Below are 54,762 nucleotides of genomic sequence, written 5' to 3' on the forward strand. Positions count from 1 at the left end.
CGACCAGGAAGCGCGCGCCGTCGCCGTCGTCGGGCGGCGCATAGATTCGCTTGACCGCGATTGTCTGTCCTGTCGGCATCTGCAAGAGTATCCGCCAAATCCGCGCGGCAGGCAAGCAGAGGAGACGAAGCGATGAGCGACGGCTGGGCGATCGACATCGATCGCAGCGACATCACGCGGGCGAAGCTGGTCCCCGATCCCGCGGCGCCGCTGTCCCCGGGGCAGGTCCGCGTCCGCATCGACAGCTATGCGATGACCGCGAACAACATCACCTATGCGGTGTTCGGCCATCCATCGGGGCTGTTCGGCAACGACCAGGGCTATTGGGATTTCTTCGCCGAACGCGACCGGCCCGGCCGCTTGCCGGTGTGGGGGTTCGCGACCGTGGTCGAGAGCACTGCCGACGGCATCGCGGCCGGCGACCGCTTCTATGGCTATTACCCGATGGCGAGCCATGCCGTGCTGGCCGCCGGCGCCGTCGGCCCCGGGGGGTTCACCGACGTGACGCCGCGCCGCACCACCCTGCCCCCGGTCTACAATAATTATCAGCGGATCGAGGCGCTGGGCGATCACCGCGCCGAGCACCATGATTATTGGCCGGTGTTCCGGCCGCTGTTCCTGACCGGATGGCTGATCGCCGACCAGTTCGAGGATGAAGGCGATTATAGCGCCGCGCAGATATTGATCGCCAGCGCGTCGAGCAAGACCGCGCTCGGCCTCGGCTTCTCGCTGGCGCAGCGGCGGGGGCCGCGCCCCGAAACGGTCGGGCTCACCAGCAAGGCGAATGTCGCCGATCTGGCCGCACAGGGCATCTACGACCGCGTGATCGCCTATGACGACATATTGACGCTGAACCCCGCGACGCCGTCGGCGCTGGTCGACATGGCGGGCAATGGCGCGGTGACGCGCGCGGTCCACAGTCATTTCGGCGACCGGCTGAAGGCTTCGATCATCGTCGGCAAGTCGCATTGGGACGCCGAAGCGGGGCAATCCGCGCTGCCCGGCCCCGAACGGCAGGGCTTCTTCGCGCCCGGCCGCGTGCAGAAGCGCGTCGCCGACTGGGGCGGCGGCGCCTTTGCCGATCGGATGGCCGGGGCGTGGCTGGGGTTCATGGCCATCGCGCCGCGCCTCGCCCGCATCGATCGCCGCACCGGCGGCGAGGCGGCGCTCGACGCCTATCGCGAGATGCTGTCGGGCAAGGCCGATCCGAAGGCGGGGATTCTCGTCACCCCCTGAAGCGGCGCGGCAATTATCGCGTTCCAGCAAGGGCGTGTTCCCCGGCGAAAGCCGGGGTCCAGAAGGCTTGGCGCTGCCCCGCGTGGACCCCGGCTTTCGCCGGGGAACACGCCCCGCTTGCCTGAACGGGATTATGCCAGGCGCTGCCGTTGCCGTAGCGGCAGGTTGCGCACGCGCCGGAAAGGCGGCCAAATTCGCTTGCCTTCGGCCGCCGCCGCGCGGCATGGCGGCGCCATGTCCCGATACACGCATGTCATCTTCGACTTCGGCGGCGTCATCACCGCCTCTCCCTTCGAAGCGTTCAACCGGCTGGAGGACGAACGCGGGCTGCCGCGCGATTTCGTGCGCCGCGTCAACGCAGCCGATCCCGACGGCAACGCCTGGGCAAAGTTCGAGCGCGCCGAGATCGACGCCGCGACCTTCGACCGCCTTTTTGCAGAGGAGGCGAGCCGCTTCGGCCACGCGCTGGAGGGCGAAGCGGTGTTGGCCGTGCTCGCGGGCGCGGTGCGCCCCGCGATGGTCGCGGCGCTCGACACGCTGAAGGCAAGCGGCATCACCATCGGCTGCATCACCAACAATGTGCCCAGCGGCCGGGGCGCGGGCATGGCGCGCAGCGAGGAAATGGCGCGCGAGGTGGCCGCGATCATGGCGCGTTTCGACCATGTGATCGAATCGAGCAAGGTCGGGGTGCGCAAACCCGACCCCCGCATCTATCAGATGATGTGCGAGGCGCTGGACGTCGCGCCGGCCGCGTGCGTCTACCTCGACGACCTCGGGATCAACTGCAAGCCCGCCGCCGGGCTCGGCATGCACGCGATCAAGGTGACGAGCGGCGAACAGGCGCTCGCCGACCTGTCGGCCGCATTGGAGATGGAACTGGCGTAGCGGCGGCCGCCAGCCCCCAATGAAAGCCGTTGTGTCCCCGCGGAGGCGGGGACCCAGTGCGTCAGGACGCCAGCGCGGTTTCCTGTCGCTCCGGGCTCCCGCCTTCGCGGGAGCACAGGACCGTTCATTCGAGAGCGGGTCCCCTAATGCGCGAGCAGCAGCGGGAAGCGCCCCTTGGTGACCAGATATTGGGTCGTGCCGCCGAACAGCGTTTCGCGCAGCCGGCTCTTGCCGAAGGCGCCCATGACGATCAGCCCGGCGCCGAGCGCGACGGCCTGTTCCTCCAGCCGTTCCTCGACCGTCGCCGTGCCGCGGTCGACCAGCGTCAGTTCGGCGTGGATGTCGTGGCGCGACAGATAGCGCAGCGCGTCGGTGCCCGGGAAGGCGCCGTCATCCTGGCCGACGGCGACGAGCATCACCGGCCGGCCGTCGCGCAGCAGCGGCAGCGCGGCCCGCAACGCCGCGGCGGCCTGGGGGCTGCCGTTCCACGCCACCAGCACGGGCGCATCATGGTCGATCGCCTTCGTGCCCTGCGGCAGCGCGAGGACGGGGGCGGGCGTGCTCAGCGCCAGATCGCCCGCCAGCATCGACGGCGCGCCGCGTCCGTCGCGCGCCTCGCCGGGCAGGCTGACGATCGCGAGGTCGGCCAGCGTGGCGGCCCCGGCGAGCGCGCCGACGATGTCGCCGTCGGCCATCTCGATGTCCCACGGCACGTCCTCCTTGCCGAGCCGGTCGGCAAGCCGGTCTTCGAGCGCCAGATCGTCGGCCTGCGCCCGGGCCAGCGCCTCGGCCGCGAAATAGGTGCCGCCGAAGGGATCGAAGCTGACGAACTGCTGCAACGGCGTCGCAATCATCAGCGTGACATGCCCTTCGAACCGGCGCGCAAGGTCGAGTGCGACCTGCAAGCGCCCTTCGAACGCGGCATCATGATCGGCGTGAACCAGAATCGAACGCATCGCGGATCTCCTTCGACTGCCCTGATGGCCGATCAATGCACGGCGGCCCGCCCGGGTTCATTGACCGGTGTCAATCTGTGCGACGCGAAGCCGGCTCGCCTCGTCGAAGAGACGCAGCAGCACCGGTTCGGTATCGACGACGCGCATCGCGACATGGAATTCGATCGGCGCCAGCGCCGGCATCCCCGCGAGTTCGACCAGCGCGCCGCGCGCCATTTCCGCGCGGACCATCGGTTCGGGGAAGATGCCGACGCCGCCGTGCGCCTTGGCAATGTCGATCATCATCCGCGCGTTATTGCACAGGTTGAGCGATTTCTGCGCCACGCGCGCCGCCGCGATCGCCTCGCGCATCCGGCCGTGGATCGGCGAATGGCTGGCAAGCGACCAGATCGGCACCGACGCGCCGCCGCCGTCGCCGAAGGCCGATGCCACGCGCGGACTGGCCAGCCAGACCAGCGCGACCGGGCCGATCGGGCTGGTCCTGAGCGCGGGGTGCGCGACCGGCCCGGCGGCAAAGGCCATGTCGGTGCGCCCGGTCAGCAATTGCTGGATCAGGTTGGCGGTCAGGTCGATCTCTATCTCCAGCCCGACGTGCGGCATGTCCGCCTTCATCGCCGCGACGAAGGCCGGCAGGCAACTCGCCGCCGCGATTTCCCCCGCGCCGATCCGCACCACCCCGCTCGCCTCGGCAAAGCCGCCGCTGCCGAGCAGCGCCTGCTCCATGTCGCGCAGCAGCGGCTCGCAGTCGCGCACCAGCTTGCGCCCCGCCGGGGTCAGCGACATGCCGCGCCCGTCGCGGCGGAATAGCGACGACCCCAGCCTCTGCTCGAGCTCGCGCATGCGCGCCGACACCGCCGGCTGGGTGGTGTTGAGGCGCTCCGCCGCGGCCGAGAAGGTGCCGAGCCGGTCGATCCACAGCAGCGTTTCGAGATGGTAGATGGCAATGCGATTAATCGACATTGTTTATGAATAACCGAAAAACACTATGATTAGAATTGATGATTGAGATACGCCAGAGTCGCGCCGACTTGCAAAGGAGCCCCATCACATGGTGAACAAGCGATACCCCGACGCCGCGGCTGCGCTCGACGGGCTTCTGTTCGACGGCATGCAGATCTGCGCGGGCGGTTTCGGGCTGTGCGGCATCCCCGAACGGCTGATCGACGCGATCCGCGATTCGGGGGTCAGGAACCTCACCATCGCGAGCAACAACGCCGGCATCGACGGCGAAGGGCTCGGCAAGCTGCTCCGCACGCGGCAGATCGGAAAGATGATCTCCTCCTATGTCGGCGAGAACAAGGAGTTCGAACGGCAATATCTGGCGGGCGAACTGGAGGTCGAATTCTGTCCGCAGGGCACGCTCGCCGAACGCTGCCGCGCCGGCGGCGCGGGCATTCCGGGCTTCTATACCAGGACCGGCGTCGGCACGCAGGTCGCCGAGGGCAAGGAGGTCAAGAGCTTCGACGGCCAGGATTATATCCTCGAACGCGGCATCTTCGCCGACCTCGCGATCATCAAGGGGTGGAAGGCCGACGAGAGCGGCAACCTGATCTTCCGCAAGACCGCGCGCAACTTCAACCAGCCGATGGCGACCGCCGCGAAGGTCTGCGTCGCCGAGGTCGAGGAGATCGTGCCGGTCGGCAGCCTCGATCCCGACGCCATCCATCTGCCCGGCATCTATGTGAAGCGGCTGATCTGCGGCGCGCCCTACGACAAGAAGATCGAGTTCCGCACCGTCCGCCCGCGTCCCGAAACCGCCGGGGCAGCGTAATGCGCGCCCTGTCCCTCGCGGCGGGCCTGCTGCTCGCGGGATGTGCATCGACCACCGCAACCACCGCTCCGAAGGCGCTGAGCGACGAAGTCGTCGTCTCGCAGATCGGTGAAAAGCCGACTCCCGCCTCGCCGCCGACGGGCCAGCAATGGCTGTACGGCTCGGCGGAAGGCGCGGTCGCGTCGGCGCAGGTCTATCGCGCGCTCGCCGCCTATGTCAGGAACGCCGTGCTTTCGGCGGTTCCCCGCCGCCAGCTCGTGCTCGCCGAAGGATCGACGCCCGCCGCCCCGCGCTTCGACGCCTGCGGCGACAAGCCGCCCGCCGCGGTGTTCGACGCCGACGAAACGCTGATCTGGAACATCGGCGCGATGCGCTACATGGCCGAGCAGCACAAGGATTTCGACCCCGCCATCTGGGATCAGTGGGAAAAGACCGGCGCCGGCAAGGCGATCGCGATGCCCGGCGTCGTCGATGCGCTGGCGGCGATGCGCGCCGCGGGCGTGACGATCATCGTCAACACCAATCGCACCGCGGCCAACGCGCAGGGCACCGAAGAGGCGCTGCGCGCCGCGGGTCTCGGCGAATTCAGGCACGGCGAGACGCTGTTCCTGATGGGCGACACCCCCGATGGCGCGAGCAAGGACGGACGCCGGGCGCAGATCGCGGCGCGCTGGTGCGTGATCGCGATGGGCGGCGACCAGCTCGGCGATTTCGCGCAGGCGTTCAATGCGCCGGGCCTTTCGGTCGCCGACCGCAAGACGCTGGCGACCAGCGGCCCGATCGCCGCCTTGTGGGGCCAGGGCTGGTTCCTGCTGTCCAACCCCGTCTACGGCCCGTCGATCCGCGGCGGCTTTGCCGACATCTTCCCCTCCGACAAGCAATGGGAGCCGAAATAATGGCCGAAGCAACCAAGGGCTGGACCCGCGACGACATGGCGGCGCGCGCCGCGCGGGAATTGCGCGACGGCTTCTACGTCAACCTCGGCATCGGCATCCCGACGCTGGTCGCCAACCATGTTCCCGAAGGCGTCGAGGTGACGCTGCAGTCGGAAAACGGCATGCTCGGCATCGGCCCCTTCCCGTTCGAGGGCGACGAGGATCCCGACCTGATCAACGCGGGCAAGCAGACGATCAGCGAACTGCCGCAGACCGTCTATTTCGGGTCGGAGCAGAGCTTCGCGATGATCCGCGGCGGCCATATCGACCTTGCGGTGCTGGGCGGCATGGAAGTGTCGGAGACCGGCGACCTCGCCAACTGGATGGTGCCCGGCAAGATGATCAAGGGCATGGGCGGCGCGATGGATCTGGTCGCCGGGGTCAAGAAGATCATCGTCGTCATGGAGCATAATGCCAAGGACGGCAGCGCCAAGTTCATCCCGGCGTGCACGCTGCCGCTGACCGGCAAGAATGTCGTCGACATGATCGTCACCGACCTTGCCGTCTTCAGGCGCGACGACCATGACAGCCCGTTCCGGCTGGTTGAACTCGCGCCGGGGGTGACGGCGGAGGAAGTCGCGGCTAAGACCACCGCCGCATATGAGGTCGCCATCTAACCACAAGGCCGCGTCGCGCCTTTTCCTCGCCCTGATCGCGATCGCCGCGTTCGGCTTTGCCGGCTGGCTCGGCTTTCGCGTTTCCGGCGGCGACCACAGCCTTGCCAGTGTTGCGATCCCGATGCGGGGTCCGGAAAAGCTGCCCGACACGCCGGCGGAATGGCGCGGCCGGATCGACTATCGCACGTTCGACGAGCAGCTTTCCGCACTCTCGCAGCGGCCCGAAATGGCCGGGCTGGCGGTGGCGGTGGTCGAAGACGGCGAATTGCGCTTCGTCCGCGCCTATGGCGTCGCCGACAAATCGACGGGCGCGCCGGTCACGCCGCATACGCTGTTCCGCTGGGCCTCGGTCTCCAAGACCGCGACCGGCGCCCTGGCGGCGGCGCTGGCCCGCGACGGCACAGTCGACCTCGATCGCCCGGTCGCCGACTGGCGCACGTCGCTGCGGCTGCCGGACGCCGCCGAAGCGCGGATAACGCTCGCCGACCTGCTGTCCCAGCGCACCGGCCTCACCAAGAACGCCTATGACGAGAAGCTGGAGGAAGGACAGGACCCCGCGCTGCTCCGCGCGAGCCTGGCCGGCGCCCCGCTGCAATGCGAACCGGGCACCTGCCACAGCTATCAGAACGTCGCCTTCGACGGCGCGAACGAGATATTGGCCAAGGCCGCGAACAAGGCTTTCCCCGATACGGTCGAGCATCGTCTCTTCCTTCCGCTCGGCATGGTCAGCGCGGGTTACGGAATGAAGCGGCTGACGGACGCCAGGGACTGGGCCCGGCCGCACCGCGGCGCGCATGTCCTGCCGGTCAAGGAGGCCTATTGGCGCGTTCCCGCCGCGGCGGGCGTCGAAAGCGATATCGTCGACTTCGCCGCATGGATGCAGGCGATGATGGGAAGCCGTCCGGATGTGCTGCCGGAGGCGGTGTTGCAGATGGCCCATCGCCCGCGCGTCGGCACGGGGCGACTCTATGGTGGCGCGCTGCGCCAGGCCACCGCCGATGCGGCCTATGGCCTCGGCTGGCGGAGCTTCACCTACGACGGCCACAGGCTCGAAGGCCATTCGGGAGCGGTCGCGGGCTATCGCGCGACGATGATCTTCGAACCGGCAACGCGAACCGGCGTCGTCGCCCTGTGGAACAGCGATTGGGGATTCCCGTTCCGCATCCCCTTCGCCGCGATCGACAGCTACCACAAGCGGGAGGGGACGCGCTGGCTCGACCTGAGCGAGTTGCCGAAATAGTCCGATCAGGCGACCGCCACTATGGCCTGTGGGGATTCGGATTCCGGCACGCTGCCTCATCCGTTCGTCATGCTGAACTTGTTTCAGCATCCATGGCCGGACCTTCCCTTTTGTGCCGTCTTTCATTCGAGCGCGGACCTTGGCCTCCGGATCCGGATCGGGGTCGCCATGACGAAGTGGGCAATCCAAAATCATCAGAGTCTAGCATTCGGCGCGCTGCATCATCCGTTCGTCATGCTGAACTCGTTTCAGCATCCATGGCCGGACCTTCCCTTTTGTGCCGCCTTTCAGGCGAGCGCAGATCATGGACCCCCGGATCGGGTCCGGGGCAGGCTCTGAAACAAGTTCGCAATGATCCCCTTCCGACAGGTGAGCGTTCCCCGGCGAAAGCCGGGGTCCAGATGGCACAGCGCTGCGTCGCATGGACCCCGGCTTTCGCCGGGGAACGCCAGCATCCCTGTCTCAAGGGTGTAAACGCCAAACAAGTTCAGGGTGACGAATGGGAGAAACCGCGCAGAACGCCAAATCCCCACAGACCATAAAACCGAACGCACTCCAGGTCGCATCCGCGACCGAAAGTTGCGCCCATGATCGCCCGTCGCTTGCAAAGTTAGGCAAGCGGCTTAAGGGAACCGCATGACTCGGCCCCGCACGCTTTATGAGAAAATCTGGGATGCGCATGTCGTCGAACGGCGCCCCGACGGTACCTGCCTGATCTTCATCGACCGCCACCTCGTCCATGAAGTCACCAGCCCGCAAGCCTTCGCCGGTCTTCGGGCCGCGGGGCGCAAGGTGCGGCGGCCCGACCTGACGCTCGCGGTTCCCGACCATAATCTGCCGACGACCGCCCGCAGGGACGCGGCCGGCCATCGTCTGCCGATCGCCGACCCCGAAAGCGCGGCGCAGCTCGCGGCGCTGGAGAAGAACGCGCCCGAGTTCGGCATCCGCTATATCGACGCGGTCGCGCCCGAGCAGGGCATCGTCCATGTCGTCGGGCCCGAGCAGGGCTTCTCGCTGCCCGGCACGACGATCGTCTGCGGCGACAGCCACACCGCGTGCCACGGCGGCATCGGCGCGCTCGCCTTCGGCATCGGGACGAGCGAGGTCGAGCATGTGCTCGCGACCCAGACGCTGCTGCTCCAGCCGTCGAAGACGATGGAAGTGCGCGTCGAGGGCAAGGTCGGCCCCGGCGTCAGCGCCAAGGATATCATCCTCCACATCACCGGCACGATCGGCGCCGCGGGCGGCACCGGCCACGTCATCGAATATACCGGCAGCGCAATCCGCGCGCTGTCGATCGAGGGCCGGCTGACGATCAGCAACATGGCGATCGAGGGCGGCGCGCGCGCCGGGCTGATCGCGCCCGACGAGACGACCTTCGCCTATCTGAAGGGCCGCCCCTATGCACCGAAGGGCGCCGGCTGGGATGCGGCGATCGAATATTGGAAGAGCCTCGCGACCGATCCGGGCGCAGCCTACGACAAGGTCGTCGTGATCGACGCAGCGGACATCGCGCCGAGCGTCACCTGGGGCACCAGCCCCGAGGACGTCGTGCCGATCACCGGCATCGTTCCCGACCCGGCGAGCTTCGCCGATCCGTCGAAGCAGGCCGCCGCCGCCAAGAGCCTCGCCTACATGGGACTCGAACCCGGTACCCGCATGCAGGACGTGCCCATCGAGAATATCTTCATCGGCAGTTGCACCAACAGCCGCATCGAGGACATGCGCGCCGCCGCCGCGGTCATCAAGGGCCGCACGAAGGCCGACAATGTCAAATGGGCGATCGTCGTCCCCGGATCGGGGCTGGTGAAAGCGCAGGCCGAGGCCGAGGGGCTCGACCGCATCTTCCTCGACGCGGGGCTCGAATGGCGCGAGCCGGGCTGTTCGGCCTGCCTCGCGATGAATCCCGACAAGGTGCCCGCCGGCGAGCGCTGCGCATCGACCAGCAACCGCAATTTCGTCGGCCGTCAGGGCCCGGGCGCGCGCACGCATCTGGTCAGCCCGGCGATGGCGGCGGCGGCGGCGGTGACGGGCAAGCTCACCGATGTCCGGGAGCTGATGCGATGACCCCGCTGGACAAGGTCGAGGGCCGTGCGATTCCGCTGGGGCTCAAGAATGTCGATACCGACGTCATCATCCCGGCGCACTGGCTGAAGACCACCAGCCGCGAGGGCATGGGACGCGGCGCGTTCGAGACGCTGCGCGCCGACCCCGACAATCTGTTCGACCGTCCCGAATACAGGGGTGCGCCGATCCTGATCGCCGGCGACAATTTCGGATGCGGGTCGAGCCGCGAGCATGCCGCCTGGGCGCTCGGCGACCTGGGCATCCGCGTCGTCATCGCGCCGTCCTATTCGGACATCTTCTCGGGCAATGCGGTCAAGAACGGCATCCTTCCCGTCGTGCTGCCGCAGGCGGCGATCGACCGGCTGATGGAGGTCGCGGCGACCGACCCGGTGCACGTCGACCTCGACACGCAGACGGTGACGACGCCCTTTCAGGACCGCTTTTCCTTCGACATCGACCCGTTTCGCAAGATGTGCCTGCTGCAGGGTCTCGACGAAATCTCGTTGACCGAACAGAGCGGCGCCGCGATCGATGCCTATGAGCAGAGGCTGGCCGAGGATCGTCCGTGGCTGCGCCCCGCGACGATCGACGCCCGATAAAGATAAAGCAGAGGAGATGATGAGGATGAAGGCTCTCTTGTCGACCGCCACCGGCGGTCCCGAAACGCTCGTGCTCGGCGACCTGCCGCGCCCCACCGCCGGCAAGGGCCAGATCGTCATCGACGTGAAGGCGTGCGCGGTCAATTTCCCCGACGTGCTGATCATCGAGGACAAATATCAATTCCGCCCCGAACGCCCCTTCGCGCCCGGCGGCGAGGTGGCGGGGATCGTCGCCGAAGTCGGCGAGGGCGTGACCGGGTTCAAGGTCGGCGACCGCGTTCTGGCCGGCTGCGGCAACGGCGGCATGTCCGAAGCGGTCGCGGTCGGGGTCCACAACGTCTACCACCTGCCCGAAGGCCATGACTTCACCGAAGGCGCATCGCTGCTGATGACCTATGGCACCAGCATCCACGCGCTGGTCGATCGCGGCCACATCAAGGAGGGCGACACGCTGCTCGTTCTCGGCGCCTCGGGCGGGGTCGGCATCGCGGCGGTCGAACTGGGCAAGGCCTTCGGCGCGCGGGTCGTCGCCGGCGTATCGAGCGAGGCGAAGGCCGACATCGCGCGGCAGGCGGGCGCCGACGAGGTGGTCGTCTATGGCTATCAGCCGTTCGACAAGGATGCCTCGAAGGCGCTGGCCAACAAGTTCAAGGAAGCCGTCGGCCCGAACGGCGCCAACGTCATCTACGACGCGGTCGGGGGCGATTATGCCGAACCCGCGCTGCGCTCGATCGCATGGGAGGGCCGCTACCTCGTCGTCGGCTTCCCCGCCGGCATTCCGCGCCTGCCGCTGAATCTGACGCTGCTCAAGAGCTGCGACGTCGCCGGCGTCTTCTGGGGCGCGTTCGTCGCGCGCGAGCCCGAACGCAATCGTGCCAATATCGCGCGGCTGTTCCAGCTTTGGGAGCAGGGCAAGATCAAGCCCCGCGTCACCGAGACCTTCGCGCTGGCCGACGGCGGCAAGGCGATCGCCAAGCTCGGCGACCGCAGCGCGGTCGGCAAGCTGGTCGTGACGATCTGAAATACCGCCCCGACCCCGCACTGACCGCCGCCCTGCACGCGCTCGCCGCGCCCGCCGGGCGGCTGGAGGTGCGCGTCACCCCCGGCGCCAGCCGCGACGAGGTGAAGCTGGCGGACGGCATCGTGCAGCTTCGCGTCACCGCCCCGCCCGCCGACGGCGCTGCGAACGACGCGGTGCTGCGCCTGCTCGCCGCTGCGCTGGACCGGCCGCGCCGCGACCTGACCCTGGTGCGCGGCGCGAATGCGCGGATCAAGCTGATCGCCATTGCGGCGCCCTGAGCCGCCGGGCCGTCGCCGGGCATCCCCGTCCGTTAACCCTTTGTCAGCGCCTTTCGCCTATCCTGCCGGAGCGTGACCATTGTGCGCAGGGCAGAAAAGCATGGCAACTCGCCGTCCGACGAGGGACTCATATGCCGCGAGCATCGCGAACATTTCGCGCACCCGCCGCGCGCAGCTCGTCGCCGAGTTCGAGGGCGAACTGGGCATCGACCACAAGGAACGCGCCCGCCTCGCCTATGAAGAGAAACGGTGGCGGGTGATCAAGACGATCATCGTCTGGACCATCGCGCTGATGTTCTTCGCCATCGCCTGCCACAAGCTGTGGCTGATGGGCCAGCAGGTCGACCGCCCCTTCTCCGATCTCGACCCGATCCGGGGCCTGTTGGGCGGATAGGGCCAGAGAGCGCCATTCTGGACGGGGTTACCAAAATTTGGTAACGTGCCCGTCATGGCAGCGAAGAACACATCGGTCGCACTTGGCGAACCCTTCATCGAATTTGCCCGCCGCAAGGTCGAATCGGGCCAGTTTGCGACAACCAGCGAAGTCGTGCGCGAAGCGATGCGGCGCTACATCGCGTATGACGACCGCGTCGAGGCCCTGCGGCGCGAAATCCAGAAGGGCATCGACAGCGGCCCGCCCCGCCCGTTCGACTGGGACAGCTTCATGGAACGAAAGTTCGGCCCTGAAAGCGATGCGTAGCATCACCGTCCGCCCCGCGGCGGAGGCCGACATCGACAACGCCGCCGACTACACCATCGAGCAATGGGGTATCGAGCAGGCCCGCCACTATATCGGCGATATCCGCCGCGCCATCGAACGCCTCGCGATGGACGGGCTACGCCACCCGGAGGAAACGGACGTGCTTCCGGGCCTGAGACGGGCGCGGAGCGGGCATCACTTCATATTCTACCTGATCGACGACGAGCAGGTCGATGTGATCCGCGTACTGCACGAACGGCGCGATGCAACGAGGCAACTGAAGGGTTGAGCGCAGGGAGTGGCGCGATTGCTTGCAATCCGCCAACTGCCCTCCCCGCGTCTCCTCAATACACCCGCGCCTTCGGTTCGATGTAGGCGACGTCGTCGGACAGCGTATATTCGTGGACCGGGCGGTAATCGAGCCTGACCTGGCCGCCCTTGCCGCCCCAGCCGTCGAACCAGCTGATCGTGTGCTTCATCCAGTTCGCGTCGTCGCGGTTCGGGAAATCCTCGTGCGCGTGGGCGCCGCGGCTTTCCTTGCGGTTGAACGCCGAATGCATCGTCACCGTCGCCTGCGCGATCAGATTGTCGAGCTCGAGCGTTTCGACGAGGTCGGTGTTCCAGATCAGGCTGCGGTCGCTGACATGGATATCCTGCATCCGCGCATAGGTCTGCGCCAGCTTCTCCTTGCCTTCGGCCATCAGTTCGTCGGTGCGGAACACCGCCGCGTGCTGCGACATGGCGCGCTGCATCTCGACCCGGACCTGCGCCGTCGGCGAGCCGCCGCTGGCATTGCGGAAATGGTCGAGCCGGCCGAGCGCCAGATCGGCGCTGTCCTGCGGCAACGGCGCCTGCGCCGCACCGGGCTTCAGCAGTTCCCTGAGGCGATGGCCGGTCGCGCGGCCGAAGACGACGAGGTCGATCAGGCTGTTCGAGCCGAGGCGGTTGGCGCCGTGGACCGACACGCACGCCGCTTCGCCGACCGCGAACAGGCCGGGGACGACCGCGTCGGGATCGCCGTCGCGCAGCGTCACCACCTCGCCATGGTAGTTGGTCGGGATGCCGCCCATATTGTAATGGACGGTCGGCACCACGGGGAGCGGCTGGCGGGTCAGGTCGACGCCCGCGAAGATCTTGCCGCTTTCGGTGATGCCCGGCAGGCGTTCGTGCAGCACCTTCGGATCGATGTGATCGAGGTGCAGATAGATATGGTCGTTGTGCGGACCGACGCCGCGGCCCTCGCGGATTTCGAGCGCCATCGACCGCGATACGACGTCGCGCGACGCAAGATCCTTCGCCGAGGGAGCATAGCGCTCCATGAAGCGCTCGCCCTCGCTGTTGGTCAGATAGCCGCCCTCGCCGCGCGCGCCCTCGGTGATGAGCACGCCCGCGCCGTAGATGCCGGTCGGGTGGAACTGCACGAACTCCATGTCCTGGAGCGCGATCCCGGCACGCAGCACCATGCCGCCGCCATCGCCGGTGCAGGTGTGCGCCGAAGTGGCGGTGAAATAACAGCGGCCATAGCCGCCGGTCGCGAGCACGACCGCCTGCGACCGGAAGCGATGGATGCTGCCGTCCTCCAGGCACAGCGCGATCACGCCGCGGCACGCGCCGTCCTCCATGATCAGGTCGAGCGCAAAATATTCGACGAAGAAGTCCGCGTCATATTTCAGCGACTGCTGATAGAGCGCGTGGAGCATCGCGTGGCCGGTGCGGTCGGCCGCGGCGCAGGTGCGCTGCACCGGCGGGCCGGCGCCCATATTCTGCATGTGGCCGCCGAACGGGCGCTGATAGATGGTGCCGTCGGCGTTGCGGCTGAACGGCACGCCCGCATGTTCGAGTTCGTAGACCGCGGCCGGCGCCTCGCGCACCATATATTCGATCGCGTCCTGGTCGCCGAGCCAGTCCGACCCCTTGACGGTGTCGTACATGTGCCACTGCCAGTGGTCGGGCGTGTTGTTGCCGAGGCTGGCGGCGATGCCGCCCTGCGCCGCGACGGTGTGGCTGCGCGTCGGGAACACCTTGGTGATGCAGGCGGTCCTGAGGCCGGCCTCCGCGCTGCCCATGGTGGCGCGCAGGCCCGAGCCGCCGGCGCCGACGACGACGGTGTCGTAACTGTGGTCGATGATCTTGTAGGCGTCGGTCATGCCCCAGCACCCCCCATGGCGGCTCCGCCGGCAAAAACGATACGGGCGATGGCGAACAGGCCGTATGCGGCGCCGCCGATCGCGTAGAAATTCAGGACGACGAGCGCGAGCAGCCGCGTCGCCTCTCCGTGCACATAATCCTCGATCATCACCTGAAGGCCGAGCCGCAGGTGCCAGAAGACGCTGACCACCATCAGCGCGAGCGCCAGCGCGACGGTCGGATTGGCGGCCCAGCGCAGCACCGCGCCATGCTCGCCGAGCGGCAGGCGCAGCAGCGAGACGAAGAGAAAGCCGACGAGCAGGACGTTACCGAGCGCGGTCAGGCGCTGCTGCAGCCAGTGACCGGTGCCGTGATGCGCGGCGCCGAGCCCGCGCACGCGGCCGAGAGGCGTTCCGTTACCCATTGAGCGCCTCCTTGCAGAGATAGAGCCAGGTCGCGGCGGTCGCGAGCGGCGCGGCGACGATCACGATCGTCGACCAGAGCCGGTTCGTCCGAAGCTCGTAGCCCGCACCCGTGTCGAGCAGCAGGTGACGCAGGCCCGAGAAGAGGTGCTGGAAAAAGGCCCAGGTCAGGCCGATCAGCACGACCTTGCCGAGGATGTTGGTGATCTGGTGCACGGTGCCGCCATCGGGATCGTGCCAGACGCAGGCGATGAAGGCCGCATAGGCATCGGGTCCCGCCGCGAGCGCGCCGAGCCACCAGAGGAACATGCAGGCGCCGACGATGGCCAGCCCGTCGCCGCTGACGCGGTGGAGGATCGAGGTGGCCATGTGCGGCCCCCATTTATACACCTGAAGGTGCGGTGCGCGCGGTCGCGCGCCTGGTTGCTTGCCAGCCATATTGCAGCCCCGTCTTGTCAGACTCTATCCGGTCGGTGGGGGCCGGTTAAGCCTTCCTGCCGCGATATGCAATTGCTTATGGCCTGTAGGGATTCGGATTTCGGCACGCTGCCTCATCGGTTCGTCATGCTGAACTCGTTTCAGCATCCATGGCCGGACCTTCCCTTCTGTGCCGCCTTTCATTCGAGCGCAGACCATGGACCCCCGGATCGGGTCCGGGGCAGGCTCTGAAACAGGTTCGCAATGATCCCCTTCCGACAGGTGAGCGTTCCCCGGCGAAAGCCGGGGTCCAGATGGCACAGCGCTGCCTCGCATGGCCCCCGGCTTTCGCCGGGGAACGCCAGCGTCCCTGTCTCAAGGGTGTAAACGCCAAACAAGTTCAGGGTGACGAAAGGGAGAAACCGCGCAGAACGCCAAATCCCCACAGTCCATAGGGCGCGATGCGCCCAGATTGATCGCTGGCGTCATCGCGAGCGGAACGAAGCGATCGCCAGCTAATCGGTCCGTGCAAGGTCGATAGCCGGCGATGGCTTCGCCGCCACGCTCCTCGCAATGCCGAGGAGCGCCAGGGCTTCCCGATGTCCTATTTGATCTTGTCGCGATTGGCGTAGAGCAACGCCGCGAGCACCGCGGCCGAGCCGATGCCGAGGCCCGCCGCGGCTTTCCACGCGATGCCCTTGCGCTCGCTGCGGACGGTGGCGTCCTTCGCGGCGGCTTCGGCCGCTTCCGCGGCTTCCTTCTGCTGCTGGAGTTCGCGCGTCGCGCGCAGCACTTCGTTTTCCTCGTCTTCGGCCGGGGGAGGAGTCGATTGGCCTTGGTTCGTCATCTCAACTTTCCTGATTAACTTAGTGCCTGTTCGACAGGCACATAGTCGGTTCCGGTCGCTTCCGCTACGGCTTCGAACGTCACCTTGCCATTCCAGACGTTCAGGCCCTGCGCAAGATGCGCGTCGCGCCGCAACGCCTCCTTCCAGCCGAGCCCGGCAATGTGCAGCGCGTGCGGCAGGGTGACGTTGTTGAGCGCATAGGTGCTGGTGCGCGCGACCGCGCCGGGCATGTTGGCGACCGCATAATGGACGATGCCGTCGACGATATAGGTCGGGTCGGCGTGCGTCGTCGCGCGACTGGTCTCGAAGCAGCCGCCCTGATCGATCGCGACGTCGACGAGCACCGAGCCGGGGCGCATCGTGCCGAGCATCTCGCGGCTGACCAGCTTGGGCGCCTCGGCACCGGGGATCAGCACCGCGCCGATGACGAGGTCGGCCTCCGCGACGCATTCGGCGAGGTTGGCGCGGTTCGAGAAGCGCGTCTTCGCCCGCGCCTCGAAGAAGGTGCCGACGCGTTCGAGCACATCGGGATCGCGGTCGAGGATGGTCACGTCGGCGCCGAGCCCCGCCGCCATCTGGGCCGCGTTGAAGCCGACGACGCCGCCGCCGATGATGCAGACCTTGCCGGGCGCGACGCCGGGCACGCCGCCCAGCAGCACGCCGCGCCCGCCGTGCGCCTTTTCGAGCGCAGTGGCGCCGGCCTGGATCGCCATGCGCCCCGCGACCTGGCTCATCGGCTTGAGCAGCGGCAGGCCGCCGTGCGGGCTCGTCACCGTCTCATAGGCGATGCACACCGCGCCCGACGCCATCAGGTCGCGCGTCAGGTCGGGATCGGGGGCGAGGTGAAGATAGGTATAGAGGATCTGCCCGGGGCGCAGCATCGCGCGCTCGGCCGGCTGCGGCTCCTTCACCTTCACGACCATGTCGGCGGCCGCGAAGATGTCGGCGGGGGTTCCGACGATCTCCGCTCCCGCCTCTTCATAGAAGCGGTCGTGCGCGCCGATCCCCTCGCCTGCCGCGGTCTCGACCAGCACGCGGTGGCCGTGCGCGACCAGTTCGCGCGCGCTCTCGGGCGTCAGGCCGACGCGATATTCGTGATTCTTGATTTCCCGCGGGGTGCCGATGATCATGGTCGTTCTCCGTCTGCGTCCGGGCCGGCGCGCCCCTCTCCGCCATCCGGCCTTCGCAACCGCCTATACAGCAAACGCGCGGCGCGCGACGAGGGATGACGCACGCATGCCCGCGGCTGGTTAACGGCGAATTTACCACTTTCCCCGCATATCCCTCAGCCATGTATCGCGGGGCGCGCGCGAACGGCGAATCCGCGCGCGCGAAGATCGTTCGAGGGAACAGGATCATGGTGAAGGAAAATCCGATTCATAAGCAGCAGATCGACCCCGTGGCGATGGCCGAGCGCTTTCCCTTCTACGATCTCGACGGCCGGCTCGCCGCCGACGCTGCCGAAGTCCACGCGATCGTCGCTGGGCACGAGGAGGCGATGGGGCGCGCCTATTGGGAGGCGTTCAACGCGCTGCCGTCGATCGACCGCCCGATCGAGGGCGAGTTGCTCGACGCCTATGTGCGGGGCAGCGCCAGGCATATGCGGGTCAAATATACCGACGCCGCCGGCCAGGAGTCGGCGACGATCGCCTGCCAGAACACGCATATGGCGCTACGCGTCGGGGTTCCCCTCGCCTCGGTCCTGTCGTGCATCGCCGAAAGCCAGCGCGCGGCGATCGCGCATGTCGTCGCGGCCTGCACCGACGATGCCGCGCGCACGGTGCGGCTGACGAGCGCGATCAACCGGCTCGCCATCCTCGAATTCGACATCATGCACGCCTATGCCGAAAAGCTGGACCACGCCGCGCGGTCGAGCGAGCGGCACGCGCTGGCGGGCGACTTCGACCGATCGATCGCATCGCTGGTGCAGGACACCGACGGCGTCCGCCGCGAGCTGGTCAAGCAGGCCGCTTCCGCCGACCAGGCCGCGAAGGGCATGATCGCCAAGACCAGCGAGGTCGCCGCCGCGTCCGAGCAGTCGGCGATCGCGATGCGCGAGGCCGCGTCGACCGCCGCCGGGCTGATCCGCGCGATCGAGGATGCGCGCAGCGAGGTCGAGGCCTCCGCCGACGTCGCCGTCCGCGCCTCCGAGCAGGCGGGCGAGGCCGTCGCCATGTCCGAAGCGCTGTCGCATCACGCCGAATCGATCGAATCGATCCTGGGCCTGATCCGCGAGATCGCCGGCCAGACCAACCTTCTCGCGCTCAACGCGACGATCGAGGCGGCACGCGCCGGCGAATCGGGCCGCGGCTTCGCGGTCGTCGCGCAGGAGGTGAAGAGCCTCGCCAACGAAACCGCGCGCGCGACCGACGACATCGCGGGCAAGATTACTGCGATCCAGCAGGCGACGCGCGGCGCCGTCGCCGCCAACCAGTCGATCCAGCAGACGATCATCGAGGTGCAACAATCGGCGCAAAACATCCGCAACGCAATGGACGCCCAGGCACAAACGGTCACCTCGATCACCGCGGCGGTCGACGAGACCGCGCTCGCCGCCGATTCGATGTCGTCGACCATCGCCAGCATCCGCAACGATTCGGGTATGGTCGCGGGCGAGATCAGCACGCTGAGCGAGGAATTCTCGAAGATGGGCGAGCGGCTCCAGTCACTCGAGCAGGCCGCGACCGAGTTCAGCCGCCGGGTCGCCTGATCCCGGTCCGGCGCTTGGCAAGCCCCACCGCCCTCCCCTAAAGGAGGGCGATGACGACGCATATCCTGATCACCGGCGCGAGCCGCGGCATCGGCGCCGCGATCGCTGGCGCGCTGACCGGCGACGCAACGCGGGTCGCCGCGCTGTCGAGCGCCGACGGCGACCTGTCCGACCCCGCGGTTCCCGAACGCCTGTGGGCCGAAAGCCTCGACCGGATGGGCGGCCGCATCGACGTGCTCGTCAACAATGCCGGCGTGTTCGCGGCCAACCCGATCGACGCGGCGGACGACGCCTGGATCGCGGCCTGGAATCGCACCCTGCAGATCAACCTGACCGCCGCCGCGGCGCTCTGCCGCCTCGCGGTGCTCCACTGGCGGGAGAGCGGGCGCGGCGGCCGGATTGTCAACGTCGCGAGCCGCGCCGCGCACCGCGGCGACAGCCCCGACCATTGGGATTATGCGGCGTCGAAGGCGGGGATGGTCGCGCTGACCAAGACGATCGCCCGCGGCTACGCGGCGCAGAGCATCCTCGCCTTCGCCATCTGCCCCGGCTTCACCCGCACCGGCATGGCGGACGCCTGGCTGTCCGGCCGCAACGCGGCGGCGCTACGCGCCGAAATCCCGCTTGGCCGCATCGCCGAGCCCGAGGAAATCGCCGAAATGGCGCGCTGGTGCGCGCTCGACGCACCGCCGTCGATGACCGGCGCCGTGCTCGACGCCAATGGAGCCAGCCATGTTCGGTAGCCGCCGCATCGCGCGCTGGACGCGGCGAGACACCGGGACGCCGGCTCCGCGGGGCCATGGCCGAATTTCCATGGCGGTGCTGCTTCTGGCAGGTTGCACCCCCCAGACCGGGACGCCGCCACCGGCCCCGGCTGCACCCACCGGCGAGGCACTCGCCGCCGCATGCGAAGGCCGCGACGGTTGGAGCGACCCCGCGCCGCCCGCGAAAATCTTCGGTAACAGCTATTATGTCGGCACCTGCGGCATTTCGGCGGTGCTGATCGAGGCGCCCGACGGTCTTGTGCTGATCGACGCGGCGACCGAGGAGGCCGCGCCCGCGATTCTCGCCAATATCCGCGCGCTGGGATTCGACCCGAAGCAAATCCATACGCTGCTCGCCAGCCACGAGCATCTCGACCATGTCGGCGGACTCAAGGTCTTGCAGGATGCGACCGGCGCAACGGTTCATGCGCGCCCCGAAGCGGTCGCCACGCTGACCAGCGGCGAGCCCGAGGCGCGCGATCCACAGCACGGAGCGATCCCGCCGTCTCGTGGCGTGACGGTGACGGGCGACCTGCGCGACAGAGAGGCATTGCCGATCGCGGACCTGCACCTGACGCCGCACGCGACCCCGGGGCACACGCCGGGAAGCACGAGTTGGACATGGCGATCGTGCGACGGCAGCGACTGCCGCACCATCGCCTATATCGACAGCCTCAGCGCGGTGTCGGCGGACGCCTACCGTTTCGCCGACCATCCCGATTATGTCGCGATGCAGCGTGCGACCTTCGCCAAAGTGCCGACATTGCCGTGCGACATATTGATCACCCCGCATCCGGGCGCGAGCGGCCTGTTCGCGCGTTTCGCGGGCGACGCGCCGCTCACCGACCCGGAAGGCTGCCGCCGCTATGCCGAGGATGCCGCGAAACGGCTCGACGCGCGGCTTGCGAAGGAAGCGGCCGCGAAATGAGCTGGCTCGTCTCCCTGCCCTGCACGCGTGCCGAGGCCGAGGCGCTGTCGGCCGAGCAGCCTGAACTCGAGGCGCTGGCCGATGCCCCGGTGGTGGTGACGCGCGAGATCGACGAAGCGAGCGGCCGATGGCAGCTCGACGCCTATCTCGACGACAGGCCCGGCCCCGCGCTGCTGGCGCTGATACGCGCGCTCGCGCCGAGCGCGAAGGGGGTCGAACCGTCGATCGAGGAACTGCCCGAGGCGGACTGGGTTACGCTGTCGCAGCAGGGGCTGGAGCCGGTGCAGGCGGGCCGCTTCTTCGTCCATACCAGCAGCTATGCCGACCGGGCGCCGGTGGGGAGCGTGCCCTTCCTGATCGACGCGGGCCAGGCATTCGGCACCGGTGGGCACGACACGACGGCGGGCTGCCTCGCGATGCTCGACCGCCTAGCGCGCCGGGGCGTCCGTCCGCGCGCCATCGCCGACATCGGCACCGGCACCGGGCTACTGGCCTTCGCCGCGCTGGCGCTGTGGCCGCGCGCCCGCGCGATCGCGTCGGACATCGACCCCGCGAGCATCGCGGTGACGCGCAAGAATGCCGCGATCAACCATGTGCCGCTGGGACGCGGCGCGGGCCGCCTCGCGCTCGCGCTCGCGCCGGGGACCGACCATCCGGCGATCCGCCGCCGCGCGCCCTATGATCTGGTCGTCGCCAATATCCTCGCCGGTCCACTGATCACGCTGGCCCCCGACATCGCCAGCGTTACCGCGCCGGGCGGCCACGCGATCCTGGCCGGGCTGATCGCGCGCCAGATGGAGCCGGTGCTCGCCGCCTATCGCGCGCACGGCTTCCGCCTCGCCGCGCGCGGCGGCAGCGCCGAATGGCCGTGCCTGCTGCTGATCAAACGCCAACGCCACGGCTGGCGGCGCAAGCAACGCGCGCTGCACCGCGCCAGCCCGTCGGACGCGACGTTCGGGAGCTGGTGAATCTCTACCCGCTCCCCTTTAGGGAAGGGGATATTGCTCAGCCGCTTTTCGCCAGCGCATAATCCTGTGTGCCGCGCGTGATGACCGTATCGCCGGGCAGGATGTCAGCGATCGGGATCGGCGGCAGCGCGGCGTTGGCAGCGTAGAGCGGCGCGAAATCGGTGTTCACCGTGACGTCGAGCAACTGGTCCAGACTGTCGACGACGAAATAATTCTGCTGGAAACCGTCGATCCGGTAATCGGTGCGCATCACCCGCGACAGGTCGAAGCCGATACGGTTCGGGCTGTCCGAATCGAGCGCGAACAGGCTTTCGGCGTAGGAGGAGACGATGCCCGCGCCATAGATGCGCAGCGCGCCGCCTTCGCGGATCAGCCCGAACTCGACAGTGTACCAATAGAGGCGCGCAAGCTGCTTCAACGCATCATATTTCAGGCTGCGCACCCCGCCCCGGCCATAGGCGGCCATATAGTCGGCGAACACCGGATCGGCGAGCATCGGGACGTGACCGAAGACGTCGTGGAAGACGTCGGGTTCCTGCAGATAGTCGAGCTGCTGCGGGGTGCGGATGAAATTGCCCGCCGGAAAGCGGCGATTGGCGAGATGGTCGAAGAAGACATCGTCGGGCACCAGCCCCGGCACCGCAACGACGCGCCATCCGGTCGCCTCCATCAGCCGCGCGTTGAGGTCGCGATAGTCGGGAATGCCCGGCTTTTCGAGCCGAAGCACGTCGATGCCGCGCAAAAAAGCGTCGGACGCGCGGCCGGGCAGCATCGCCGACTGGCGTGCGAAGAGGCGGTCCCACATCGCATGCTCGTCGGCGGTGAAGGCGTCCCAGTCCTGCGGACACGTCCAGTCGGGCGCGGCGCCCGGCGGCGGGGTGGCGTGGACGTGGCTGGGCGGGTTTTCCATGCTGGCGTTTCTAGCATGATCTGGTTTCATATGAAACTGTTCAGGCAGACTCTCGATCGAAAAGCGAGTGCTCCCGCGAAGGCGGGAGCCCAGCGCGGATAAAGCCAAGACTACCTTTCTGTCGCTCTGGATCCCCGCCTGTGCGGGGACACGGCGATCTTGCAATATGCCCGGTCAACCGTCCAGCGCCACCACTTCGGTCGCCAGCCGATCGACCTCGGCGCGGTCGTGGCTGACGTAGAGGATCGGCAGCCGCAGCTCGTCGCGGATGCGCTCGATCACCGCCATGATGTCGCCGCGCCGCGCCGCGTCGAGCGACGACAGCGGCTCGTCCATCAGCAGTATCTCCGGTCCCGCCAGCAGCGCGCGGCCGATCGCGACGCGCTGCGCCTCACCGCCCGACAGGCTCTGCGGCCAGCGGCCGAGCAGGGGTTCGATGCCGAGGAAGGCCACCGCCTCGTCGAACCCCATCCAGTGCCGCGCCGGATCAGCGAGATGGTAGCCGTAGAGGAGGTTCGCCTTCACCCGCCGGTGCGGAAACAGCCGCCCGTCCTGAAAGACATAGCCGATCCTCCGCGCTTCGGGCGGCAGGTCGACGTCCGCGCCGAACAGCGTTCGCCCACCAACGCGGATATGGCCGCGGTCGGGACGCAGCAGCCCGGCGACCATGTTCAATATGCTGGTCTTGCCCGCCCCCGACGGCCCGAACAGCGCGGTCAGCCCCGATTCGGCCGTGAAGCACGCCGCGATCGTGCGGGTCCCGAAACTCTTTTCGACGTCGATCTCAATCGCCACGGCGCAGCCTTTCGGCCGGAGTGCGCCGAACCAGCCATTCGGAAACGAGCAGCGCGCCGAGCGACAGCGCAACCGACAGCAGCGCGAGCCGCGTCACCATCGCCTCTCCCCCCGGCACCTGCAGCGCCGAATAAATGGCAAGCGGCAGCGTCCGCGTCTCGCCCGGAATGTTCGATACGAAGGTGATCGTCGCGCCGAATTCGCCGATCGAGCGCGCGAAGCCAAGCACCAGCGCCGCAAGCACGCCGGGCAGCGCGAGCGGCAGGCTGATCGTCCAGAAGGCGTGCCAGCGCCCCGCACCGAGCGTGCGCGCCGCCCCCTCGAGCCGCCGGTCTACCCCCTCGATCGACAGCCGCATCGCGCGCACCATCAGCGGCAACGCCATGATCGCCGCCGCTAGCGCCGCACCGGTCCAGCGGAACATCAGCGTCGTGCCGAACCAGTCGTTCAGCCAGCGGCCGACCGGTCCCAGCGGCCCGAAGGCGAGCAGCAGCAGCCAGCCGGTAACGACCGGCGGCAGGACGAGCGGCAGATGCACGAGCGCGTCGAGCAACAGCCGCCCCGGAAAGCGATGGCGCGCCAGCAGCCACGCGAGCGCAAAGGCGAGCGGCAGGCAGGCGAGCACCGCGACCCCGCCGACCTTGAGCGACAGGGCGACGATGCCCCATTCCTCCGGCGACAGCATCAGGGCGCCGAAAAGCCGTAGCGGGCGAAGATCGCGCGGCCCTCCCGCGACGCCAGGAAGTTCCGGAATCCCATCGCATCGGGATGACGCGACGCCTTGAGTAGCGCGACCGGATAGCGGATCGGCGGATGGCTCGACGCTGGAAAGACGCCGACGACGCGCACCCGCTTCGACGCGCGCGCGTCGGTCGCATAGACGATGCCCAGCGGCGCAGCGCCATGTTCGACGAGCGCCAGTGCGGCGCGGACATTCTCCGCCGGCGCCAGCCGGCCCGCAACACCACGCCAGACGCCGAGCGCGGTCAACGCCGCCTTCGCATATTTGCCCGCCGGCACCGCGTCGGGATCGGCGAGCGCGAGCCGCCCGCCGCCCAGCGCGCGCGCGAGCGGAAAGCCCGGCGCTGGCGTCAGGCGCAGCCGCCCGCTCGCGGGGCCGACCAGCACCAGCCGGTTGCCGAGCAGCGTCGCGCGCGTGCCCGGCCGCAGCAATCCCGCCTTCCCCACCGCGTCCATCCACGGCTCGTCGGCCGACAGGAAGAGGTCGGCGGGCGCGCCGGCGACGATCTGCCGCGCCAGTGCCGACGACCCTGCGAAGGACAGCAGCGGCCGCGCATGCCCCTTTGCCGCCCAGACGTCGGCGGCGGCGGTCAACGCTTCCTGAAGACTGGCCGCGGCCATCACGACGGGACCGCGCTCGGCCGCGGTGGCAGCGGGCGCCAGTCCGAGCAGCAGCAGGAAGAGGAACAGGCGGCGCAGCAGGATCATCGCCCGCCTATAGCCCCCTCACCCGGCGGGCGGAAGCGGTGTCGCGATGCGCAGCCAGCCATAGCCGCGCTCGATCCGCCCGAGCGCCGCCAGATCGCGCAGCGCGGCGCCCAGCGTCACGCGCGACACGCCCAGCAGGTCGGCGAGCTGCTGCTGCGTCGCGCGCACCGTGCGGCCGTCGTCGGCGTCGGCCGCCATCGCCGCCAGCAGTCGCGCGAGCCGCTCCGCCGCGGGCAGCCGCCGGTCGGCGTCGATGATGTCGAGCGACACGGCCAGCTGGCGGCCGAGGCTGCGGAGCAGCAGTTCGGCCCAGCCGATGTCGGCGCTCATCAGCGAGCGGAGCAGCGGCCGGTCGATCGCGATCAGCCGCGCCGGCCCGCTCGCGATCGCGTCGGCCTGGCGCGGGATGCCGGTGAAGAAAGCGAGTTCGCCGAACATGTCGCCGGGGCCGAGCACGGCAAAGGCGGTGAAGCCGCCGTCCTCGGCATAGCGGCCGACGAGCACATGCCCCTCGACCACCACCCAGAAGGCGTCGCCCGGATCGCCCTGATGCTGGACGAACTGCCCGTCGGCGAAGCGGCGCGCCGGTGCCGTCGCGAGCAGTCGCTCGCGCCCCGGGGCCGGCAGCCGGGTCCGCTCGGCGAAGGTCAATTGATAACTTCTTTGCATTCCCAATGCCGCTTCTGCGGCGCTGCGCCCGGAAAGGCAAGCGGCGCGGCGGCGCGCCGATCACTCGGCGGGCGTCTCCGCCTTCCCTTTGCGGGTCCAGGGATAGAGGAACTGGCCAGCGTAGCTGCGCGGCACATCCTCCGGTATGCCGTAACTCTCGGGCCAGCGGTCCTTCGGCAGGTGGAAGGTGCCGAACAATTTGTCGAGCCATGGGAAATGAATCGCGAAATTGACGTCGAATGCCTCGCGCTCCAGCCCGTGGTGCCAGTGATGGAAGCGCGGCGTCGCGATCCAGTGGCCGATCCGGTTGAAGCTGCCCCCGACATTGGCATGGAGCAGCGACGACCAGACATAGACGAAGCCGATATAGGCCTGCATCACCGACGGGCTGAACCCCAGCGTGAACAGTGGCAGCGAGGTGACCGAGCGCAGCAGGATGATCTCGACGAAATGCATCCGCGATCCCGCGAGCCAGTCCATCGATTTCGCGCTGTGGTGGATCGCGTGAAAACCCCACAGGAACGGGACCTTGTGGAACAATCGATGATACCAATATTGCGCGAGGTCCGACGCGACGAGGACGATCGCGAACTGCACGAGCCACGGCAAGGACGCGACCCCGGCGCGGAAAGCATCCCAGCCGGTCGTGTGCGCGTTGACGAATTGCTGCGGCGCGAGCGCGAGGAAGCTCAGTACCTGCACGAACATCGTGCTGACCAGATAATAGAAGAGATCCTCGCGCCATTCGGTGCGAAACAGGCGCTGCGCCCGGCGATGCGGAAAGGCGCGTTCGAGCGGTGCGAACATGAAGCCGGTGACCAACAGGTTGACGATAAAGAAGTCGAGCCCGAAGAAGATGCCCCAGTCGCGCGTCTCGGCGGGCTGGACGCTGGCGCCGCCGAGCAGCGCCGCGGCAAGCCCGATCATCAGCGCGGTCAACCCGAGCACCTTGCGCGGACGCAGCAACAGGCTGAGCAGCGCGAGCGCATAGCTGGCGAGTAGGGTCAGATGGACGAAACCGCGAAAACCGGTCCAGTCCTTGACCACCGCCAGTTCGGGGGTGGCGAACCAGTCCGGGAAACGCAGCGCGACCACCATGAACAGCCCGCTGATCGCGAACAGCAGGCCGAAGAAGCCCGACAGCCAGCCGCTGCCGAACCGCCGCACCTCGGTATGCGATTCGAGGTCGCGCATCAGATTTTGCAGGTAATCACGCTTTGCCATGCCCGCCGCTCCCCACTCTCGTCACTCCGGACTCGATCCGGCATTCATCGCCGGCCCGGCTTCGTGGATCCCGGATCGAGTCCGGGGTGACGAAGAAAAATTGCCGGTTCGCTAACCCGCCGCCTCGACGATCTGCGCCCATTCGGCCTCGTCGATCACGCGGATGCCGAGCGCGGCCGCCTGCTTGAGCTTCGACCCGGCGCCCGGGCCGGCGACGACGAGATCGGTCTTGGCGCTCACGCTGCCCGCGGCCTTGGCGCCCAGCTTTTCGGCCTGCGCCTTCGCCTCGTCGCGGCTCATCGTCTCGAGCTTGCCGGTGAAGACGACGATCTTGCCCGACACTTCGCTCTCGCGCGTCTCGACGACATAGGGCGGCGGCGCGACTTCGGACAGGAGATCGTCCCACAACGCGCGATTGTGCGGTTCGTGGAAGAAATCGCCGAGTGCCTCCCCCACCGCGACGCCGATGCCGTCGGCGCGCACCTCGAGGATCGTCTTGATTGCCTCGACCTTGCGGGCAAGATATTTGCCGTCGGATTCGCCCTCGGCCTGCGGGTTGGCATCGAGATAGGCATAGATCTCGGCGGCCTTGCCGGGCAGGCGCGCAAGGTCGCCCAGTCCCTTCATCAAGTCGCGCGCCGTCACCGCGCCGACATGGCGGATGCCGAGCCCGAACAGCAGCCGCGCCGCGTCGGGCGACCGCTTCGCCTCGATCGCGGCGAACAGATTGTCGACCGACTTGTCCTTCCATCCCTCGCGGTCGAGCAGCTCGTCGCGATGACCCTTCAGCCGGAAGATGTCGGCAGGGCCCTTGTCGAGCCAGCCAAGTTCGAGAAACTCGGCGATGCTCTTCTCGCCCAGCCCCTCGATATCGAGCGCGCCACGGCTGACGAAATGTCGCAGCCGTTCGAATTTCTGGGCGTTGCAGATCAGGCCGCCGGTGCAGCGCACGTCGACCTCACCTTCCTCGGCGACCGCTTCGCTGCCGCACACTGGGCAATGGTCGGGGAAGATATAGGGATCGCGCGGTTCGGCGCGGGTCAGATTCTCGACCACCTGCGGGATCACGTCGCCCGCGCGCTGGATGACGACGCGATCACCGGGGCGCACGCCGAGCCGGCCGATCTCGTCGCGGTTGTGGAGGGTCACGTTCGACACCACGACCCCGCCGACGGTGACGGGGGTGAGCCGCCCGACCGGGGTGAGCTTACCGGTGCGGCCAACCTGGATATCGATCGATTCGAGCGTCGTCTGCGCGCGTTCGGCGGGGAATTTATGCGCGATCGCCCAGCGCGGCGCCTTGGCGACGAAGCCCAACCGCTCCTGCCAGTCGAGCCGGTCGACCTTGTAGACGACGCCGTCGATGTCATAGGGCATGTCGGCGCGCTCGGCCTCGATCGTGCGGTAATGGTCGAGCACCGCCTCGACGCTCTCGAAGCGCCCCAGCAGCGGCGAGACGGGCACGCCCCAGCTTTCGATGCGCTTCATCATCGCAAACTGCGTCGCCTCGGGCAGGCCGCTGACCTCGCCCCAGCCGTGGGCGAGGAAGCGCAGCGGGCGCGATGCGGTGATGCTCGCATCCTTCTGCCTCAGCGAGCCCGCCGCGGCGTTGCGCGGATTGGCGAACTGGCGCGCCTTCTCGAGGTCGTCGGCCTCGGCGAGCAACCGTTCGTTGAGCGCGGCGAAGTCGGCCTTCGCCATATAGACCTCGCCGCGAATCTCGAAGACGTCGGGAATATCCGTCGCCCCGGCTTTCGCTGGAGCGACGAGTGTCTGGGGAATATCGACAATACAGCGCACGTTCGGGGTGACGTCCTCCCCAACTGTGCCGTCGCCGCGCGTCGCGGCCTGCACCAGCACGCCCTTTTCGTAGCGCAGCGAGCAGGAGAGGCCGTCGATCTTGTCCTCGGCGGTCAGCGCAAGCACCTCATCCTCGCCGAGCCGCAGGAAACGCCGCACGCGCCGCGCGAACTCCTCGACATCCTCGGCCGCGAAGGCGTTATCGAGGCTCATCATCCGCACCGCGTGCGTGACCTTGGCGAGCGGCGACGCCTCGACCGCGGCACCGACCAGCCGGTTCGGGCTGTCGGCGCGGATCAGGTGTGGGAACGCCTCCTCGATCACATTGTTGCGCCGGACGAGCGCGTCGTAATCGGCGTCCGAAATCTCCGGATTGTCCTCCGCATGGTAAAGCTTGTTGTGATGCGCGATCTGTTTCGCGAGCCGCATCAGTTCGTTGGCGGCCTCGGCTTCGGTCAGCGATTCGACATCTTTCATGCGCCGGCTTTTGCCACCGGCTTGAACTCGGCGCGAGACCCAAATCCGGCGATCAGCGGCCGCCCCTTCGCGATCGCCGCCTGCACCTCGGGCAATTGCAGCGATGCGGCGTGCGCCGCCTTGTCGGCCCACAATTCGACGATCCACAGCGCGTCGAGGTTCTCGCTATCCTCGCCGACGATATAGGCGAAATTGCCCGGCATCCGGCTGGTGCCTTCGGTCAGAACTGCCGCGAGCGCGGCGCGCTGCCCCGGTTGCGCGATCATCTGGCCGATCAGGCCATATTCGGGAAACTGTTCTTCCATGATTGCCTCCAGGGCCCGCAGGGATCGCACCGGCAGCACCGCCGCCGCAAAAGCCACAAGCGCGGCGAGATGAGTGCGCCGGTCGATCATCGCACGATCGCCAGCACATGCACCTGCCGCCGGATACGGAAGCCGAGCGATTCGTAGAGCGCGATCGCGCCCGCATTGTCGGCATAGCTGTGCAGGAAAGGCTGCTCGCCGCGCGCCACCATCGCGCGCATGACATGACCGATCAGTGCGCGGGCGAATCCGCGGCCGCGGCAATCGGCCCAGGTCGCGACTCCGCTGACCTCCGCCATGCCGGGCATCAGCATGCGTTGACCCGCCATCGCAAGCAGGCGGCCACCCTCGCGGACGCCGAAAAAAGGGCCGTAGCGGTGCGTCGCCGGCCTCCACGGCCCCGGCCGCGCATGACCGGCGAGCGCCGCCATCTCCGCCGCGTCGGCGTCGGACAGCGGGATGACCGGCGGCTCGCTGTCACTCGCCGGCGGCGGGGCGCCCACCGCGACCATCTGCGCGAGCAACGCGCGCTTCACCTCGCGCGTGCCGGGCGGCACCGGCCACGGCTCATCCTCCACGATCCACAATTCGCCATCGTCGGGAACCAGCGCAGCAAGCGCTGCCTGCGCCCCGGCCCTCTGATTGGCGGCGGCGCCGAACGGTCCATAGCGGCGGTCAATTCGCACCGCCCGCGTATCGCCCTCGGCCAGATGCGCCTGCCGCCCGGTGAGCATGCTCCATACGGGGCGGTCGAGGGGATGGTGGTCGCCCCCTATCGGCCCTTCCTCCGAAGCGGAAGGGGTTGCATATGTCTCCGGTCTCACGCCACCTCCAGCAATCGCTGCGCCTGCGCGCGCGCTTCCGCCGTCACCTCGGCGCCCGACAGCATGCGGGCGATTTCCTCACGGCGGCCGGCGGGGTCGAGCGGGCGGACGCCGGTGCGCGTCACCAATCCGTCGCTGGCGCCCTCGCTCGACTTGGCGATGACGAAGTGCGTCGCGCCCTTCGCCGCGACCTGCGGGCTGTGCGTCACGACCAGCAACTGCCTGCCCGCGCCGGCAAGCCGCGCAAGCCTCTCGCCGATCGCGCTGGCGACTGCGCCGCCGACGCCGCGGTCGATCTCGTCGAAGATGATCGTATCGGCGCCGCCTTCCTCGGCCAGCGCGACCTTGAGCGCGAGGATGAAGCGCGACAGTTCGCCGCCGCTCGCAATCTTCGCCAGCGGCGCGAAGGGCGCGCCGGGATTAGTCGAAATGAGGAATTCGACGCGGTCCATCCCGTCCGCCCCCCAGCGATCGGCGGGGAGTCGCTCGACGAGGGTGCGAAAGCGCGCGGCGTCGAGCTTCAGCGGCGCAAGCTCGCCCGCCACCGCGGCGTCGAGCCGCGCCGCCGCTTTCGTCCGCCGGTCCGACAGCGCCGTCGCGGCATGGGTATAGGCGGCCGCGCTTTCAGCGACCGCTACCTCCAGCTTCGCTAGTCCGGCACTGCCGCCCTCGATCGCGTCGAGCCGCGCCGCGAAGTCGCCGGCGAGCCCCGGCAGTTCGTCGGGCTGAACGCCGTGCTTGCGCGCCATCGCACGCAGTTCGAACAGCCGCGTCTCGGCCGCCTCCAGCCGCTCGGGATCATATTCCATCGCGCGCGCGGCTTCGTGCAATTTCGCCTCGGCCTCGTCGGCGTCGATAATCGCGCGATCAAGGCCGGAGAGCGCCTCGGCAAGCAGCGGATGGTCGCCCGCGAGCCGGTCGAGCCGCCGCGCCGCGCCGCGCAGCAGCGCCGGGCCGCCGGCGCTGCCCTCGAACGCTTCGAGGATCGCCGCCAGGTCGCCGGCGATCTTCTCGCCCTTCTGCATCGCCGCGCGCGCCTCGGCGAGTTCGGCTTCCTCGCCCGGCTGCGGGGCGAGCCGTTGCAGTTCAGCGACGCAATGTTCGAGCCATTCGCGGTCGCGCGTCGCCTCGCTCACCGCCGCCTGCGCCGCCGCGAGTCGCGCCTCGGCGGCGCGCCACGCCGCATGCGCCTCGGCCACCGGCGCGGTGTCGACGCGCGCATAGGCGTCGAGCAGCGCTCGATGCCCCGCGGGCGCGAGCAGGCCGCGATCATCGTGCTGGCCGTGAATCTCGACCAGATGGCCCCCGACCTCGCGCAGCAGCGCCGCAGAGCAGGGCTGGTCGTTGAGGAAAGCGCGGCTGCCGCCATCGGCCCTCAGCGTGCGGCGAATCAGCAGCGGCTCGCCGGGTTCGAGCGCGATGTCATTGTCGGCAAGCAGGCTGGCGAGCGGCGTCCCCAGCGCGGGCGGTGCGAAGCTCGCGGTCACCTGCGCCCGGTCGCTGCCCTGTCGCACCAGCGCGCTGTCGGCGCGCATCCCGAGCGCGAGACCCAGCGCGTCGAGCAGGATCGACTTGCCCGCCCCCGTCTCTCCCGTGAGCACGCCGAGACCAGCCTCGAAATCGAGGTCGAGCCGCTCGATCAGCACGATGTTGGCGATGGACAGCGCGGTCAGCATGGCTCGCTCTTAACGCAGAACAAAATGCGAATCTATTCGGGAGTGCGGAGGTCTGGGGGTGGGATATGCGATTTGCGCAGAGGCGCGGAGATCGCGAAGAGGCGATGCGAAAGATTCCCGCAGAGCCGCGGAGAATCCGGACCGACAGGTCCTTGTTCTTCCGGACTTCAATTGTATCGCCATGGTGCTTGGAGAAGCGCTCCCCGCTTCTCTCTGCGTTCCCCACGGTTCCGCGTGAACCAGAAATCTCTGCGATCTCTGCGTCTCTGCGCGAATCCAACCGGCTCGCGTCAGGCGGCCGGGGCGTGCTTCCGCATCAGTTCGTAGGCACGGTCGTACCATTTGCTGCCCGGATAGTTCGCGCCCAGCACCGCCGCCGCCTTCTTCGCCTCTTCGGGGACACCGAGCGCGAGATAGCATTCGGTCAGCCGGAACAGCGCCTCGGGCACGTGACTGGTCGTCTGGTATTTCTCGGTCACCTCGCGGAAGCGGATCGACGCGGCGAGCCAGTTCGAACTGCGCTCGTAGAAGCGGCCGATCTCCATCTCCTTGCCAGCGAGATGGTCGCGCACCAGATCGATCTTGAGCCGTGCGTCGGCGGCGTAGCGGCTGTCGGGATAGCGACGGATCACCTCGCCGAGCGCATTCGACGCCTGGAGCGTGATCTTCTGGTCGCGGGTGACGTCGCTGATCTGCTCATAATAGCTGAGCGCGATCAGATAATAGGCGTAGGGCGCGTCCTTGTTCCCCGGGTGGATCGCCAGGAAACGCTGCGCCGAATCGATCGCCGGCGTATATTCGCGATCCATATAATAGGAAAAGGCGCTCATCAGCTGGGCACGACGCGCCCAGGGCGAATAGGGGTGCTGGCGCTCGACTTCGTCGAACAGCGCCGCGGCGATCTTGTACTGGCCGCGGTCGAGGCGGTCCTGCGCCGCGCGGTAGAGGGTGCTGACGTCGCGCGCGACGTAGCGCGTGTCCTTTTTCACCCCGGACCCGCCGGCACAGGCCGCGAGCAGCGGCGAGATCATGAAGGCGGCGGCGAGAAGGCGCACGGCGGCGCGAGCGGGAAGGCGCTGGGTCATGGCGGCGGTATAGCCACAGCGCGCATGAACGCAAAATAAATGATGGGTGCGGCGCTCAGTTCTCCCCACCATTCCCCGCGACCACGCAACCCTTCGGCGGCTCGGCCGGCGCCGGGACGCGACGCGCCGAGACGATCGTTACCATAGGATCGAGAATCTGGCCCTGCATCACCCCCTCGCCCGCGGTCGGAGAGATGGGCGCGGCGAAGATCGCCTCCGCGACATCGGCGCCCGCGACCAGTTCGCCGAACACCGCGAATCCCGCATTGTCGCCGCCGAGCGCCGGGTCGGCATCGAAGCCCTTGATGTCGGAGAGCAGCAGGAAGAAATCGCTCGTCGCATCGCCGGGGTTAAGTCGCGCCATCGACAGCGCGCCCTTGCAGTTGGTGAGCCCCGTCGCGGTGGTCGGCTCGTGCGCGATCGGGGGAAAATTCCTGCGCGCGTCGCCGCGATTGCCGCCCTGGATCAGCCGGTTCGTCGGTCCCCAGTTGCGCGTCGCGCGATAGAATTGGAAACCGTCCATCCGCTTCGTGTCGACATAGCGGAGGAAATTGGCCGCGGTGACCGGTGCACGCCGGTCCTCTATGCGCACGACGATCGTGCCGAGGTCGGTGACGAGCGCAACATAGGGGCGCGTGTCCGCCTCGACCGCCGGAGCGACGGCGGCGGGAACCGGCGGCGGGGGCGGCGGCAGTTGCGTCGCCTGCGGCGGAACGGTCTGGGTGGCCGCGGCGAGCGACAGGAGCAGCGTTTCGAACATCGGGGCATTCCTCTGCGGGGCTGGGGTCGCGGGCGAGGCTAGACGCTGATCGCCGCCGCGCCAAGCCGTCGCGGCGTGCTTTTGCGCGCCGTTGCGATCGACCCGCCGCGCTGCGGCTAGAGCGTCGAGCTGGTAAATCCGCATCACCCATTCTGCCGTTCGTGCTGAGCTTGTCGAAGCACCGTCCTTCTTCTTGCGGTGCCAAAAGAAAGAACGGCCCCCTTCGACTGCCTTGCAGGCGCTCAGGACAGGCTTCGACAAGCTCAGGGCAAACGGTTCAGATTTGACGCCGATGCTCAGAGCGGGATGACATCGAATGGAAACGTCATTGCGAGCGGCGAAGCCGCGCGGCAATCCAGAGCGTGCGGTAACCGCCCTGGATTGCTTCGCTCCGCTCGCAATGACGAAGGGGGTCAATCCAAGTCACCAGAGCCTAGCCAGCAAGCCGGCAAGCCGGCAAGCCTGGCTGCCCCTCCCCCAAATGGGAGGGGAGACCGGCGTCCTGACGCCCCACGAAAAAGGGGCCGCTTTCGCGGCCCCTTCATCATTCGCTGTCCGAAGGATCAGTCCTTCAGGAAGTCGGGCACATGGCCCTGGTCTTCCGGACCGTCGTCCGAGCGCTCGCGGCGCGGGCCGCGGTCGCCCCGGCCTTCGCCGTCGCGGCGCGGACCGCGATCGCGGCCGCCCCGCCCCCGGTCGCCGTCACGGCCCCGGTCTCCTCTGGGACCGCGATCGCCGCGGTCGCCGCGCGGTTCGCGCGCCGGGCGGGTGTCTTCGAGTTCCTCGCCGCTTTCCTGATCGACGACGCGCATCGACAGGCGCACCTTGCCGCGCGGGTCGATCTCCAGCACCTTGACCTTGACCTCCTGCCCTTCGGACAGGACGTCGGAGACCTTCTCGACGCGTTCGTTCCGGATCTCCGAGACGTGGACGAGACCGTCCTTGCCGCCCATGAAGTTCACGAAGGCGCCGAAATCGACGAGGTTGACGACCTTGCCGTTATAGATCTTGCCGACCTCGGGCTCCTCGACGATGCCGAGGATCCAGGCCTTGGCGGCCTCGATCTGCGCAGTGTCGGACGAGGCGATCTTGATGATGCCCTCGTCGTCGATGTCGACCTTGGCGCCGGTGGTCGCGACGATCTCGCGGATCACCTTGCCGCCGGTGCCGATGACGTCGCGGATCTTCGACTTGTCGATCGTGATCGTCTCTATGCGCGGCGCGTGCGCCGACAGTTCGCTGCGGGTTTCGCCGAGCGCCTTGTTCATCTCGGCCAGGATATGCGCGCGGCCTTCCTTGGCCTGCGCCAGCGCCTTTTCAAAGATTTCCTGCGTGATGCCGGCAATCTTGATGTCCATCTGCATCGTGGTGATGCCCTCGGACGTGCCCGCCACCTTGAAATCCATGTCGCCGAGATGGTCCTCGTCGCCGAGGATGTCGGAGAGGATCGCGAAATCCTTGCCTTCAAGGATCAGGCCCATCGCGATGCCGCTGACCGGGCGCTTGATCGGCACGCCGGCGTCCATCAGCGACAGCGAACCGCCGCACACCGTCGCCATCGACGACGAGCCGTTCGATTCGGTGATGTCGCTGGTCAGGCGGATCGTGTATGGGAAATCCTCCTTCGAGGGCAGCACCGGGTGCAGCGCGCGCCACGCGAGCTTGCCGTGGCCGATCTCGCGACGGCCCGGCGCCCCGAAGCGGCCGACTTCGCCGACCGAATAGGGCGGGAAGTTATAGTGGAGCATGAAATTCTGATACGACAGGCCGTTGAGCCCGTCGATCATCTGCTCGGCTTCCTTGGTGCCCAGGGTGCAGGTCGCGATCGTCTGCGTCTCGCCGCGGGTGAACAGCGCCGAACCGTGCGCGCGCGGCAGGAAGTGCGTTTCCGCCTCGATCGGGCGAATCTGCGTCGTCGTGCGGCCGTCGATGCGCTTGCCTTCCTTGAGGATGGCGGTGCGGACGATCTCCGCTTCCAGCTTCTTGGTCAGCTTGATGCCGGCCATCACCGCCTGCGGGTCCAGCCCTTCGGCGACGAACATCTCCTTCGCCTTCGCGCGCGCTTCGTTGAGCGCGTTCGAGCGGGCCGACTTGTCGGTCAGCTTGTAGGCGGCGGCGATATCCTTGCCGACCAGCTTCTTGATCTTGTCCTTGAGCGCGGCATTGTCGTCCGACGACGCCATTTCCCACGGATCCTTGGCGGCCTGCTCGGCGAGCTTGATGATCGCCTTGACGACCTCGCGGCACGCATCGTGCGCGAACATCACGGCGCCCAGCATCACCTCTTCCGACAGCTCGTCGGCTTCGGATTCGACCATCATCACCGCGTCGTGCGTCGCGGCGACGACGAGGTCAAGGTCGCCCTCGGCGACCTGCTCGTCGGTCGGGTTGAGGATATATTCGCCGTTCAGATAACCGACGCGCGCGGCGCCGATCGGGCCCATGAAGGGCACGCCCGAAATGGTGAGCGCGGCCGACGCGGCGACCATCGCGAGGATGTCCGGCTCGTTGTGGCCGTCATAGCTCAGCACCTGAGCGATAGCATTGATCTCGTTATAGAAACCTTCGGGGAACAGCGGACGGATCGGACGGTCGATCAGGCGGCTGACCAGCGTTTCCTTTTCGGTCGCGCCGCGCTCGCGCTTGAAGAAGCCGCCGGGGATGCGCCCCGCCGACGAGAATTTTTCCTGATAGTGGACGGTCAGCGGGAAGAAATCCTGCCCATCCTTCACCGACTTGGCAGCGGTGACGGCGCAGAGCACGACCGTCTCGCCAAGGCTCGCCACGACGGCGCCATCGGCCTGGCGGGCAACCTTGCCCGTTTCGAGCGTCAGCGTTTCACCGCCCCACTCGATCGATACTTTTTTCACGTCAAACATTCGGTTTCCTTCGCCCGCCGGGCCCTATGCCGGGCGGGGCCTCTGTTTCCGGGCAATCCGGCCCGGGGCGGTGTAGGGCGTCTATCTGCCCTATGGCGGCCCCGCCGGATGCGGGAGCGGCCCTTGCGGTTCGCGAATTCCACGCGAACCAAAATGAAAGCGGCCCCGAACCCGGAGCCGCCCTCGCATTCCTATTTGCGCAGACCCAGCTTCGCGATGAGGTCCTGATAACGGCCCTCGTCCTTGCGACGCAGATAGTCGAGCAGGCTGCGGCGCTTGTTGACCATCATCAGCAGCCCGCGGCGGCTGTGGTTGTCCTTGTGGTGCGCCTTGAAATGCTCGGTCAGCGTGTTGATGCGGTGGGTCAGGATCGCGACCTGCACCTCGGGTGAACCCGTATCGCCCTTTTCGCGGGCATGTTCCTGAATCAGTTCGGCCTTGCGTTCGGCGGTAATCGACATGTGTTACGTCCTTCGAACATCCTCGTTACAGATTGAAGCCCCGCACGACCTTCAGCCTTCCGGCCAAAGCCTCTATCAACGCGACAGGCCGCTTCTCGCTGTCCCGTCCCCAATAGAGCCCGTCGTGCGCGCTTTCCCCGGTCCAGACACGACCCTGGCGGATCGCCCCTGCCGCTTCCGGGGAGAGGTCCAGAGCCGGGATGTCGACCAGCCCTGCCTCGAGCGGCAGAATCACATCTGATTGCGCGGCGCCTTGACCGAAAGCGTTCAATTTGTCCAGCGAAATCGCCTGCGCCAGCGTGAACGGCCCCGCCCGGGTACGGCGCAGCATGGCGACATGCCCGACGGTGCCGGCCGCGCGAGCGATGTCGCGCGCGAGGCTGCGGATATAGGTGCCCTTCGACACATGCGCGCTGAGAGTGATGGAGTTCAACCCCTCCCCCATCTCGTCACCCCGGACTTGATCCGGGAGCCATTCCTCTCGCACCGAACGAACGGATGCCGGATCAAGTCCGGCATGACGCAGGTTGTAGATGATCACCGCGCGCGCCTTCATGTCGACCGCCGCGCCCTTGCGGGCCAGGTCATAGGCGCGCTGCCCGTCCACCTTGATCGCCGAAAAGGCCGGCGGCACCTGCTCGATCGGCCCGGTGAAGCGTGGCAGCACCGCTTCGATGTCCGCCAGCGTCGGCCGGACGTCGCTCGTCGCGACGACCTCACCCTCGGCATCGAGGCCCGCGGTCTCGGTTCCGAACGCGATGGTGAAATCATAGACCTTGCTCGCATCGAGCATCCGCCCGCACAGCTTGGTCGCCTCGCCGAGCGCGATCGGCAGCACCCCCGACGCCAGCGGGTCGAGCGTCCCGCCATGCCCCACCTTAACCCTGCCGAGCCCGCGTTCGCGGCACACGCGCTTGACCGCGGCGACCGCCTGGGTCGAGCCGAGGCCGATGGGCTTGTCGAGGATGATCCAGCCGTTCATTCGCACGCCGCTAGGGCGCGACGACGTGCCTTGTCAATTTCGCTTCAATTTCGCGTCACTTTTGTGGATCCGCCGCCGCCTTCTTCGCGGGCGGCGGCGGCGAGGTGACGAAGGAGTTGAGGCGGCAGCGTTCGCCGCGCACGATGAGCGTCGCGAACTTGTCGAGCCGCGACACGCCGCGCGCGTCGATCCCGATTGCCTGCGCGAAATCGAGGTCGCGGCACGGGCCGACGAAGCGTCCGTAGAACCATTCGCCGCGGCGCCCCTCGATCCAGATGCCGTCTTCGCCATCCGCCTGCCAGTTGCGGATCGTCGCGTCGCCGGGAAAGGCGATGCTCGATTCGACGCCCAGCGCGCGCGGCGCCTGTGCCGGTTCGTCGGCCGCCGCCGCTGCCGAAAGGGGAAGCAGCAGAGCGGCCAGGGAGAGAGCGATTGTCTGTTTCATGCCGCGGATGATGGCACGGCGCGCCTGAACGAGGGCTGACCCGCGGACAGCAAATTCCCGACCCCATCATTGCGAGGGAGCGAAGCAATCTCCAGCCTGCGGCCTCGCGCAGACCGATGGCCGGGAATTGCTTCGTCGCCTGCCGTTCCTCGTAGGGACGAAGAGCTAGCGGCGCCAGTCCGCTTCAAGCAGCGACCACAGCCCCGTGTCGCGGACATGGCCGGTCCAGGTGACGCGCTCGGCGCGCAGCACGCCTTCCTTGCGCGCGCCGAGCTTCGCGACCGCCGCCTGGCTGCGCGCATTGCGCTCGTCGATACGGAATTCGATGCGGCGGATGCCGACCGCGAAGGCGTGGTCGATCATCAGCCGCTTGACCCGGCCATTCAGGCCGGTACCGCGCGCGTCGGGATGGATATAGCTGTTGCCGATCTCGACCGTCTGCGCCGAGGGGACCGGGCGTAGCCACGCGGTCATACCGACCAGCCGGCCGTCCGCGACGATCGCATAGGGCATCCGTCCCTCGCCGCCGATCAGCGCATCGAAGCTCGCGTCGAAATGCGCGGGATCATAGCTGACCGAATAGATCGGCCAGATATCCGCGTCGGCGGCGCAGACTGCGCGCAGCGCCTCGCGGTGTCCCTCGGTCAGCCTGACGAGCGCGAGGGCGCCGTCGGCAAGTTCGGCATGGAGGCGGTCAAGCATCGGCGGGCGCCTTTGTCTCCGCGGCCTCGCGCCGTTTCTGCATGAAATGCCGCCGGCACATCGCTACATAGCGGTCGTTGCCGCCGATCTCTGTCTGCGCGCCCTCGACCACCGCGCGGCCGTCGGCGTCGACGCGCAGGTTCATCGTTGCCTTGCGCCCGCATTCGCACACCGCCTTCAGCTCGATCAGCGCGTCGGCCAGTCCGAGCAGCGCCGCCGAGCCGGGGAAGAGGTCGGCGGCGAAATCGGTGCGCAGGCCATAGCAGAGCACCGGAATGTTCGCCTCGTCAGCCAGCCGCGCGAGGTCGAGCACCTGCGCGCGCGACAGGAACTGCGCCTCGTCGATCAGCACGCAGGCGAGCGGGCGCTGGCGATTCTCCACCTGCACCGCCGCCCACAAATCGCTGTCGGGATCGAACTTGCGGGCGTCGGCGAGCAGGCCGATGCGGCTGGTGATCTGCCCGGCGCCATAACGGTCGTCGAGCGCCGCAGTCCACAGCATCGTCTCCATGCCGCGCTCGCGATAGTTAAAATCCGCTTGAAGCAGCGTCGTCGACTTGCCGGCGTTCATGCTGGCATAATAGAAATAGAGCTTGGCCATCAGCGCCTGTTATCGCGTGCGCGGCGCGGCGCAACGGGAATCAGGCGACGCCGAGCAGCGTGCGGAACCGCGATGGCTGCGGCACTAGGTCGGTGAGCGTATAGCCGTCGAGATGCGCCAGGAACGCCGCCAGCGCCCCGCCGAGCGCATTCTGCAGGCCGCACCCCCCACACACCGGGCAGGTCGACGTCGCGGGGTCCATGCATTCGACCAGCCCCTCCAGATTCTCGAACTGGCGGACGACCGTGCCGACTCCGACGTCATCGGCCCCGCGCGCGAGCGTCAACCCGCCGCCGCGCCCACGCTGCGCGCTAACATAGCCGAGCGCCTGCAGCCGCTGCGCGACTTTGGCGAGATGGTTGCGCGAAATGCCGTACTGGCCCGCGATCTCCTCGACCGACATCTGGCGCCCGGTGGCGGCGAGCGCCATCAGGATGCGCAGGGCGTAATCGCTGTGCAGGCTCAGTCGCATGAATTAGGTATATTGAATATTGCTTTTCCGCTCAAGGTCGCTAAACAGGTATTTCAGATACCCAATTAGATCGAACCTCAGGATTTCGAACGAGCCATGGCAACGAGAACGGTGCAGGCCCACCCGCATGCGATCGCGGCGCGCGAGGAACGGCGCGCCGAAGCGCTGGCGATGGGAATCGACGAACCCTTCATCGCCGATCTGGTCGATCGCTTCTATGCCTCGGTGCGCGAGGATGCGGTGCTGGGCCCGATCTTCAACGCGCAGATTTCCGACTGGCCCGCGCACCTCGGCCAGATGAACCGCTTCTGGCAGTCGGTCCTGCTCAGCGCTGGCAATTTCACCGGCAACCCGATGATGAAGCATCTCGCGATCCCGACGATCGCGCAGGAGCATTTCCAGCAGTGGCTCGCGCTCTTCTATCGGACGCTGCACGCGATCGCGCCGACCCCCGAAGCGGCCCGCCACATCGGCGGCAAGGCGCGGATGATCGCCGAGAGCCTGCTCACCGGCATCTGGGTCCATCGCGACCGAGAAGACCCGCTCGCCAAGAAAGTGGAACTGCCCCATGTCTCATCCGTCCTCTGACCTGCCCGCGGCATCGCAGCCGCCCTACATCGCCAACGACCCGCACGAGACGAGCGGGGTCCAGGCCGGCTTCCAGCTTCCGCGCTGGATATGGCATTCGATGTTCGCCTTCTACGCGATCTTCTTCATCGCCGTCGCCGCGGCAACGGGGCGCGACACCGCAACGGTGATGATGCTCGTCATCTCGCTGCTCTACATGCTGATGTTCTTCGGTACCGCTGGCCTCCTCCACAAGCAGAAGGGACGCGAGCACGACTCGCCGCTCGACCGCGCCGGCGGCCTGCTCGAAACCTGGACGGGGCCGATGGACGCGCGCACCGTCGCCGCGCAGATCCTTGCGGTTCCGGCGGGCTTCGCCTTCCTCGGCATCGTCGTCTTCCTCGCCCGCGCCTCGGCCGGTTTCTGATCGTGGCGCCGATCGCGGAGCGCGGGCCGCCGCTTCCCTCCGGCGCCCGCGCATATCGCACCATCGGGCCGTTCGGGGCCGATACCATTCCCACCGGGCTGCTTGGCCGCCATACGCTCAAGGAAGGGGCGTGGGGATTGCTGTCCGTCATCGCCGGATCGATCCGTTTCCATTGGGACGACGAAGCCGGGGGCCATCGCCTGCTGAAATCCGGCGACACCATGCTGATCCCCCCGCACGTTCCGCATCATCTGGAACGGCGCGGATCGGTGACGATCGAAATCGCCTTTTGCGCTGCCGCGTCCGCGGCTTGACTCGCCGCCATCGCCTGTCATGCTGCGCACAAAAGATGCAGCATGTTGGGGAGAGAGCTGCCTATGCGTCTGATGCCAATCAGCGATGCGATGTTCCTGGTGGGAGAAAGTCGCGAGATGCCGATGCATATCGGCGGCATCAACCTCTATACATTGCCCGATGACGTCGACGAGACCGAATGGCTGAACGAGCAGCTCGCGCTGCTGCGACAGCCGGAGGGACTGAGGCGACCGTTCAGCGAGGTGCTGAAGCTGACGCCGCTCGGTCAATATGGCCCGATCCGGCTCGAACCCGACCGCGACATCGACATGCACTATCATGTCCGCGCCGCAGCACTGCCCAAGCCGGGGCGCTATCGCGAGATGTTCGAGCTCGCTTCGCGCCTCCATTCGGGGCTGCTCGACCGCACCCGCCCCCTGTGGGAGATGACGCTGATCTCGGGCCTGCCGAACCGGCAGATCGCGACCTTCAAGAAAATCCACCACGCGCTGATGGACGGCGCGGCGAGCATCCATTTCTACAATTCGATGCTGACCCCCGACCCGAACGAGCGGCGCATCGCGTCGCCGCTGTCGGTCGAGGCCTATGAAGCCTACAAGCGCAAATTCCCGATGCCGAAGAAGCCGCCGCGGCCCAGCCTGACCGACATCACCGCGATCGGCGATTTCCTGAAGGAACAATGGGGCAACAGCGTCGGGGTGACCAGGGCGCTCAACCAATATGTCGCCGCAATGTTCGGCATCGGAGGCGACGGCCTCGCCACGCCTTTCGCCGGCGTCCCGCGCACCAGCTTCAACCGCAACATCACCGGCGCGCGGCGCTTCGTCGCGCAGAGCTGGTCGCTCGACCGGGTGCGCGCGTTGGGCAAGGCCTATGACGGGACGATCAACGACGCGGTGCTCGGCATGTGCGCGGGAGCGATGCGCAAATATCTCCAGTCGCTGAACGAGCTTCCCGACAAGCCGCTGAAAGCGATGGCACCGGTGTCGATCCGTCCCAAGGACGACATCGATTCGGGCAATTCGGTCGCCTCGGTCACCGCCAATCTGGCGACGCACATCGACGACCCCGCGGCGCGGATGGCGGCGATCCAGGAATCGATGAACTCGGCGAAGGCCCAGCTTCGCGCGATGACCGCGGCGCAGATCCAGCTCTATACCGCGATCACCAGCTTCCCGATGATGCTGACCGCGCTGACGCGCACAGCCGACAAATTCCCCGCTTACTCCGCGACCATCTCCAACGTGCCGGGGCCGCGCGAGCAGATGTACTGGAACGGCGCGCGGCTCGACGGCATGTACCCCGCGAGCATCCCGGTCGACGGCATGGCGATGAACATCACCCAGGTGTCGAATTTCAGGAACATCGACTTCGGCATCACCGCCTGCCGCCGCAGCGTCCCGCACGCGCAGCGGATGATCGACTATCTGGAAGAGGCGCTGGTCGAACTGGAGGAAGCGGCGGGGATCCGGAAGGGGAAGAAATAGCCTTCGCGGGGGCGACGGTGGTTATTCGGCCTCGGACTCGCCCAGATCGCGTGCCACCTTCGGGTCGCGCAGCAGTTGGTCGATGTGGCTCGCCTCGTCGAAACTTTCGTCGGGCAGGAATTTCAGCTTCGCGGCATATTTCATGCGGATGCCATGCGCGACCTCACGCTGGAGATAGGCGGTGTTGGTGCGCAGCGCCCGCAGCACCGCCTCCTCGTCCCGGCCGAGCAACGGCTTCACGAACACCGTCGCATGGCGCAGGTCAGGCGACATGCGCACTTCGGTGATGCTCACTGGATGGCTCGCGAGCACATCGTCGTGTACGTCGCCGCGCTGAAGGATTTCGCTGAGCACATGCCGCACCTGCTCGCCAACACGCAGCACGCGAACCGAAGGGCCGGACGGGGTTTCGCTATGACGCATTTCGATCAAATTCCATGATGCGCGCGCTCGACGTCGCGCGGGCCAGAAGCTCGCCCTTCTCGTCGAAGAGTTCAGCTTCCAGAAAAGCGACCGATCGGCCGCGACCGACGACGCGCCCCTTGCCGATGACCCGGCCGGGCATCACCGGCTTGAGGAAGCTGACATTGAGGTCGATCGACGCCGGAACTTCGGCGCCGCCGGTCATGCTGACCAGCGCCGGTCCCATCGTGTCGTCGAGCATCGCCGCGACGAAGCCGCCCTGCACCGTCCCGCGCGGGTTGAGCATCTGCGCGGTCGGGTGAAAGGCGATCTCGATCCGCCCTTCGCCCGGATAGTCCGCGATCAGTTCCCAGCCGAGAAGCTGCGCGCAGGGCGGCGCCGGAAACCGGCTGAAAAAACTCTCAGCCATGGGTCGGTCCCCTTACAGCGTCCGTTCGCGTTCCTCGACCTCGAAGACTTCGAGGTGATCGCCCGGCTTGATGTCGTTGGTGTCGGCCAGCACCACGCCGCACTCCAGGCCGGCGCGCACTTCGGCGACGTCGTCCTTGAACCGGCGCAGCGAGGCGATCGTCGTCGCCGAGACGATGACGTCTTCGCGGGTGAGACGCGCGTGGAGCCCCTTGCGGATGCTGCCTTCGAGCACCAGCAGGCCCGCCGCCTTGTCGCGCTTGCCGGCCGGGAAGACTTCCTTGACCTCGGCGCGGCCGACGACGGTCTCGACGCGTTCGGGACCCAGCTCGCCCGCCATCTCCTTCGCGACTTCCTCGGTCAGGTGATAGATGACGTCATAGTAGAGGAAACGAACCTTCTCGCGGTTCGCGATCTCGCGCGCCTTGGCGTTCGGACGGACGTTGAAGCCGATGATCGGCGCGCCGGTCGAGGCGGCGAGCGTCACGTCGCTTTCGGTGATCGCGCCGGCACCCGAATGGAGCACCCGGACGCGGATCTCGTCGGTCGACAGCTTGTTGAGCGCGTTGACGATCGCCTCGACGCTGCCCTGCACGTCGGCCTTGATGACCACCGGATATTCGATGACCTTGGCCTTGTCGGCGAGCGCCGAGAACATGCCTTCGAGGCTGACCGGCGCCTGCGCGGTACGCTTACGGAGCGCCTGTTCCTGGCGATAGGCGGCGACCTCGCGGGCGCGTGCCTCATTCTCGACCACGGTCAGCGTGTCGCCCGCCATCGGGACGCCGCCGAGGCCGAGGACCTCGACCGGCATCGACGGACCGGCCTGCTTGATCTGCTTGCCATGATCGTCGACCAGCGCGCGGACGCGGCCGCTTTCGGCGCCGCAGACGAACACGTCGCCGACCTTGAGCGTGCCGCGGCGGACGAGCACCGTCGCGACCGGGCCACGGCCCTTGTCGAGCTTTGCCTCGACCACCGTACCCTCCGCAGCGCGATCGGGGTTCGCCTTCAGCTCCATGATCTCGGCCTGCAGCGCGATCGCGTCGAGCAGCTTGTCGAGATTGATCTTCTTGAGCGCCGACACCTCGACGTTCTGGACGTCGCCGCCCATTTCCTCGACCACCAGCTCATGCTCGAGCAGGCGCTCGCGCACGCGCTGGGGATTGGCGCCGTCCTTGTCGATCTTGTTGATCGCGACGATGATCGGCACCCCGGCCGCCTTCGCATGGTTGATCGCCTCAATCGACTGCGGCTTGAGCCCGTCGTCGGCGGCGACCACCAGGATGACGATGTCGGTGACATTCGCCCCGCGCGCGCGCATCTCGGTAAAGGCCTCGTGGCCCGGCGTGTCGAGGAAGGTGACCATCGACCCGTCGGGGGTCTTCACCTGATAGGCACCGATATGCTGGGTGATGCCGCCGGCCTCGCCCGCCTGCACGTTCGCGCCGCGCAGCGCGTCGAGCAGGCTGGTCTTGCCGTGATCGACGTGGCCCATGATCGTGACGACTGGCGCGCGCGGCTTCATCTGCTCGGGCGAATCGACATCCTCTTCGTTGCGGATGTCGACATCGGCCTCGCTGACGCGCTTGATCTCGTGCCCGAACTCGGTGACGAGCAGTTCGGCGGTGTCCTGGTCGATCGTCTGGTTGACCGTGACCATCATGCCCATCTTGAACAGCGCCTTGACGAGGTCGGCGCCCTTTTCGGCCATGCGGTTGGCGAGTTCCTGCACCGTGATCGTGTCGGGCACGACGACTTCGCGGACCTGCTTCTCGCGCGGCCCGGAGGACGGCGTCATGTGCGCGCGCTTTTCCTTCTCGCGGGCGCGCTTGAGCGCCGCGAGGCTGCGCGCGCGCGCGCCCTCGTCATCGTTGAGCGCGCGGGTGACGGTCAGCTTGCCCGACTGGCGGCGATGGTCGCCGCGACGCTCGGCCTTGGGCTCGGGGCGCTTCGGCTCCGGACGCTTGGTCTCGACCGGCGTGAAGCGGCGCGGCGCCGGAGCGCTCGCCGGCGCGGCGCGGGGAGCTTCCTCCGCCTTCGCAGCGGGCGCGGGCGCGGCGGGCGCTTCCTCGGCCGGTGCAGCAGGCGCCGGTTCGGCGGTCTCCACAGCTTCGGCGGCCTTCGCCTTTTCCTCGCGCGCCTCGGCGCGGGCCTTTTCCTCCTCGATCGCGCGTGCGCGCGCCGCTTCTTCGCGGTGACGCGCGTCCTCGAGCGCGGCGAGGCGCGCCTCTTCGGCCTCGCGCAGCAGCTGCGCCTGGCGCTCCTGGCGCGTCATCAGGCTGTCGACCTTCGACGCGGCGGGCTTGGGCGCTGGGGCGGGCGCGGCGGGCTTGGGCGCCGGGGCCGGAGCGGCCTTCGTCTCTTCGACCTCGGGCGCCGGAGCAGCTTCGCCCGGACGACCGATCACGCGGCGGCGCTTCACCTCGACCACCACCGTGTTGCGGCGGCCGTGGCTGAACTGCTGCTGCACCTGTCCGGCCTCGACCGTCCGCTTAAGCCCAAGCGGCTTGCGGGTCAGAGTCGGCTTGTCCTGTTCGTCACTCATCGAAACGTCATATTCCTTCAAAAGGCGTCCGAAACGGCAGAATCCGTCGACGCCGCCCCAGTCCCCGCATCGCGGGAATCCGCATCCGGGCCGCGGTTCGCCGCGTCCCTAAACCATCCGGTGAAAAACTGCCAGCGGCTCAAATGCGCCAGCACCCGGTCCGCGGCGCGGGCGTCGGTCAACGCCAGATGCACCGCATTGTCGCGCCCCAATGCCATAGATAGGGCGTCCCGGTCCACCGGCAAGACCATACCCTGCCGGCCCGAGCCTTCGTCGTCGGTGCCGACGCGCCATGCCTGCGCCAGTTTGCGGCGCCCGTCCTCGCCGGCATCGCGGGCGTGGAGCAGCAGGCGCACCTGCCCGCGCCGCGCCGCTTCCTCGATACGGTCGCTGCCCAGGATCAGCGTGCCCGCGCGCGCTTCGAGCCCCAGCCGGTCGAGCGCCGCGCGGTGAAGCTGCGCCTCGATCCGCGTACCGAGATCGTCGGGGATCGCGAAATCCTTCGCATGCAGCGCCCGCGCGAGCCCGCCCCGGAGCTTGCCCTTCACCTGCGCGGCTTCAAGCTCGGCGCGCGGCACGCCGATCCACGCGCCGCGTCCCGGTGCCTTGCCCAGCACGTCGGGCGCGATGACGCCGTCGGGCCCGAGCGCAAGGCGCACGAGCCCTTCGGCCGGCGCCACCGCGCCGGTCACCACACAGCGCCGCTCGGGCGCATGGTCGCCGCGCCTGCCCGCGCGGTCGGTTCGACCTAGCTGATCATTGCGCGGGGTCCGCATCGGCGGCCTCCCCGGCTTGCGACGCGACTTCCGCCTCAGGCGCCGGCTCGTCGTCGAACCAGTGCGCACGCGCCGCCATGATGATCTCGTTGCCCTGCTCTTCCGACAGGCCGTATTCGCCGAGAACGCCGCCGCGATCCTCCGCGCGCTCGGCGCGCTCGCGCGACGGGCCGCGCCGGTTGTCACTGCGCTTCTTCGCGATCAGTTCGTCGGTCGCGAGGTCGGCAAGGTCGTCGAGCGTCTTGATCCCCGCCTTGCCAAGCGTGACGAGCATCGCCTCGGTCAGGTGCGGAATCTCGGCCAGCGCATCCTCGACGCCCAGTTCGCGGCGTTCGGCGCGCGCGGCTTCCTCGCGGCGCTCGAGCGCCTCGGTCGCGCGGCTCTGCAATTCCTCGGCCAGTTCCTCGTCGAAACCCTCGATGCCCGCCAGTTCCTCGAGCGGAACATAGGCGACCTCTTCGAGCTCTCCGAAGCCCTCGGCAACGAGGAGTTGCGCGAGCGTCTCGTCGACGTCGAGCTCTTCCTGGAACATCGTCGAGCGCTCGATGAACTCGCGCTGGCGCTTCTCGCTCGCGTCGGCCTCGGTCATGATATCGATCTGCTTGGCGGTGAGCTGGCTCGCGAGACGGACGTTCTGGCCGCGCCGCCCGATGGCGAGCGAAAGCTGGTCGTCGGGAACGACGACCTCGATGCGGCCGTCATCCTCGTCGATCACAACGCGCTGGACCGTCGCGGGCTGGAGCGCGTTCACGACGAAGGTCGCGGTGTCCTCGGACCAGGGGATGATGTCGATCTTCTCGCCCTGCATCTCCTGCACCACCGCCTGGACGCGGCTGCCCTTCATGCCGACGCAGGCGCCGACGGGGTCGATGCTGCCGTCGTAGCTGATGACGCCGATCTTGGCGCGGCTGCCCGGATCGCGCGCCGCCGCCTTGATCTCGATGATGCCGTCGTAGATTTCGGGGACTTCCTGCGCGAACAGCTTCTTCATGAAGTCGGGGTGCGCGCGGGACAGGAAGATCTGCGGCCCGCGGTTCTCGCGGCGCACCGACAGGATCAGCGCGCGGACGCGGTCGCCGACGCGCATCAGTTCGCGCGGGATCTGCTGGTCGCGGCGGATCACGCCCTCGGCGCGGCCGAGGTTGACGACGATGTGGCCGAACTCGACCGACTTGACGACCCCGGTGATGATCTCGCCCGCGCGGTCCTTGAACTCTTCATACTGGCGCTCGCGGTCGGCTTCGCGCACCTTCTGAAAGATGACCTGCTTCGCCGACTGCGCATCGATGCGGCCGAGATCGACCGCGGGCAGCGGATCGACGATGAAGTCGCCGATCTTCGCATCCTTCTGAAGCTTTTGCGCGGCGGCGAGGTCGACCTGCTTGAAATAGTCGTCGACCGCCTCGACCACTTCGACCACCCTCCAGAGACGAAGATCGCCGGTCTGCGGGTCGAGCTTGGCACGAATGTCGTTCTCGGCGCCGTAGCGAGCGCGCGCGGCACGCTGGATCGCTTCCTCGATCGCCTCGATGACGATCCCCTTGTCGATCATCTTCTCGCTGGCGACGCTGTTGGCGATCGCGAGCAGTTCGGCCTTGTTGGCGGAAATGGCAGTGGCCATCAGTCCTGTCCTTCTTCTTCCATTTCGTCGGCGCCCTCGGTCGAGAGCGGAACGGTTGCGGCAATCAATCTGTCGGTGAGCACCAGTTTCGCCGTGTCGATCGCGTCGAACGGCAGGCGATGCTCGACCTCTTCCTTGTCCACTAACGTCACGACATCGCCGTCGATGCCGATCAGCGTGCCGTTGAAGCGCTGGCGCCCGTCGCGCTTTTCCTTGAGCGCTATCTTCGCCTCGTGCCCCGCCCAGTCGGCGAAGTCGGCGGGCCGCGTCAGCGGCCGGTCGATGCCGGGCGACGAGACCTCGAGCCGATAGGCGCCGTCGATCGGATCCTTGCCCGCTTCTTCCAGCGCGTCGAGCCGGTCGGAGATGCGGCGCGACAGGTCGGCGCAGTCGTCGATGGTGAGCTGGCGCGTGTCGGGTCGTTCGGCCATCACCTGCAGCGTCGGGTCGCTCTCGCCGCCGAAGAAGGCAACGCGCACGAGCGCGAGGCCCATCGCCTCGGCTTCGGGCGCGATGATCGCGTTGAGGGCGTCGAAATCGACCAACTGATGATCCCAAACCGGACGACCGGAAAACCCATGCGGGAAAAGCCGCCGCGGCCCGCGGCCCCGACGTCCCAACTGGCTAACCATGTCAAGAAGTGGGCTGCATATAGGCCGATGCGGGGGCGACGGCAAGGGGGAATGACAAGGGGCGCCGTTCGATCTTCATCCTTGTCCCGCCTGCGGATATCGGGCAGGTCCCTGTCCCATGGCGCATGCCCGCACGAACAGGGATCGACTTCTCGCGCGCGTCCGGCGCACTGCCGGACAGACAGCAGCGCGCGCGACCGCGATCCGCGGCCACGCTCGATAGGGAGCGCGCCGCATGTCGCTCGACAGCGAAATCGACACGCTCACGCACAATCATGTCTATCTGGGCGCGCGGCACGACGAAAATGCCCGCCGCACCCTGTGGGTCGTGCTGCTGACCGCGGCGATGATGGTGGCGGAGATCGCCGCGGGGCTCGCCTTCGCTTCGATGGCGCTGCTCGCCGACGGCTTTCACATGGCGACCCATGCCGGCGCACTGGGCATTGCGGCGCTCGCCTACGCCTATGCGAAGCGCCATGCGACGAGCGGCCGCTACAGCTTCGGCACCGGCAAGGTCGGCGACCTCGCAGGTTTCGCCTCGGCGCTCGTGCTCGGGATCGTCGCGATCGGCATCGCGTGGGAATCGCTGACGCGGCTAGTTGACCCGCGCCCGGTGGCCTTCGTCGAGGCAGCCGTGATCGCCGCGATCGGCCTTGCGGTGAACATCGTCAGCGCGCTGCTGCTCGGCCACGGCCATGACCATCATCATGACGAGCACGCGCATGATGGACATGCGCATGGTGAAAGCGAGCCCCACGACCACGACAATAATCTGCGGTCGACCTATCTGCACGTGCTCGCCGACGCCCTGACCTCGGTGCTCGCGATCGCGGCGCTGCTCGGTGGGCGCTATCTCGGCTGGGCGTGGCTCGACCCGGCGGTCGGGATCGCCGGATCGATCGTCATCGCCATCTGGTCGTGGTCGCTGATGCGCGACACGGCCTCTGTGCTGCTCGACGCTACCGACCCGGCGCTGGAGGCCGAAATCCGCGGGCATGTCGAAGGTCCGGGCGACGCACGCATCGTCGACCTGCACGTCTGGCGGCTCGGTCCCGCGGCGCACGGCGCGATCATCAGCGCGGAAGGGATTGATCGCGACACCATCCGCGCGCGCGTCCGTCCGGTGCACGAAATCGCGCATCTGACGATCGAGATACGGCCAACGCACGGCTGAGCGATCCGCCGGGCGGACATTCGCACCTTGCCATCACCCACCGACGGCGCAACAAAGCCTTTTTTCGAGGGGATTGTCCATGCGCCGTCGCACGCTTCTCGCCGCCGCCCCCGCGGTGGCCTTCCTGCCCACGGCAGGCACCGCCCAGCCCGCGAAGAAGGATGCGCCGCCGCTGCCGCCCGCGTGGGACGCGGGCGCGGACCGCTTCGTGCGCCCGGATGTCGGCGGCGGCGACCGGCCGGTCGGGGCGAGCTTCGCTTCACGCACGGCCGCATATGGTCTCAGCGGCGCGGCCGGCACCGCGCATCCGCTGGCGACGCAGGCGGGGATCGACATATTGAAGCGCGGCGGGTCGGCGGTCGATGCCGCGATCGCGATCAACGCCTGCCTCGGCCTGCTCGAACCGACCGCGAACGGCATCGGCGGCGATGCCTATGCGATGATCTGGGACCCCGGGCAGCGCAAACTCGTCGGGCTCGCGGGTTCGGGGAAGAGCCCGCGCGGGCTCGACCTCGCGACGGTGCGCGCGCGGGCGAAGCAGGGCACCCTGCCCGCCTATGGCGCGATCAGCGTTTCGGTGCCCGGCGCGGTCGACGCCTGGTGGACGATGCACCAGCGCTACGGAAAGCTGCCATGGAAGGAACTGTTCGAGCCGGTGATCGCCCATGCCGAGGCAGGGGCGCCGGTACCCGACATGATCGCCTGGTACATCCGCCGCAGCCTCGCCGGTTTCCGCCAGCCGGGACGCGAGATCGAGGAGATCGACAATGCGATGCGCACCTATGGCATGGCCGACGGCAAGGGGCCGGCGGCGGGTCAGGTATTCCGCAACCCCGACCTCGCACGCACCTTCCGCCTGATCGCCGAGGGCGGACGCGACGTCTTCTACGAGGGCGAGATCGCGCGCACGATCGATGCCTATTTCCGGCGCATCGGAGGCTGGCTGCGCCGCGAGGATCTGGCGGCGCACCGGTCCGAATGGATCGAACCGCACCGCACCAGCTATCGCGGCACCGACGTTTATGCGCTCGGCGCCAACACGCAGGGGATCGCGACGCTGCAGATGCTCAATATCCTCGAACATTTCGACCTGAAGAGCGCCGGATTCCAGTCGCCGCTGTCGATCCACCTCCAGGCCGAGGCGAAGCGCCTCGCCTATGAGGATCGCGCGCGATATTATGCCGACCCGCATTTCGCCGAGGTGCCGGTCGAATGGCTGGTGTCGAAGGATTATGCCGCCGAGCGCGCGAAGCTGATCCGCCCCGACCGCATCCTGTCGCCGGTCCATCCCGGCCAGGCGCCGAGCCACGGCGACACCACCTATTTCAGCTGCGCCGACAAGGACGGGATGATGGTGTCGATGATCCAGTCGAACTTCCGCGGCATGGGGTCGGGGCTGGTCGCCGACGGGCTGGGCTTCATGTTCCAGGACCGTGGCCAGCTCTTCACTCTGCGGGACGGGCATCCCAACATCTATGCCCCCGGCAAGCGGCCCTTCCAGACGATCATCCCCGGTTTCGCCGCGCACGGAGACACGCCGTGGATGAGCTTCGGCGTGATGGGCGGCGACATGCAGCCGCAGGGGCAGACACAGATCGTCGTCAACCGCATCGACTACGGGCTCGAAATCCAGGCGGCGGGCGATTCGCCGCGCTGGCACCACGAGGGATCGTCGCAGTCGATGGGCGAGGATGCCGAGGGGCTGGGGCCGAACGGACTGCTGCGCCTCGAAAGCGGGGTGCCCGCGGCGACGCGCGCGCGGCTGGCGGAGATCGGCTGGACGATCGGCGAGCCCGACGGCGGGTTCGGCCGCTATCAATGCGTCGAGCATCGCATGGACGGCGACACGCGCGTCTATGCCGCCGCGAGCGAGATGCGCGCCGACGGCTGTGCGCTAGCCTATTGACGGCGGCGGCATTTTCGCTTGCCCCGATGCGCCCCGCCATGCTGTGGGGCGCGCGATGACCATCGACCCACCCCTGCTCGACCTTGCCGATGTCCGCGTCATCGCCGACGAGACGTGCATCCTCGACCTGCCCGCGCTGACCATCGGCGCGGGCGAGAATGCCGCGATCCTCGGCGCCAACGGGTCGGGCAAGTCGACGCTGGTCAAGCTGATCGCGCGCCAGTTCTATCCGCATTACGGCGCGCAGGTCCGCATCTTCGGGCAGGAAAGCTGGAACGTCTTCGACCTGCGGAAGCTGCTCGGTATCGTGTCGGGTGCGATGCAGCTCGATTTCGACGCCGACCCGCCGCTCGAAACGCTCGACTGCGTCGTCTCGGGCTTCTTCGCCTCGCGCGGGCTGTGGGCGCACCAGCATTATACGCAGGCGATGATCGACGCCGCGCGCGCCGCGCTCGAAGAGGTCGGGGCGAGCCATCTGATCGGGCGCAGCATGGCAAGCCTGTCGACGGGTGAGGCGCGGCGCGTGCTGATCGCCCGCGCGCTCGCGCATCGGCCGCGCGCGCTGCTGCTCGACGAGCCCTGCGCCGGGCTAGACCCCGCATCGCGCCACCATTTCCTCGCCATGCTGCGCGACGTCGCGCGCGGCGGCACCACGCTGCTGCTGATCACACATCATATCGAGGAGATCTTGCCCGAGATCGACCGCATCGTGATGCTGCGCGGCGGCCGCCTCCACCGCGACGGCGCCAAGGCCGAGCTGCTGACCGGCGAGGCGCTGACCGGCCTGTTCGGGCTACCGATGACCGTGCGGGCGCGCGGCGAATGGTTCGACGCCGCCATCGAGGCGTGACCGTTGGGGTCGCGCGATAGCACGATGACCCCCGAGACGCGCCGATTTGACAATCGCGCCGTTCCGCCCCATCCGCCGCGCCTGTCCCGCTGCGGGACATGCGGATCGTGCCGCAACACTTTGTTCGCACCTCACGGCATAAGGCGGACCGAATTGCCCCGCACGAATCGGTCGGGCGGATGCCGAATCGGATGATTGACGCGCGCATGAAGCCCGAATTGCACCTGACGGCCCGGTCGGCCTGGCTCGACCCCGCGGCGGCAAGGCCCGCCGGGCCGGGGCGCAATTTCTGGGCAGCGCTGGTCGCGGCGGTGATCGTCGCCAGCCTCGCGCTCGCGCTGTCGAGCGGCGCGGCGCGGCCGCACGGCTTCGGCCCGCATCGCATCACCGTGCCGCTCGATTTCAAGCCCTACGACCCGACACGCTGGGCGGTGATGAACGCCGGCAGCTATGCCGACGCGCTGAAAATCGACCCGACGCTGCCCGATCCCGGCAGCATCGGCTATGCCGACGCCGCCGCGCAGCCGCCGGTCGATCCGGCAACGCTACGCGACGAGGCGTTCGTCGGGCCGCCCGCGAAAAGCTATGCCTTCAAGGGGCTCACCGCGCTCGACCGCGAGCGCGCGCATTACTGCCTGACCGCCGCCGTCTATTATGAGGCGGCGTCCGAAAGCGACGACGGGATGCGCGGCGTCGCGCAGGTCGTGCTCAACCGCGCCCGGCACCCCAGCTTTCCCAACACGATCTGCGGCGTCGTCTTCCAGGGGTCGCAGCGCCCCGGCGTATGCCAGTTCACCTTCGCCTGCGACGGGGCGATGGCGCGCGCGCCGGACAAGGCGATATGGCTGCGCGCGAGCCGCATCGCCTCGGCCGCGCTCGGCGGCTCGGTCTATCCGGGCGTCGGACTGGCGACCCACTATCACACCACCGCCATCTGGCCGCGCTGGGGCAAGAGCCTGGTGATGACCAACATCGTCGGCGCGCATATCTTCCATCGCTGGCGCGGGCGCTGGGGGATGCCGGACGCCTTTCGCGCGCCCTATCTGGGCCATGAGCCGGTGCCCGGCCCCTATCTGCCCGTTGCCGGTCAGCTCGCTGCGTTGCGCGGCAACGGGATGGCGGCGGGACTACCGCCGATCGACGGCGCAATCCAGCCTGCGCCGCTGCCTGGCGGCGCCGCGGCCCCGATGCCGCAGGCGATGGCGCAGACCGGCACCGCCGCCGCGACGCCGACGCCAAGCGCACCGCCGCCGGCCTACACCGACCCGCGGCTCAACCAGTCGGGCCAGATTCGCGAGGAGTTCCGCAAGAGCGGAGAGTGGATTCGCTAGAGCGGCGGAGATATCTTCCGGCCGACACGGCAGGGAGGCTGGACATGGGACATGTGAAAGGCATCGGCGGGCTGTTCTTCCGCGCCCGCGACCCCGAAGCGCTGAGCGCCTGGTATCGCGACCGGCTGGGTGTCGGCGGCGGCTGCACCGCCGACGACAGCGCTCCGGTCAACCAGTGGGTCTGGACCGTCATCGGCGGGCCGCTGGTGTTTTCGCCGTTCCAGGCCGACACGGACTATTTCCCCGCCGACCGCCAGTTCATGATCAACCTGCGCGTCGACGATCTCGACGCC

58 protein-coding genes and 1 pseudogene (2 of these 59 cut by a window edge) are annotated in these 54,762 nt (G+C 67.9%); 26 read left to right on the top strand and 33 right to left on the bottom strand.

Going from position 1 to position 54,762, the window contains the following annotated elements; translation table 11 throughout:
- Positions 1–79 carry the 5' end (the start) of a DUF488 domain-containing protein gene (locus SGRAN_RS16840; RefSeq protein ID WP_067185595.1) on the bottom strand. The gene continues 305 nt to the left of window position 1, outside the view, so 79 of the gene's 384 nt are visible here — the first part of the coding sequence; its start codon is at positions 77–79; its stop codon lies beyond the left edge, outside the window.
- A gap of 53 nt (positions 80–132) precedes the next feature.
- Between SGRAN_RS16840 and SGRAN_RS16845 the strand changes: the two genes are divergently transcribed.
- Together SGRAN_RS16845 and SGRAN_RS16850 are read left to right on the top strand one after the other, a co-directional pair.
- Positions 133–1,236 (top strand): DUF2855 family protein, encoded by a 1,104-nt coding sequence (locus SGRAN_RS16845; protein ID WP_067185597.1) that lies wholly within the window; start codon positions 133–135, stop codon positions 1,234–1,236.
- A 234-nt stretch (positions 1,237–1,470) separates the two neighbouring features.
- Complete coding sequence (locus SGRAN_RS16850) at positions 1,471–2,121, top strand: HAD-IA family hydrolase (RefSeq protein WP_067187141.1); 651 nt, start codon at positions 1,471–1,473, stop codon at positions 2,119–2,121.
- A gap of 143 nt (positions 2,122–2,264) precedes the next feature.
- On the opposite strand, the gene SGRAN_RS16855 is transcribed toward SGRAN_RS16850, so the two are convergent.
- Both SGRAN_RS16855 and SGRAN_RS16860 read right to left on the bottom strand, forming a co-directional pair.
- Entirely contained in the window at positions 2,265–3,077 is an 813-nt protein-coding gene (locus SGRAN_RS16855) for a universal stress protein (RefSeq protein ID WP_067113651.1), read from the bottom strand.
- Positions 3,078–3,134: 57 nt separating this feature from the next.
- Positions 3,135–4,037, bottom strand: coding sequence for a LysR family transcriptional regulator (locus SGRAN_RS16860; RefSeq protein ID WP_067185599.1), 903 nt, complete (start codon positions 4,035–4,037; stop codon positions 3,135–3,137).
- A gap of 88 nt (positions 4,038–4,125) precedes the next feature.
- Here SGRAN_RS16860 and SGRAN_RS16865 point away from each other — a divergent pair, with 88 nt between their 5' ends.
- From SGRAN_RS16865 to SGRAN_RS16915, 11 genes and pseudogenes are all read left to right on the top strand, one after another.
- Complete coding sequence (locus tag SGRAN_RS16865; RefSeq protein WP_067185601.1) at positions 4,126–4,848, top strand: CoA transferase subunit A; 723 nt, start codon at positions 4,126–4,128, stop codon at positions 4,846–4,848.
- On the top strand, positions 4,848–5,744 hold the full coding sequence (locus SGRAN_RS16870; protein ID WP_067113660.1) for an HAD family acid phosphatase: 897 nt from the start codon (positions 4,848–4,850) through the stop codon (positions 5,742–5,744). Before SGRAN_RS16865 ends, SGRAN_RS16870 begins: the two co-directional genes overlap by 1 nt.
- A complete protein-coding gene (locus SGRAN_RS16875) occupies positions 5,744–6,400 on the top strand; it encodes a 3-oxoacid CoA-transferase subunit B (RefSeq protein WP_067113663.1) in 657 nt (218 codons plus the stop codon). Before SGRAN_RS16870 ends, SGRAN_RS16875 begins: the two co-directional genes overlap by 1 nt.
- Before the next feature lie 226 nt (positions 6,401–6,626).
- Positions 6,627–7,484, top strand: a pseudogene (locus SGRAN_RS16880) (serine hydrolase domain-containing protein); the annotation flags it as partial.
- A 792-nt stretch (positions 7,485–8,276) separates the two neighbouring features.
- Positions 8,277–9,707: a 3-isopropylmalate dehydratase large subunit gene (leuC, locus tag SGRAN_RS16885; protein ID WP_067185605.1), complete on the top strand. Its 1,431-nt coding sequence runs from the start codon at positions 8,277–8,279 to the stop codon at positions 9,705–9,707.
- Positions 9,704–10,306, top strand: a complete 603-nt coding sequence (gene leuD, locus SGRAN_RS16890; RefSeq protein ID WP_067185606.1) for a 3-isopropylmalate dehydratase small subunit — start codon at positions 9,704–9,706, stop codon at positions 10,304–10,306. The genes leuC and leuD overlap by 4 nt, the downstream gene beginning before the upstream one ends.
- Positions 10,307–10,331: 25 nt before the next feature.
- The gene (locus tag SGRAN_RS16895; RefSeq protein ID WP_067185608.1) at positions 10,332–11,327 is read left to right on the top strand and encodes an NADPH:quinone oxidoreductase family protein; all 996 of its coding nucleotides are present in this window, start codon (positions 10,332–10,334) and stop codon (positions 11,325–11,327) included.
- A gap of 68 nt (positions 11,328–11,395) precedes the next feature.
- Complete coding sequence (locus tag SGRAN_RS16900) at positions 11,396–11,605, top strand: DUF167 domain-containing protein (protein ID WP_082737322.1); 210 nt, start codon at positions 11,396–11,398, stop codon at positions 11,603–11,605.
- A 100-nt stretch (positions 11,606–11,705) separates the two neighbouring features.
- Complete coding sequence (locus tag SGRAN_RS16905; protein WP_067185610.1) at positions 11,706–11,999, top strand: hypothetical protein; 294 nt, start codon at positions 11,706–11,708, stop codon at positions 11,997–11,999.
- Positions 12,000–12,053: 54 nt separating this feature from the next.
- Entirely contained in the window at positions 12,054–12,305 is a 252-nt protein-coding gene (locus SGRAN_RS16910) for a type II toxin-antitoxin system ParD family antitoxin (protein ID WP_067113337.1), read from the top strand.
- Entirely contained in the window at positions 12,298–12,594 is a 297-nt protein-coding gene (locus SGRAN_RS16915) for a type II toxin-antitoxin system RelE/ParE family toxin (protein ID WP_067185612.1), read from the top strand. The genes SGRAN_RS16910 and SGRAN_RS16915 overlap by 8 nt, the downstream gene beginning before the upstream one ends.
- 55 nt (positions 12,595–12,649) lie before the next feature.
- On the opposite strand, the gene sdhA is transcribed toward SGRAN_RS16915, so the two are convergent.
- The 5 genes from sdhA to ald all read right to left on the bottom strand — a co-directional run bounded on the left by sdhA (position 12,650) and on the right by ald (position 17,248).
- Entirely contained in the window at positions 12,650–14,452 is a 1,803-nt protein-coding gene (gene sdhA / locus SGRAN_RS16920) for a succinate dehydrogenase flavoprotein subunit (protein ID WP_067185613.1), read from the bottom strand.
- On the bottom strand, positions 14,449–14,856 hold the full coding sequence (sdhD, locus tag SGRAN_RS16925) for a succinate dehydrogenase, hydrophobic membrane anchor protein (RefSeq protein ID WP_067185614.1): 408 nt from the start codon (positions 14,854–14,856) through the stop codon (positions 14,449–14,451). Before sdhD ends, sdhA begins: the two co-directional genes overlap by 4 nt.
- Positions 14,849–15,292: a succinate dehydrogenase, cytochrome b556 subunit gene (sdhC, locus tag SGRAN_RS16930; RefSeq protein ID WP_067113349.1), complete on the bottom strand. Its 444-nt coding sequence runs from the start codon at positions 15,290–15,292 to the stop codon at positions 14,849–14,851. The genes sdhD and sdhC overlap by 8 nt, the downstream gene beginning before the upstream one ends.
- Positions 15,293–15,875: 583 nt before the next feature.
- Positions 15,876–16,118, bottom strand: a complete 243-nt coding sequence (locus SGRAN_RS16935) for a hypothetical protein (RefSeq protein WP_067185615.1) — start codon at positions 16,116–16,118, stop codon at positions 15,876–15,878.
- A 14-nt stretch (positions 16,119–16,132) separates the two neighbouring features.
- Positions 16,133–17,248, bottom strand: coding sequence for an alanine dehydrogenase (ald, locus tag SGRAN_RS16940; protein ID WP_067185616.1), 1,116 nt, complete (start codon positions 17,246–17,248; stop codon positions 16,133–16,135).
- Between the two features lie 227 nt (positions 17,249–17,475).
- Between ald and SGRAN_RS16945 the strand changes: the two genes are divergently transcribed.
- From SGRAN_RS16945 to SGRAN_RS16960, 4 genes are read left to right on the top strand one after another with little or no spacing between them, the layout of a single operon-like run.
- The gene (locus tag SGRAN_RS16945; protein ID WP_067187143.1) at positions 17,476–18,828 is read left to right on the top strand and encodes a methyl-accepting chemotaxis protein; all 1,353 of its coding nucleotides are present in this window, start codon (positions 17,476–17,478) and stop codon (positions 18,826–18,828) included.
- A 50-nt stretch (positions 18,829–18,878) separates the two neighbouring features.
- Positions 18,879–19,571 carry an SDR family NAD(P)-dependent oxidoreductase gene (locus SGRAN_RS16950; protein WP_067185618.1) on the top strand — a complete coding sequence of 231 codons (693 nt, stop codon included), beginning with the start codon at positions 18,879–18,881 and terminating at the stop codon, positions 19,569–19,571.
- Positions 19,561–20,520, top strand: a complete 960-nt coding sequence (gene bla, locus SGRAN_RS16955; RefSeq protein ID WP_237233549.1) for a subclass B3 metallo-beta-lactamase — start codon at positions 19,561–19,563, stop codon at positions 20,518–20,520. Before SGRAN_RS16950 ends, bla begins: the two co-directional genes overlap by 11 nt.
- Entirely contained in the window at positions 20,517–21,488 is a 972-nt protein-coding gene (locus tag SGRAN_RS16960) for a 50S ribosomal protein L11 methyltransferase (protein WP_067185621.1), read from the top strand. Before bla ends, SGRAN_RS16960 begins: the two co-directional genes overlap by 4 nt.
- A gap of 37 nt (positions 21,489–21,525) precedes the next feature.
- On the opposite strand, the gene phhA is transcribed toward SGRAN_RS16960, so the two are convergent.
- From phhA to SGRAN_RS17055, 19 genes are all read right to left on the bottom strand, one after another.
- Positions 21,526–22,398, bottom strand: coding sequence for a phenylalanine 4-monooxygenase (gene phhA / locus SGRAN_RS16965; protein ID WP_067185623.1), 873 nt, complete (start codon positions 22,396–22,398; stop codon positions 21,526–21,528).
- A 174-nt stretch (positions 22,399–22,572) separates the two neighbouring features.
- Positions 22,573–23,193 (bottom strand): molybdenum ABC transporter ATP-binding protein, encoded by a 621-nt coding sequence (locus SGRAN_RS16970; RefSeq protein ID WP_067185625.1) that lies wholly within the window; start codon positions 23,191–23,193, stop codon positions 22,573–22,575.
- The gene (gene modB, locus SGRAN_RS16975) at positions 23,183–23,878 is read right to left on the bottom strand and encodes a molybdate ABC transporter permease subunit (protein WP_067185627.1); all 696 of its coding nucleotides are present in this window, start codon (positions 23,876–23,878) and stop codon (positions 23,183–23,185) included. The genes SGRAN_RS16970 and modB overlap by 11 nt, the downstream gene beginning before the upstream one ends.
- Positions 23,878–24,642 (bottom strand): molybdate ABC transporter substrate-binding protein, encoded by a 765-nt coding sequence (gene modA, locus SGRAN_RS16980; RefSeq protein ID WP_067185629.1) that lies wholly within the window; start codon positions 24,640–24,642, stop codon positions 23,878–23,880. Before modA ends, modB begins: the two co-directional genes overlap by 1 nt.
- An 18-nt stretch (positions 24,643–24,660) precedes the next feature.
- The gene (locus SGRAN_RS16985; protein ID WP_067185630.1) at positions 24,661–25,293 is read right to left on the bottom strand and encodes a Crp/Fnr family transcriptional regulator; all 633 of its coding nucleotides are present in this window, start codon (positions 25,291–25,293) and stop codon (positions 24,661–24,663) included.
- Between the two features lie 78 nt (positions 25,294–25,371).
- Positions 25,372–26,535 carry a sterol desaturase family protein gene (locus tag SGRAN_RS16990; RefSeq protein WP_067185632.1) on the bottom strand — a complete coding sequence of 388 codons (1,164 nt, stop codon included), beginning with the start codon at positions 26,533–26,535 and terminating at the stop codon, positions 25,372–25,374.
- Between the two features lie 111 nt (positions 26,536–26,646).
- Positions 26,647–28,812 (bottom strand): NAD-dependent DNA ligase LigA, encoded by a 2,166-nt coding sequence (gene ligA / locus SGRAN_RS16995; protein ID WP_067185633.1) that lies wholly within the window; start codon positions 28,810–28,812, stop codon positions 26,647–26,649.
- Entirely contained in the window at positions 28,809–29,117 is a 309-nt protein-coding gene (locus SGRAN_RS17000) for a putative quinol monooxygenase (protein ID WP_237233550.1), read from the bottom strand. The genes ligA and SGRAN_RS17000 overlap by 4 nt, the downstream gene beginning before the upstream one ends.
- Before the next feature lie 86 nt (positions 29,118–29,203).
- Positions 29,204–29,851, bottom strand: a complete 648-nt coding sequence (locus SGRAN_RS17005; protein ID WP_067185637.1) for a GNAT family N-acetyltransferase — start codon at positions 29,849–29,851, stop codon at positions 29,204–29,206.
- An 86-nt stretch (positions 29,852–29,937) separates the two neighbouring features.
- Complete coding sequence (recN, locus tag SGRAN_RS17010; protein ID WP_067185638.1) at positions 29,938–31,617, bottom strand: DNA repair protein RecN; 1,680 nt, start codon at positions 31,615–31,617, stop codon at positions 29,938–29,940.
- 290 nt (positions 31,618–31,907) lie between these two features.
- Positions 31,908–32,702, bottom strand: coding sequence for an outer membrane protein assembly factor BamD (locus SGRAN_RS17015; protein WP_067185640.1), 795 nt, complete (start codon positions 32,700–32,702; stop codon positions 31,908–31,910).
- Between the two features lie 55 nt (positions 32,703–32,757).
- A complete protein-coding gene (locus tag SGRAN_RS17020) occupies positions 32,758–33,606 on the bottom strand; it encodes a peptidylprolyl isomerase (protein WP_237233551.1) in 849 nt (282 codons plus the stop codon).
- Between the two features lie 419 nt (positions 33,607–34,025).
- Positions 34,026–36,341, bottom strand: coding sequence for a polyribonucleotide nucleotidyltransferase (gene pnp, locus SGRAN_RS17025; protein WP_067185644.1), 2,316 nt, complete (start codon positions 36,339–36,341; stop codon positions 34,026–34,028).
- Positions 36,342–36,532: 191 nt separating this feature from the next.
- Entirely contained in the window at positions 36,533–36,802 is a 270-nt protein-coding gene (rpsO, locus tag SGRAN_RS17030) for a 30S ribosomal protein S15 (protein ID WP_067185645.1), read from the bottom strand.
- Between the two features lie 25 nt (positions 36,803–36,827).
- On the bottom strand, positions 36,828–37,784 hold the full coding sequence (truB, locus tag SGRAN_RS17035) for a tRNA pseudouridine(55) synthase TruB (protein WP_067185647.1): 957 nt from the start codon (positions 37,782–37,784) through the stop codon (positions 36,828–36,830).
- 55 nt (positions 37,785–37,839) lie between these two features.
- Positions 37,840–38,229 (bottom strand): DUF6491 family protein, encoded by a 390-nt coding sequence (locus SGRAN_RS17040; protein WP_067185648.1) that lies wholly within the window; start codon positions 38,227–38,229, stop codon positions 37,840–37,842.
- Between the two features lie 165 nt (positions 38,230–38,394).
- Entirely contained in the window at positions 38,395–38,931 is a 537-nt protein-coding gene (locus SGRAN_RS17045; protein ID WP_067185650.1) for a GNAT family N-acetyltransferase, read from the bottom strand.
- Complete coding sequence (locus SGRAN_RS17050; protein WP_067185652.1) at positions 38,924–39,532, bottom strand: thymidine kinase; 609 nt, start codon at positions 39,530–39,532, stop codon at positions 38,924–38,926. The genes SGRAN_RS17045 and SGRAN_RS17050 overlap by 8 nt, the downstream gene beginning before the upstream one ends.
- Before the next feature lie 40 nt (positions 39,533–39,572).
- Positions 39,573–40,004 carry an RrF2 family transcriptional regulator gene (locus SGRAN_RS17055; RefSeq protein ID WP_067185654.1) on the bottom strand — a complete coding sequence of 144 codons (432 nt, stop codon included), beginning with the start codon at positions 40,002–40,004 and terminating at the stop codon, positions 39,573–39,575.
- 96 nt (positions 40,005–40,100) lie between these two features.
- Here SGRAN_RS17055 and SGRAN_RS17060 point away from each other — a divergent pair, with 96 nt between their 5' ends.
- The 4 genes from SGRAN_RS17060 (at position 40,101) to SGRAN_RS17075 (ending at position 42,800) form a co-directional block, all read left to right on the top strand.
- On the top strand, positions 40,101–40,592 hold the full coding sequence (locus SGRAN_RS17060; RefSeq protein ID WP_067185656.1) for a group III truncated hemoglobin: 492 nt from the start codon (positions 40,101–40,103) through the stop codon (positions 40,590–40,592).
- Positions 40,573–40,998 carry a hypothetical protein gene (locus SGRAN_RS22670; protein ID WP_067185658.1) on the top strand — a complete coding sequence of 142 codons (426 nt, stop codon included), beginning with the start codon at positions 40,573–40,575 and terminating at the stop codon, positions 40,996–40,998. Before SGRAN_RS17060 ends, SGRAN_RS22670 begins: the two co-directional genes overlap by 20 nt.
- Before the next feature lie 2 nt (positions 40,999–41,000).
- The gene (locus tag SGRAN_RS22675; protein ID WP_067185659.1) at positions 41,001–41,312 is read left to right on the top strand and encodes a DUF1971 domain-containing protein; all 312 of its coding nucleotides are present in this window, start codon (positions 41,001–41,003) and stop codon (positions 41,310–41,312) included.
- Between the two features lie 63 nt (positions 41,313–41,375).
- Positions 41,376–42,800: a WS/DGAT/MGAT family O-acyltransferase gene (locus tag SGRAN_RS17075; RefSeq protein WP_067185661.1), complete on the top strand. Its 1,425-nt coding sequence runs from the start codon at positions 41,376–41,378 to the stop codon at positions 42,798–42,800.
- A gap of 21 nt (positions 42,801–42,821) precedes the next feature.
- Here the strand turns inward: SGRAN_RS17075 and rbfA are convergent, their stop codons facing one another.
- The 6 genes from rbfA to rimP are packed head-to-tail and all read right to left on the bottom strand — an operon-like array spanning position 42,822 to position 49,121.
- Positions 42,822–43,223, bottom strand: a complete 402-nt coding sequence (gene rbfA, locus SGRAN_RS17080; RefSeq protein ID WP_067185663.1) for a 30S ribosome-binding factor RbfA — start codon at positions 43,221–43,223, stop codon at positions 42,822–42,824.
- On the bottom strand, positions 43,213–43,632 hold the full coding sequence (locus SGRAN_RS17085; RefSeq protein WP_067185665.1) for a PaaI family thioesterase: 420 nt from the start codon (positions 43,630–43,632) through the stop codon (positions 43,213–43,215). The genes rbfA and SGRAN_RS17085 overlap by 11 nt, the downstream gene beginning before the upstream one ends.
- Positions 43,633–43,644: 12 nt before the next feature.
- The gene (gene infB, locus SGRAN_RS17090) at positions 43,645–46,179 is read right to left on the bottom strand and encodes a translation initiation factor IF-2 (RefSeq protein WP_067185666.1); all 2,535 of its coding nucleotides are present in this window, start codon (positions 46,177–46,179) and stop codon (positions 43,645–43,647) included.
- Positions 46,180–46,196: 17 nt separating this feature from the next.
- Positions 46,197–46,955, bottom strand: coding sequence for a DUF448 domain-containing protein (locus tag SGRAN_RS17095; protein WP_067185668.1), 759 nt, complete (start codon positions 46,953–46,955; stop codon positions 46,197–46,199).
- Positions 46,936–48,576: a transcription termination factor NusA gene (gene nusA / locus SGRAN_RS17100; protein WP_067185670.1), complete on the bottom strand. Its 1,641-nt coding sequence runs from the start codon at positions 48,574–48,576 to the stop codon at positions 46,936–46,938. The genes SGRAN_RS17095 and nusA overlap by 20 nt, the downstream gene beginning before the upstream one ends.
- Positions 48,576–49,121, bottom strand: a complete 546-nt coding sequence (gene rimP / locus SGRAN_RS17105; protein ID WP_067185672.1) for a ribosome maturation protein RimP — start codon at positions 49,119–49,121, stop codon at positions 48,576–48,578. The genes nusA and rimP overlap by 1 nt, the downstream gene beginning before the upstream one ends.
- Before the next feature lie 322 nt (positions 49,122–49,443).
- Here rimP and dmeF point away from each other — a divergent pair, with 322 nt between their 5' ends.
- From dmeF to SGRAN_RS17130, 5 genes are all read left to right on the top strand, one after another.
- Positions 49,444–50,382 (top strand): CDF family Co(II)/Ni(II) efflux transporter DmeF, encoded by a 939-nt coding sequence (gene dmeF / locus SGRAN_RS17110; protein ID WP_067185673.1) that lies wholly within the window; start codon positions 49,444–49,446, stop codon positions 50,380–50,382.
- Positions 50,383–50,461: 79 nt separating this feature from the next.
- The gene (locus tag SGRAN_RS17115; RefSeq protein WP_067185675.1) at positions 50,462–52,288 is read left to right on the top strand and encodes a gamma-glutamyltransferase family protein; all 1,827 of its coding nucleotides are present in this window, start codon (positions 50,462–50,464) and stop codon (positions 52,286–52,288) included.
- Positions 52,289–52,343: 55 nt separating this feature from the next.
- Positions 52,344–53,138, top strand: a complete 795-nt coding sequence (locus tag SGRAN_RS17120; RefSeq protein ID WP_067185676.1) for an ABC transporter ATP-binding protein — start codon at positions 52,344–52,346, stop codon at positions 53,136–53,138.
- Between the two features lie 191 nt (positions 53,139–53,329).
- Positions 53,330–54,469, top strand: a complete 1,140-nt coding sequence (locus SGRAN_RS17125; protein ID WP_237233552.1) for a cell wall hydrolase — start codon at positions 53,330–53,332, stop codon at positions 54,467–54,469.
- Positions 54,470–54,513: 44 nt separating this feature from the next.
- A protein-coding gene (locus tag SGRAN_RS17130) for a VOC family protein (protein ID WP_067185677.1) crosses the window boundary here: on the top strand, positions 54,514–54,762 show its 5' portion. It continues 138 nt past the right edge of the window; the window shows 249 of its 387 coding nt (coding positions 1–249); its start codon is at positions 54,514–54,516; the stop codon falls past the right edge of the window.

The organism is Sphingopyxis granuli, assembly GCF_001559015.1.
GTDB classification, from domain to species: Bacteria; Pseudomonadota; Alphaproteobacteria; order Sphingomonadales; family Sphingomonadaceae; genus Sphingopyxis; species Sphingopyxis granuli.

Excerpts from the sequence above, each read along its gene's own strand:
- SGRAN_RS16845 (WP_067185597.1), top strand. The coding sequence starts at position 133 with ATGAGCGACGGCTGGGCGATCGACATCGATCGCAGCGACATCACGCGG.
- SGRAN_RS16850 (WP_067187141.1), top strand. The coding sequence starts at position 1,471 with ATGTCCCGATACACGCATGTCATCTTCGACTTCGGCGGCGTCATCACC.
- SGRAN_RS16855 (WP_067113651.1), bottom strand. The coding sequence starts at position 3,077 with ATGCGTTCGATTCTGGTTCACGCCGATCATGATGCCGCGTTCGAAGGG.
- SGRAN_RS16860 (WP_067185599.1), bottom strand. The coding sequence starts at position 4,037 with ATGTCGATTAATCGCATTGCCATCTACCATCTCGAAACGCTGCTGTGG.
- SGRAN_RS16865 (WP_067185601.1), top strand. The coding sequence starts at position 4,126 with ATGGTGAACAAGCGATACCCCGACGCCGCGGCTGCGCTCGACGGGCTT.
- SGRAN_RS16870 (WP_067113660.1), top strand. The coding sequence starts at position 4,848 with ATGCGCGCCCTGTCCCTCGCGGCGGGCCTGCTGCTCGCGGGATGTGCA.
- SGRAN_RS16875 (WP_067113663.1), top strand. The coding sequence starts at position 5,744 with ATGGCCGAAGCAACCAAGGGCTGGACCCGCGACGACATGGCGGCGCGC.
- leuC (WP_067185605.1), top strand. The coding sequence starts at position 8,277 with ATGACTCGGCCCCGCACGCTTTATGAGAAAATCTGGGATGCGCATGTC.
- leuD (WP_067185606.1), top strand. The coding sequence starts at position 9,704 with ATGACCCCGCTGGACAAGGTCGAGGGCCGTGCGATTCCGCTGGGGCTC.
- SGRAN_RS16895 (WP_067185608.1), top strand. The coding sequence starts at position 10,332 with ATGAAGGCTCTCTTGTCGACCGCCACCGGCGGTCCCGAAACGCTCGTG.
- SGRAN_RS16905 (WP_067185610.1), top strand. The coding sequence starts at position 11,706 with ATGGCAACTCGCCGTCCGACGAGGGACTCATATGCCGCGAGCATCGCG.
- SGRAN_RS16910 (WP_067113337.1), top strand. The coding sequence starts at position 12,054 with ATGGCAGCGAAGAACACATCGGTCGCACTTGGCGAACCCTTCATCGAA.
- SGRAN_RS16915 (WP_067185612.1), top strand. The coding sequence starts at position 12,298 with ATGCGTAGCATCACCGTCCGCCCCGCGGCGGAGGCCGACATCGACAAC.
- sdhA (WP_067185613.1), bottom strand. The coding sequence starts at position 14,452 with ATGACCGACGCCTACAAGATCATCGACCACAGTTACGACACCGTCGTC.
- sdhD (WP_067185614.1), bottom strand. The coding sequence starts at position 14,856 with ATGGGTAACGGAACGCCTCTCGGCCGCGTGCGCGGGCTCGGCGCCGCG.
- sdhC (WP_067113349.1), bottom strand. The coding sequence starts at position 15,292 with ATGGCTGGCAAGCAACCAGGCGCGCGACCGCGCGCACCGCACCTTCAG.
- SGRAN_RS16935 (WP_067185615.1), bottom strand. The coding sequence starts at position 16,118 with ATGACGAACCAAGGCCAATCGACTCCTCCCCCGGCCGAAGACGAGGAA.
- ald (WP_067185616.1), bottom strand. The coding sequence starts at position 17,248 with ATGATCATCGGCACCCCGCGGGAAATCAAGAATCACGAATATCGCGTC.
- SGRAN_RS16945 (WP_067187143.1), top strand. The coding sequence starts at position 17,476 with ATGGTGAAGGAAAATCCGATTCATAAGCAGCAGATCGACCCCGTGGCG.
- SGRAN_RS16950 (WP_067185618.1), top strand. The coding sequence starts at position 18,879 with ATGACGACGCATATCCTGATCACCGGCGCGAGCCGCGGCATCGGCGCC.
- bla (WP_237233549.1), top strand. The coding sequence starts at position 19,561 with ATGTTCGGTAGCCGCCGCATCGCGCGCTGGACGCGGCGAGACACCGGG.
- SGRAN_RS16960 (WP_067185621.1), top strand. The coding sequence starts at position 20,517 with ATGAGCTGGCTCGTCTCCCTGCCCTGCACGCGTGCCGAGGCCGAGGCG.
- phhA (WP_067185623.1), bottom strand. The coding sequence starts at position 22,398 with ATGGAAAACCCGCCCAGCCACGTCCACGCCACCCCGCCGCCGGGCGCC.
- modB (WP_067185627.1), bottom strand. The coding sequence starts at position 23,878 with ATGCTGTCGCCGGAGGAATGGGGCATCGTCGCCCTGTCGCTCAAGGTC.
- modA (WP_067185629.1), bottom strand. The coding sequence starts at position 24,642 with ATGATCCTGCTGCGCCGCCTGTTCCTCTTCCTGCTGCTGCTCGGACTG.
- SGRAN_RS16990 (WP_067185632.1), bottom strand. The coding sequence starts at position 26,535 with ATGGCAAAGCGTGATTACCTGCAAAATCTGATGCGCGACCTCGAATCG.
- ligA (WP_067185633.1), bottom strand. The coding sequence starts at position 28,812 with ATGAAAGATGTCGAATCGCTGACCGAAGCCGAGGCCGCCAACGAACTG.
- SGRAN_RS17000 (WP_237233550.1), bottom strand. The coding sequence starts at position 29,117 with ATGGAAGAACAGTTTCCCGAATATGGCCTGATCGGCCAGATGATCGCG.
- SGRAN_RS17005 (WP_067185637.1), bottom strand. The coding sequence starts at position 29,851 with ATGCTCACCGGGCGGCAGGCGCATCTGGCCGAGGGCGATACGCGGGCG.
- recN (WP_067185638.1), bottom strand. The coding sequence starts at position 31,617 with ATGCTGACCGCGCTGTCCATCGCCAACATCGTGCTGATCGAGCGGCTC.
- SGRAN_RS17015 (WP_067185640.1), bottom strand. The coding sequence starts at position 32,702 with ATGACCCAGCGCCTTCCCGCTCGCGCCGCCGTGCGCCTTCTCGCCGCC.
- SGRAN_RS17020 (WP_237233551.1), bottom strand. The coding sequence starts at position 33,606 with ATGCGGATTTACCAGCTCGACGCTCTAGCCGCAGCGCGGCGGGTCGAT.
- pnp (WP_067185644.1), bottom strand. The coding sequence starts at position 36,341 with ATGTTTGACGTGAAAAAAGTATCGATCGAGTGGGGCGGTGAAACGCTG.
- rpsO (WP_067185645.1), bottom strand. The coding sequence starts at position 36,802 with ATGTCGATTACCGCCGAACGCAAGGCCGAACTGATTCAGGAACATGCC.
- truB (WP_067185647.1), bottom strand. The coding sequence starts at position 37,784 with ATGAACGGCTGGATCATCCTCGACAAGCCCATCGGCCTCGGCTCGACC.
- SGRAN_RS17040 (WP_067185648.1), bottom strand. The coding sequence starts at position 38,229 with ATGAAACAGACAATCGCTCTCTCCCTGGCCGCTCTGCTGCTTCCCCTT.
- SGRAN_RS17045 (WP_067185650.1), bottom strand. The coding sequence starts at position 38,931 with ATGCTTGACCGCCTCCATGCCGAACTTGCCGACGGCGCCCTCGCGCTC.
- SGRAN_RS17050 (WP_067185652.1), bottom strand. The coding sequence starts at position 39,532 with ATGGCCAAGCTCTATTTCTATTATGCCAGCATGAACGCCGGCAAGTCG.
- SGRAN_RS17055 (WP_067185654.1), bottom strand. The coding sequence starts at position 40,004 with ATGCGACTGAGCCTGCACAGCGATTACGCCCTGCGCATCCTGATGGCG.
- SGRAN_RS17060 (WP_067185656.1), top strand. The coding sequence starts at position 40,101 with ATGGCAACGAGAACGGTGCAGGCCCACCCGCATGCGATCGCGGCGCGC.
- SGRAN_RS22670 (WP_067185658.1), top strand. The coding sequence starts at position 40,573 with ATGTCTCATCCGTCCTCTGACCTGCCCGCGGCATCGCAGCCGCCCTAC.
- SGRAN_RS17075 (WP_067185661.1), top strand. The coding sequence starts at position 41,376 with ATGCGTCTGATGCCAATCAGCGATGCGATGTTCCTGGTGGGAGAAAGT.
- rbfA (WP_067185663.1), bottom strand. The coding sequence starts at position 43,223 with ATGCGTCATAGCGAAACCCCGTCCGGCCCTTCGGTTCGCGTGCTGCGT.
- SGRAN_RS17085 (WP_067185665.1), bottom strand. The coding sequence starts at position 43,632 with ATGGCTGAGAGTTTTTTCAGCCGGTTTCCGGCGCCGCCCTGCGCGCAG.
- infB (WP_067185666.1), bottom strand. The coding sequence starts at position 46,179 with ATGAGTGACGAACAGGACAAGCCGACTCTGACCCGCAAGCCGCTTGGG.
- SGRAN_RS17095 (WP_067185668.1), bottom strand. The coding sequence starts at position 46,955 with ATGCGGACCCCGCGCAATGATCAGCTAGGTCGAACCGACCGCGCGGGC.
- nusA (WP_067185670.1), bottom strand. The coding sequence starts at position 48,576 with ATGGCCACTGCCATTTCCGCCAACAAGGCCGAACTGCTCGCGATCGCC.
- dmeF (WP_067185673.1), top strand. The coding sequence starts at position 49,444 with ATGTCGCTCGACAGCGAAATCGACACGCTCACGCACAATCATGTCTAT.
- SGRAN_RS17115 (WP_067185675.1), top strand. The coding sequence starts at position 50,462 with ATGCGCCGTCGCACGCTTCTCGCCGCCGCCCCCGCGGTGGCCTTCCTG.
- SGRAN_RS17120 (WP_067185676.1), top strand. The coding sequence starts at position 52,344 with ATGACCATCGACCCACCCCTGCTCGACCTTGCCGATGTCCGCGTCATC.
- SGRAN_RS17125 (WP_237233552.1), top strand. The coding sequence starts at position 53,330 with ATGATTGACGCGCGCATGAAGCCCGAATTGCACCTGACGGCCCGGTCG.